45 protein-coding genes are annotated in these 45,399 nt (G+C 71.4%); 25 read left to right on the forward strand and 20 right to left on the reverse strand.

Features of this window, described 5'->3' with window-relative positions:
- Nucleotides 1-80 precede the first annotated feature (80 nt).
- Nucleotides 81-677, reverse strand: coding sequence for a hypothetical protein (locus tag ACFT9I_RS32635; RefSeq protein ID WP_382570268.1), 597 nt, complete (start codon nt 675-677; stop codon nt 81-83).
- Nucleotides 678-897: 220 nt separating this feature from the next.
- Nucleotides 898-1,662 carry a hypothetical protein gene (locus tag ACFT9I_RS32640; RefSeq protein WP_382570270.1) on the reverse strand — a complete coding sequence of 255 codons (765 nt, stop codon included), beginning with the start codon at nt 1,660-1,662 and terminating at the stop codon, nt 898-900.
- A gap of 74 nt (nt 1,663-1,736) precedes the next feature.
- On the opposite strand from ACFT9I_RS32640, the gene ACFT9I_RS32645 reads away from it, so the two are divergent.
- The 4 genes from ACFT9I_RS32645 (at nt 1,737) to ACFT9I_RS32660 (ending at nt 6,807) form a co-directional block, all read left to right on the forward strand.
- Nucleotides 1,737-2,312 carry a hypothetical protein gene (locus tag ACFT9I_RS32645; RefSeq protein ID WP_382570271.1) on the forward strand — a complete coding sequence of 192 codons (576 nt, stop codon included), beginning with the start codon at nt 1,737-1,739 and terminating at the stop codon, nt 2,310-2,312.
- Nucleotides 2,313-2,507: 195 nt separating this feature from the next.
- Nucleotides 2,508-3,452: an SCO0930 family lipoprotein gene (locus ACFT9I_RS32650; protein ID WP_382570273.1), complete on the forward strand. Its 945-nt coding sequence runs from the start codon at nt 2,508-2,510 to the stop codon at nt 3,450-3,452.
- A 206-nt stretch (nt 3,453-3,658) separates the two neighbouring features.
- Nucleotides 3,659-4,471, forward strand: coding sequence for an SAM-dependent methyltransferase (locus ACFT9I_RS32655; protein WP_382570276.1), 813 nt, complete (start codon nt 3,659-3,661; stop codon nt 4,469-4,471).
- Complete coding sequence (locus ACFT9I_RS32660) at nt 4,468-6,807, forward strand: putative bifunctional diguanylate cyclase/phosphodiesterase (RefSeq protein WP_382570279.1); 2,340 nt, start codon at nt 4,468-4,470, stop codon at nt 6,805-6,807. The genes ACFT9I_RS32655 and ACFT9I_RS32660 overlap by 4 nt, the downstream gene beginning before the upstream one ends.
- A 46-nt stretch (nt 6,808-6,853) precedes the next feature.
- Here ACFT9I_RS32660 and ACFT9I_RS32665 read toward each other — a convergent pair whose 3' ends face one another.
- Nucleotides 6,854-7,768, reverse strand: a complete 915-nt coding sequence (locus ACFT9I_RS32665; protein WP_382570281.1) for a LysR family transcriptional regulator — start codon at nt 7,766-7,768, stop codon at nt 6,854-6,856.
- Nucleotides 7,769-7,863: 95 nt separating this feature from the next.
- On the opposite strand from ACFT9I_RS32665, the gene ACFT9I_RS32670 reads away from it, so the two are divergent.
- The 3 genes from ACFT9I_RS32670 to ACFT9I_RS32680 are packed head-to-tail and all read left to right on the forward strand — an operon-like array spanning nt 7,864 to nt 11,361.
- Nucleotides 7,864-8,616 (forward strand): succinate dehydrogenase cytochrome b subunit, encoded by a 753-nt coding sequence (locus ACFT9I_RS32670; protein WP_382570284.1) that lies wholly within the window; start codon nt 7,864-7,866, stop codon nt 8,614-8,616.
- A gap of 1 nt (nt 8,617) precedes the next feature.
- On the forward strand, nt 8,618-10,618 hold the full coding sequence (locus ACFT9I_RS32675) for a fumarate reductase/succinate dehydrogenase flavoprotein subunit (protein ID WP_382570286.1): 2,001 nt from the start codon (nt 8,618-8,620) through the stop codon (nt 10,616-10,618).
- On the forward strand, nt 10,615-11,361 hold the full coding sequence (locus ACFT9I_RS32680) for a succinate dehydrogenase/fumarate reductase iron-sulfur subunit (protein WP_382570289.1): 747 nt from the start codon (nt 10,615-10,617) through the stop codon (nt 11,359-11,361). Before ACFT9I_RS32675 ends, ACFT9I_RS32680 begins: the two co-directional genes overlap by 4 nt.
- A 51-nt stretch (nt 11,362-11,412) precedes the next feature.
- Here ACFT9I_RS32680 and ACFT9I_RS32685 read toward each other — a convergent pair whose 3' ends face one another.
- A complete protein-coding gene (locus ACFT9I_RS32685; protein WP_382570292.1) occupies nt 11,413-12,459 on the reverse strand; it encodes an LLM class flavin-dependent oxidoreductase in 1,047 nt (348 codons plus the stop codon).
- 58 nt (nt 12,460-12,517) lie between these two features.
- Between ACFT9I_RS32685 and ACFT9I_RS32690 the strand changes: the two genes are divergently transcribed.
- On the forward strand, nt 12,518-13,024 hold the full coding sequence (locus tag ACFT9I_RS32690; RefSeq protein WP_382570294.1) for an HAD family acid phosphatase: 507 nt from the start codon (nt 12,518-12,520) through the stop codon (nt 13,022-13,024).
- Nucleotides 13,025-13,104: 80 nt separating this feature from the next.
- Here ACFT9I_RS32690 and ACFT9I_RS32695 read toward each other — a convergent pair whose 3' ends face one another.
- The gene (locus tag ACFT9I_RS32695; RefSeq protein WP_382570297.1) at nt 13,105-13,329 is read right to left on the reverse strand and encodes a dodecin; all 225 of its coding nucleotides are present in this window, start codon (nt 13,327-13,329) and stop codon (nt 13,105-13,107) included.
- A gap of 225 nt (nt 13,330-13,554) precedes the next feature.
- Here ACFT9I_RS32695 and ACFT9I_RS32700 point away from each other — a divergent pair, with 225 nt between their 5' ends.
- The 3 genes from ACFT9I_RS32700 (at nt 13,555) to ACFT9I_RS32710 (ending at nt 16,813) form a co-directional block, all read left to right on the forward strand.
- Nucleotides 13,555-14,796 (forward strand): extracellular solute-binding protein, encoded by a 1,242-nt coding sequence (locus ACFT9I_RS32700; protein WP_382570300.1) that lies wholly within the window; start codon nt 13,555-13,557, stop codon nt 14,794-14,796.
- Between the two features lie 212 nt (nt 14,797-15,008).
- The gene (locus ACFT9I_RS32705) at nt 15,009-15,857 is read left to right on the forward strand and encodes a GNAT family N-acetyltransferase (protein ID WP_382570303.1); all 849 of its coding nucleotides are present in this window, start codon (nt 15,009-15,011) and stop codon (nt 15,855-15,857) included.
- Entirely contained in the window at nt 15,854-16,813 is a 960-nt protein-coding gene (locus ACFT9I_RS32710) for a lysophospholipid acyltransferase family protein (protein WP_382570306.1), read from the forward strand. The genes ACFT9I_RS32705 and ACFT9I_RS32710 overlap by 4 nt, the downstream gene beginning before the upstream one ends.
- Here ACFT9I_RS32710 and egtD read toward each other — a convergent pair.
- From egtD to egtA, 4 genes are all read right to left on the reverse strand, one after another.
- The gene (gene egtD / locus ACFT9I_RS32715; RefSeq protein ID WP_382570309.1) at nt 16,708-17,670 is read right to left on the reverse strand and encodes an L-histidine N(alpha)-methyltransferase; all 963 of its coding nucleotides are present in this window, start codon (nt 17,668-17,670) and stop codon (nt 16,708-16,710) included. The genes ACFT9I_RS32710 and egtD overlap by 106 nt on opposite strands.
- The gene (gene egtC / locus ACFT9I_RS32720; protein WP_382570312.1) at nt 17,667-18,422 is read right to left on the reverse strand and encodes an ergothioneine biosynthesis protein EgtC; all 756 of its coding nucleotides are present in this window, start codon (nt 18,420-18,422) and stop codon (nt 17,667-17,669) included. The genes egtD and egtC overlap by 4 nt, the downstream gene beginning before the upstream one ends.
- Nucleotides 18,422-19,744: an ergothioneine biosynthesis protein EgtB gene (gene egtB / locus ACFT9I_RS32725; protein WP_382570378.1), complete on the reverse strand. Its 1,323-nt coding sequence runs from the start codon at nt 19,742-19,744 to the stop codon at nt 18,422-18,424. Before egtB ends, egtC begins: the two co-directional genes overlap by 1 nt.
- Nucleotides 19,745-19,839: 95 nt before the next feature.
- Nucleotides 19,840-21,114 carry an ergothioneine biosynthesis glutamate--cysteine ligase EgtA gene (egtA, locus tag ACFT9I_RS32730; protein ID WP_382570316.1) on the reverse strand — a complete coding sequence of 425 codons (1,275 nt, stop codon included), beginning with the start codon at nt 21,112-21,114 and terminating at the stop codon, nt 19,840-19,842.
- Nucleotides 21,115-21,277: 163 nt separating this feature from the next.
- Between egtA and ACFT9I_RS32735 the strand changes: the two genes are divergently transcribed.
- Nucleotides 21,278-22,186, forward strand: coding sequence for a TIGR02452 family protein (locus ACFT9I_RS32735; protein WP_382570319.1), 909 nt, complete (start codon nt 21,278-21,280; stop codon nt 22,184-22,186).
- Here ACFT9I_RS32735 and ACFT9I_RS32740 read toward each other — a convergent pair.
- Both ACFT9I_RS32740 and ACFT9I_RS32745 read right to left on the reverse strand, forming a co-directional pair.
- The gene (locus ACFT9I_RS32740; RefSeq protein ID WP_382570322.1) at nt 22,171-22,644 is read right to left on the reverse strand and encodes a type II toxin-antitoxin system PemK/MazF family toxin; all 474 of its coding nucleotides are present in this window, start codon (nt 22,642-22,644) and stop codon (nt 22,171-22,173) included. The genes ACFT9I_RS32735 and ACFT9I_RS32740 overlap by 16 nt on opposite strands.
- A 104-nt stretch (nt 22,645-22,748) precedes the next feature.
- Nucleotides 22,749-23,456: an alpha/beta fold hydrolase gene (locus ACFT9I_RS32745; RefSeq protein ID WP_382570325.1), complete on the reverse strand. Its 708-nt coding sequence runs from the start codon at nt 23,454-23,456 to the stop codon at nt 22,749-22,751.
- A gap of 105 nt (nt 23,457-23,561) precedes the next feature.
- Here ACFT9I_RS32745 and ACFT9I_RS32750 point away from each other — a divergent pair, with 105 nt between their 5' ends.
- From ACFT9I_RS32750 to ACFT9I_RS32760, 3 genes are all read left to right on the forward strand, one after another.
- The gene (locus ACFT9I_RS32750; RefSeq protein ID WP_382570328.1) at nt 23,562-24,647 is read left to right on the forward strand and encodes a LacI family DNA-binding transcriptional regulator; all 1,086 of its coding nucleotides are present in this window, start codon (nt 23,562-23,564) and stop codon (nt 24,645-24,647) included.
- A gap of 90 nt (nt 24,648-24,737) precedes the next feature.
- The gene (locus ACFT9I_RS32755) at nt 24,738-25,055 is read left to right on the forward strand and encodes a hypothetical protein (RefSeq protein ID WP_382570330.1); all 318 of its coding nucleotides are present in this window, start codon (nt 24,738-24,740) and stop codon (nt 25,053-25,055) included.
- Between the two features lie 147 nt (nt 25,056-25,202).
- Nucleotides 25,203-26,393, forward strand: coding sequence for a thiolase family protein (locus ACFT9I_RS32760; protein WP_382570380.1), 1,191 nt, complete (start codon nt 25,203-25,205; stop codon nt 26,391-26,393).
- Nucleotides 26,394-26,426: 33 nt separating this feature from the next.
- On the opposite strand, the gene trxA is transcribed toward ACFT9I_RS32760, so the two are convergent.
- Nucleotides 26,427-26,852, reverse strand: coding sequence for a thioredoxin (gene trxA / locus ACFT9I_RS32765; RefSeq protein WP_382570333.1), 426 nt, complete (start codon nt 26,850-26,852; stop codon nt 26,427-26,429).
- A 129-nt stretch (nt 26,853-26,981) separates the two neighbouring features.
- On the opposite strand from trxA, the gene ACFT9I_RS32770 reads away from it, so the two are divergent.
- A complete protein-coding gene (locus tag ACFT9I_RS32770) occupies nt 26,982-28,412 on the forward strand; it encodes a dihydrolipoyl dehydrogenase family protein (RefSeq protein WP_382570336.1) in 1,431 nt (476 codons plus the stop codon).
- A gap of 32 nt (nt 28,413-28,444) precedes the next feature.
- Here ACFT9I_RS32770 and ACFT9I_RS32775 read toward each other — a convergent pair whose 3' ends face one another.
- The gene (locus ACFT9I_RS32775) at nt 28,445-29,029 is read right to left on the reverse strand and encodes a TetR family transcriptional regulator C-terminal domain-containing protein (RefSeq protein WP_382570338.1); all 585 of its coding nucleotides are present in this window, start codon (nt 29,027-29,029) and stop codon (nt 28,445-28,447) included.
- Between the two features lie 173 nt (nt 29,030-29,202).
- Between ACFT9I_RS32775 and ACFT9I_RS32780 the strand changes: the two genes are divergently transcribed.
- Complete coding sequence (locus tag ACFT9I_RS32780) at nt 29,203-30,219, forward strand: alcohol dehydrogenase catalytic domain-containing protein (RefSeq protein WP_382570341.1); 1,017 nt, start codon at nt 29,203-29,205, stop codon at nt 30,217-30,219.
- Between the two features lie 31 nt (nt 30,220-30,250).
- Here the strand turns inward: ACFT9I_RS32780 and ACFT9I_RS32785 are convergent, their stop codons facing one another.
- From ACFT9I_RS32785 to ACFT9I_RS32800, 4 genes are all read right to left on the reverse strand, one after another.
- Nucleotides 30,251-33,640, reverse strand: a complete 3,390-nt coding sequence (locus tag ACFT9I_RS32785; RefSeq protein ID WP_382570344.1) for a hypothetical protein — start codon at nt 33,638-33,640, stop codon at nt 30,251-30,253.
- Nucleotides 33,641-33,748: 108 nt separating this feature from the next.
- The gene (locus tag ACFT9I_RS32790) at nt 33,749-36,019 is read right to left on the reverse strand and encodes an ATP-binding cassette domain-containing protein (protein ID WP_382570347.1); all 2,271 of its coding nucleotides are present in this window, start codon (nt 36,017-36,019) and stop codon (nt 33,749-33,751) included.
- 152 nt (nt 36,020-36,171) lie between these two features.
- Nucleotides 36,172-37,263 carry a magnesium and cobalt transport protein CorA gene (locus ACFT9I_RS32795; protein WP_382570349.1) on the reverse strand — a complete coding sequence of 364 codons (1,092 nt, stop codon included), beginning with the start codon at nt 37,261-37,263 and terminating at the stop codon, nt 36,172-36,174.
- A 120-nt stretch (nt 37,264-37,383) separates the two neighbouring features.
- Nucleotides 37,384-38,334: a cation diffusion facilitator family transporter gene (locus tag ACFT9I_RS32800; RefSeq protein ID WP_382570352.1), complete on the reverse strand. Its 951-nt coding sequence runs from the start codon at nt 38,332-38,334 to the stop codon at nt 37,384-37,386.
- Between the two features lie 293 nt (nt 38,335-38,627).
- On the opposite strand from ACFT9I_RS32800, the gene ACFT9I_RS32805 reads away from it, so the two are divergent.
- The 7 genes from ACFT9I_RS32805 to ligD all read left to right on the forward strand — a co-directional run bounded on the left by ACFT9I_RS32805 (nt 38,628) and on the right by ligD (nt 42,856).
- Nucleotides 38,628-39,419 (forward strand): VOC family protein, encoded by a 792-nt coding sequence (locus ACFT9I_RS32805; RefSeq protein WP_382570354.1) that lies wholly within the window; start codon nt 38,628-38,630, stop codon nt 39,417-39,419.
- A 124-nt stretch (nt 39,420-39,543) separates the two neighbouring features.
- The gene (locus ACFT9I_RS32810; RefSeq protein WP_382570356.1) at nt 39,544-39,813 is read left to right on the forward strand and encodes a hypothetical protein; all 270 of its coding nucleotides are present in this window, start codon (nt 39,544-39,546) and stop codon (nt 39,811-39,813) included.
- A 35-nt stretch (nt 39,814-39,848) separates the two neighbouring features.
- Nucleotides 39,849-40,256, forward strand: coding sequence for a hypothetical protein (locus tag ACFT9I_RS32815; RefSeq protein ID WP_382570359.1), 408 nt, complete (start codon nt 39,849-39,851; stop codon nt 40,254-40,256).
- A gap of 333 nt (nt 40,257-40,589) precedes the next feature.
- Nucleotides 40,590-41,087, forward strand: a complete 498-nt coding sequence (locus tag ACFT9I_RS32820; RefSeq protein ID WP_382570361.1) for an ATP-binding protein — start codon at nt 40,590-40,592, stop codon at nt 41,085-41,087.
- 200 nt (nt 41,088-41,287) lie between these two features.
- Entirely contained in the window at nt 41,288-41,470 is a 183-nt protein-coding gene (locus ACFT9I_RS32825) for a hypothetical protein (protein ID WP_382570363.1), read from the forward strand.
- A gap of 126 nt (nt 41,471-41,596) precedes the next feature.
- Entirely contained in the window at nt 41,597-41,887 is a 291-nt protein-coding gene (locus tag ACFT9I_RS32830) for a WhiB family transcriptional regulator (protein WP_382570383.1), read from the forward strand.
- A gap of 33 nt (nt 41,888-41,920) precedes the next feature.
- Nucleotides 41,921-42,856, forward strand: a complete 936-nt coding sequence (gene ligD, locus ACFT9I_RS32835) for a non-homologous end-joining DNA ligase (RefSeq protein ID WP_382570365.1) — start codon at nt 41,921-41,923, stop codon at nt 42,854-42,856.
- 52 nt (nt 42,857-42,908) lie between these two features.
- On the opposite strand, the gene ACFT9I_RS32840 is transcribed toward ligD, so the two are convergent.
- The gene (locus ACFT9I_RS32840; protein ID WP_382570367.1) at nt 42,909-43,259 is read right to left on the reverse strand and encodes a tetratricopeptide repeat protein; all 351 of its coding nucleotides are present in this window, start codon (nt 43,257-43,259) and stop codon (nt 42,909-42,911) included.
- A gap of 156 nt (nt 43,260-43,415) precedes the next feature.
- On the opposite strand from ACFT9I_RS32840, the gene ACFT9I_RS32845 reads away from it, so the two are divergent.
- Nucleotides 43,416-44,381 (forward strand): pirin family protein, encoded by a 966-nt coding sequence (locus ACFT9I_RS32845; protein WP_382570370.1) that lies wholly within the window; start codon nt 43,416-43,418, stop codon nt 44,379-44,381.
- A 373-nt stretch (nt 44,382-44,754) separates the two neighbouring features.
- Here ACFT9I_RS32845 and ACFT9I_RS32850 read toward each other — a convergent pair whose 3' ends face one another.
- Complete coding sequence (locus ACFT9I_RS32850) at nt 44,755-45,045, reverse strand: hypothetical protein (RefSeq protein WP_382570373.1); 291 nt, start codon at nt 45,043-45,045, stop codon at nt 44,755-44,757.
- A gap of 60 nt (nt 45,046-45,105) precedes the next feature.
- Nucleotides 45,106-45,282, reverse strand: a complete 177-nt coding sequence (locus ACFT9I_RS32855) for a DUF6192 family protein (RefSeq protein ID WP_382570376.1) — start codon at nt 45,280-45,282, stop codon at nt 45,106-45,108.
- Nucleotides 45,283-45,399 lie beyond the last annotated feature (117 nt).

Raw genomic sequence — 45,399 nt, forward strand, 5'->3', positions numbered from 1 at the left:
AAGTCCCGAACAGGACTTGGGGCGACGGGCGTTCGACGGGCTTTCGGTCGTTCGACGGAGGGGTCGGTGCTGTCCGCCGGTCAGTGCTGGCGGCTCGCCGAGCGGCGCCGTACGACCAGGACGGTGCCGAGGGCTGCCGCGGCCACCAGGCCGGTACCGATCGCCAGCTCCGTGCCGTTCATGCCGATGAAGCTGCCGCCGAGTCCGCCCTTGACGCCGCCGGGAGGCGCGATCGCCGTGGAGCTGGTGGTCGGCGTCAGGGTCGCGGCCGGGCTCGGGGTCCGGGTCGGGGTGGAGGTCGACGTCCGGGTCGGCGTGGGCGTCGGGGCCGGGGTGCCGCCAGCGATGGTGAGGTCGGTGGTGCCCTCCTCGCCGTTGCACGAGAAGGTCACCTCGTACATCGCGCCGGGCTTGGCGTCCCAGAAGACGGAGGCGCGCGCCGATCCCCCGGAGGGGATGGCGGTGTCGTCGAACACCCCGGACTCGGCGGTGGCGGTGCTGCTGCAACCGGTGACCGTGAGGGTCACCTGGCCGCCGGCGGCGATCACCGAGGGAGTGACGGCGAAACCGAACGGTGTCACGGGGGCCGCCGCCGTGGCCATGGCCACGGCAGGCGTAGTCAGTGCGAGTGCGGCCGCTCCCAGCAGAGCGGCGGACGCGGCACGTATCGCGCGCATGGACAATCCTCCGGGTCTCCGAGGGGCAGTGCGGAACTGATTTCCGCAGATGGCGGGAAATGCACCTCGATACCCGGCACGCTAGGAGTGCCTTACCACAGCCGCGATCCCAGTCGGGCGAACGGGTTGTCATGTCACCCGACTGGCCCGCCTTTGTGTCCGATCCCCGGACGGGCCGAGGGCGCGGCCCGTCCGGCGATCGAGGGCCGGTCCCCAGGCCCTAATTACGGATGTGTGGGAACAGGTCGACGAACGGCGCCGCCGTCGCCGCGATGCCCCGGCCGTACGGCGCGTCGAAGTCCCAGATCAGGAAGAGCAGGAAGGCGATCAGGGCACTGAACAGCCCCGCCAGGAGCAGTTCCCGCCAGGTGCGGCGGATCTGGAGCGTGAAGATCAGCCCCACGGTCACCACGGCGCCGATGATGAGGCCGAACCAGACGACCCCCGGCATGGTCGCCCCCGCGTTCTCGCCCCGGGCGCCCCGCGCGTCGTCGGCCGCCGCCACCTGGTCGACCAGCGGCTGATACGCCTGCGCCTCGTGGTCGTCGGCCGGCACGTAGTCGGTGACGCTCCGCCGGACCTGCTCCAGCAGCGCCGTGCCCTTGTCGCTGAGGCTGTTGTGCTCCGACATGTGGGGCCACTCGGTGTCGACCACGTAACTGACGTACGCGTCGACGTCGCCCCGGATCCGGTCGCGCACCTCGGCCGGGTAGACCTCGGACCGCGCCTGCACCTCATGCAGGGCCTGAGCCTCCTGGCGTACGGACTCCTGGGCCCCGCCGCGCGCCTCCCAGACGCCCGCGATGGCCAGGCCCAGCACGATCGCGTAGACCACGCCGATCATCATCGTCATGTACTCGAGGACGTCAGGGCTTTCGGAGGGATCGTCGTCGGCCGGCACGCGGCGGTTGTTGATGAGGACGATGGCCACGACGACCGCGCAGGCGGCGGCCATGGCCAGGGACAGGACAAGCCATTCCGACATGGGTCTCCGTCAGCTAGCGGGATCGGGGGCGAAGGATGGCGGCCGCCAGCACCGCCGGTGCCGTGAGCAGCAGCATGAGCATCACGATCGAGGTGCTGTTCGTCGGCTGCTTGCGGACCGGCGTCTTGTACGCGGGCAGGACCCGTACCTCCGGCGGGTCGGTCTTCGGCGGCGGAGGTACGGGCAGTGACGGCGACGGTGCCGGCGGGGGAGTGACGGGCGGCGGGGGAGGGGCCGGCTCGACCGCGCGCCGCACCGGTGGCGGCGCGGGCGGTGGCGGTACGGGCGCGGGCTCGGCGACCACCGGCGGCTCGGGCTCCGGTTCCGTCTTCGGCGGCGTCGGCGGTGGTGACGGTGGCGGTGAGGGCTCCGGCGGGGGCTCGGGAGGCGGCGGCGGAGGAGGTGGTGGCGGCGGAGGTGGTGGCGGCGGAGGCGGTGGCGGGGGTTCGGGCGGCGGAGGCGGCGTCGGCGGGGGCTCGGGCCAGCAGGGCCCGTCGCCGATGATGACGACCGCGCCCGTACCGCCCGGCCCCGTCCACGCCGATACGCAGACGTCGGCGGCGGCCGGCAGGGGCGCGCTGAATATGCAGACGAGACCGGTGACGGCCAGGGTCCGCACGGCAAGTGATCGGTACACGGCGGCAGCTTGAATCAACACGGCCCGCGCCGTGCCGAAATGGCGCCGGATTCCCCTGATCGGGGGGAATCGGGGCATTCCGCGTTTCTTTTTCTTTCTGAAGATTCTTTGAGACGCGTTGAACGCTCCTCACCCCGCCGCGCGTACTTAGGGCCATGAACGGCGCGGCCCTGGCGCCCCAACTGGCTTACGAACTACGGGAGTTGACATGAACACCTGGCGGAACGCCTCGCTCGCGGTGACCGCGGTGGCCGTACTGGCCCTGACGACGGCGTGCGGTCAGGACAAGGGCGAGAGCCCCAACGGTCAGGCGGTCGGCGCCGCCGCACCCGCCGACGGCGGCTACGGATCGGACACCGGCTACGGCGACGAGTCGGCGACCGAACCCAAGACGGCCGGCCAACTGGCCGTGTGGGACAGCAAGAAGCTCGGCAAGGTCGTCACGGACAGCGAGGGCTTCACCCTCTACCGGTTCGACAACGACACCGCCGAGCCCCCCAAGTCGACCTGTGTGGGCGAGTGCGAGAAGGCGTGGCCGGTCGTCGCGGCCGGTGACGTCAAGGCGGCCGCCGGCACCGACGCCTCGAAGATCGGAGAGGTCACCCGCGCCGACGGCACCAAGCAACTGACCCTCGGCGGCTGGCCGATGTACCGCTACGCCAAGGACACCAACCCCGGCGACGCCAACGGGCAGGGTGTGGGCGGCACCTGGTTCGCCTCGGCCCCCGACGGAAAGAAAGCCGCTCTCGGGGCGGCCGGAGCCGACGAGGCCGGCGGCACCGAGGCCGATCTCGCGGGACTGTCCGTGCGAAAGGACCCCAAGCTCGGTGAAATCGTGGTGGACGCAAAGGGTATGACGGTATATCGGTTCAAGAAGGACAGCGCTTGGCCGATGAAGACCGCCTGCACCGGTGCCTGCCTGGAAAAGTGGCCGGTAGTCGCTCCGGTCGACAAGAACGACACCGAAGGCATCATCAAGAAGGGCTTCGTGACGTTCGACCGGCCCGACGGAATCAAGCAGCAGACCATCGACTGCTGGCCGATCTACACCTTCGCGGGCGATGCCAAGCCCGGTGACACCAATGGTCAGGGCGTCGGCGGTACCTGGTACGCCGTCGCTCCCGACTCCAAGCTGGTCGGAGCGCCCAAGTAGTCCCCACGTCGCGCCTCCGGCCGACCGGTCCGCCGTCACGCCCCGTGCGTGACGGCGGACCGCTTGTGTGCCGGCTTCAGGTGTGACCGAGAACGGACCGCTAATTTCCGTTTCGGCTCGCTCTCTTGGCGGGCGATCAGTAGCCTCGGCTCGAACACCGGCCATGTAGAAGGCCGTTCCCCCGTGGCGACTTGTTGGAGATCTCGATGGAGCGTCCCGCCTGGGTACCGCAGGGCATTGACATATCGGTGCCGAGCGTTTCCCGTATTTATGACTACTATTTGGGCGGTTCGCACAATTTCGAAGTGGACAGGGAAGCGGCTCGTAAGGCAATGGAGTTCATGCCTGGGCTTCCCAAGATCATGCAGGCGAACCGGGCGTTCATGCGCCGCGCGGTGCGTTTCGCCATCGGCGAGGGCGTGACCCAGTTCCTCGACATCGGCTCCGGCATTCCGACGTTCGGCAACGTCCACGAGGTCGCCCTGTCCGCCGATCCGGACGCCAAGGTCGTGTACGTCGACCACGACCCGGTCGCCGTGGCGCACAGCAAGGCGGTGCTGGACGGCAACGACAACGCCACCATCGTGGCCGCCGACCTCCGCGCGCCCCGGCAGATCCTCGACAGCCCCGAGGCCCGGCGGCTGCTCGACCTGGACCGGCCGGTCGGTCTGCTGCTGGTCTCCGTCCTGCACTTCCTGGAGGACGAGGACAAACCCTTCGCGGCGGTGGCCGAGTTGACCGATGCCCTTGCCCCCGGCAGTGTCATCGTCGTGTGCCACGCCGCGTACGCGGGCATCCCGCTGCCCCAGGAACAGGTCGCCGGCACGGTCGGCGTCTACAAGGACATCCGCAACCCGCTGGTCATGCGGACGCGCGAGGAGATCGCCGGGTTCTTCGACGGCTACGAGCTGGTCGACCCCGGTCTGGTGCCCATGGGCCACTGGCGTCCCGAGAACCCCGGCGGCCAGGAGGACCCGTACGCCTTGTCGGGCATCGCCGGTGTGGGGCGCAAGGCGTGATGGTGCCGGCGGAGGTTCCCGACGCCCCGGCGGAACCGGACGGACTGGAGGACCGGCTCAGGCGCTTCGCGACGATCTGGAGCCGCGCGATCTTCCCGGCGACGGCCACGTCACTGACCCGGTCCGAGTTCGAACAGCATCTGCTGCCCCTGGCCCGCCGGTTGACGGACGCTCTGCACGACAAGATCTTCGACGCCGCGCCCGCGCACGGCGTCGGGGCGGCGCTGGTGGCCGCGCACTGCACGGACCCGGACGCACTCGCCCGCTCCCTCGGAGTCGTCGACGCGTATCTGGTGCTGTACTGCGGCGCGGCGGCCGATCCGGCGGGTGACCTCGCCGCCGAGGAGCTGCGGGCGCGCTCCGCCCGGCTCCAGCACGCGTTCGCCGCCGGATTCGCCCAGGCGCTGCGCGAACGCACCCTCGCCGAGCAGGAGGCCATCGCGCGCTCCGCGCTCGCGGCGCGCGGCGCCGCCGAGGACGCGCTGCACGCCACGGAGGCCCGGTTCCGCGCGGTGTTCGAGGGCGCGGCGATCGGCATCGGCATCGCCGATCTCGACGGCCATGTGCTGGAGGTCAACGACACCCTCACCCAGATGTTCGGCGGCCTGGAGCACCACGTCCGCAGCAGGAACGTCAGCGAGTGGGTGCACCCCGACGACGCCCCGCACGTGTGGGGGATGTACAGCGAGTTGATACGGGGCGAGCGGGAGAACTTCCGTACGGAGAAGGCGTTCTTCCGCAACGACGGCACGGCCCTGTGGACCAATCTGACGGTCTCGCTGCTGCGGGACGCCGACGGAGTGCCGCAGTACCAACTGGCGCTGCTGGAGGACACCACCGAGCGGCGGCTGCTCAATCTGAGGCTGCGCTACGAGGCGACCCACGACGCCCTCACCGGACTGCCCAACCGGACGCTGTTCTTCGAACGTCTGGAGAAGGCGCTCGCCCCCGCCAGGGAGACGTCGCAGGACAGTACGAAGGACGGTGCCAAGGGCAGCGGGAAGGGCAGCGGGAAGGACAGCGCGAAGGGAGCCGCCAAGGACGGCTCCAAGGGCGGTGCGAAGGGCAGCGGGAAAGACAGCGCGAAGGGAGCCGCGCCCGCGGCCCGGCCGGCCCGCTTCGGTCTCTGCTACCTCGATCTCGACGGCTTCAAGGCCATCAACGACAGCCTCGGCCACTCCGCGGGTGACCGGATGCTGGTCGAGGTCGCGGACCGGCTGCAGAGCTGCGCCACGGCGCCCGGCGAGATGGTCGCCAGGCTCGGCGGCGACGAGTTCGTGGCGCTGACCACCGGACCCGACACCCAGCGCGAGGTCGCCGACCTGGCGTCGCGGATACTCGGCGTGCTGGCCACCCCGATCAGCCTGGACGGCCGCGAGTTCACCGTCCGGGGCAGCATCGGCATCGTGGAGGGCAAGGCGGGCGAGTCCACCGCCGCCGAGGTCCTGCGCAGCGCCGACATCACCATGTACCGGGCCAAGTCGGCGGGCGGCAACCGGTTCGAGCACGCCGACGCCGAGGCCGACGCCCGCGCCATCACCCGGCACGGGCTCACCACGTCGCTGCCGACCGCCCTGGAGCGCGGCGAGTTCTTCATCGAGTACCAGCCGCTGGTGCATCTCGCCGACGGCACGGTGCACGGCGCCGAGGCGCTGGTGCGCTGGAGCCATCCGACGCACGGGGTGCTCGGCCCGGACCGGTTCATCCCGCTCGCCGAGCACACCGGGCTGATCGTGCCGCTCGGGCGCTGGGTGCTGGAACAGTCCGTACGGCAGGCCCGCGCGTGGCAGGAGGAGCTGGCGGCCGGCACGTTCGCGGGTCCGCTGCGGATCAACGTGAACCTCTCGCCCGCCCAGCTGCACCACCCCGGCCTCGTCGCCGACACGGTGGAGGTGCTGGAGCGGGTCGGCCTCGCGCCGGGCTCGCTCTGCCTGGAGGTCACCGAGTCCGCGCTGATCGGCGCGGACGAGGATCTGCTCAAGCCGCTGCGGCAGCTCGCCGAGATGGGCGTCGACATCGCGCTCGACGACTTCGGCACCGGCTACTCGAACCTCGCGAATCTGCGCAGGCTGCCGGTGAGCGTGCTCAAGCTGGACCGTTCCTTCACCCAGGGCATGCAGCAGCACCCGGCCGACCCGGTCGATCTCAAGATCGTCGAGGGGATCGTCTCCCTCGCGCACGGCCTGGAGCTGGCCGTCACGGTGGAGGGCGTGGAGACCGGGGCGCAGGCGGAGCACCTGCGAAGACTGGGCTGCGACACGGCGCAGGGCTGGTACTACGCGCGTCCGGGCCCGCCGGAGATGCTGCACACCCTGTCCCTGGCCGACGCGGTCTGAGGCAGTCCGGAACAGGCGGCCGGCACCTGCCCGGCCGCCTGTCGCGCTACGCGCGTTGCGCCGCCCCGGCCGTACGGCTCCGGGCCCGGGTGCTGAACAGCACCCTCTGCAGTTCGCGCGCGGCCCGCGGCGGCGCGACGTCGCTGCGGTGGGCGAGCGCGATCGTACGGCGCAGCCCCGGTGGCGCCAGCGGTGTCACCCGCAGATCGCGCCCCGCCTGCTCCGCGACCATGCTCGGCACCACCGCCACCCCGAGACCGGCCCGTACGAAGCCGAGTACGGCGTCCATCTCGCCGCCCTCGACGGTGAACGTCGGCTCGAACCCCTCGGCCCGGCAGGCGGCGACGGTCAGCTCCCGCAGGTCGTAGCCGTGCCGGAACATGACCAGCTGCTCGTGTCGCAGGTCGGAGATCCGGACCGGGCGGCGCGGTCCCGGCGTCGCCGCCGACGACACCACCACCAGGTCCTCGTGCAGCAGCTCGACCGTCGTCAGGGCCGGTGAGGGCGTCGGCAGCGGCAGCACCACCAGGGCGAAGTCCAGTGCGCCGCGCGCCAGTTCGCGTACGAGATCGTGCGAGCCGCTCTCCTCGATCAGCAGCTCGATGCCCGGGTGCTGATCGTGGAAGGCGCGCAGGACCTCCGGGAGCAGACCCGTGCAGAGGCTGGGCGGCGCGCCCAGCCGTACCCGGCCGCGCCGCAGCTGGACCAGCTCCTGCACCTCGTGGCGCGCGGTCTCCGCGTCGGCGAGGATCCGCCGGGCCGTCGGCAGCAGGGCCTCGCCCGCGTCGGTGAGCGCGACATTGCCCCGGGCCCGGCCGAACAGCTCGGCGCCCAGCTCGTTCTCCAGGGCCCGGATCTGCTGCGAGAGCGAGGGCTGCGAGACATGCACCCGCTCGGCGGCCCGGGTGAAGTGCAGGGTCTCCGCGACGGCGACGAAATAGACGAGCTGCTGGAACTGCATGGGCCCATGATAGGCGCCACGATAGGCAGAGCCTATGGACATGAGCCGAACCATGTCTTGGACCTCTCGGTGTGTCCCGACTTAGCGTGCGTGTCATGGCTCTGGCAACGCGTACGGACAAACGGGCGGACCGGAAGGCCGGCGAACCGGGCGGCGGGCGCCCCGGCAAGCGGCCCTCGGTGCTCGGCACCCTCTGGGGCTCCACGGTCGGCAAGAAGGCCGTCATGGCCGTCAGCGGCCTGATCCTGCTCGGCTATCTCGCCGCGCATCTGCTGGGCAACCTCAAGATCTTCTTCGGTCCCGGCGAGTTCAACGAGTACGGACACTGGCTGCGCACCATGGGCGCCCCGGTGCTGCACTCCGAGTGGGCCCTGTGGATCGTGCGCGTCGTACTGCTCGCCGCCGTCGTCCTGCACGGCGTCTGCGCGTACCAGCTCAGCCGCCGCGACATCGCCGCCCGCCCCACCGCCTACGTACACAAGCGCCGCCGCGCGAGCTACGCGACCCGCACCATGCGCTGGGGCGGGATCATCCTGGTGCTGTTCATCATCTGGCACCTGCTGGACCTCACGACGCTCACCGTCAACGAGAACGCCCAGCCGGGTCACCCGTACGAGAATGTCGTCGCCACCTTCTCCACCTGGTACGGCAACGTCATCTACATCACCGCGATGCTCGCCCTCGGACTGCACGTCCGGCACGGCTTCTGGAGCGCCGCACAGACCCTCGGCATGGGCAGCGCCACCCGTGACCGGGTTCTGAAGATCATGGCCAACGGCCTCGCCCTGGTGCTGACCGCCGGCTTCATCTCCCTGCCCGTAGGCGTCATGACCGGAGTGGTGAGCTGACATGGACGACCTCCTCCCGCCCACGTACACCGACTACACGACCGGCGAACCCCTCGCCGACACCAAGGCCCCGGCCGGGCCCGTCGCCGAACGCTGGGACACCCGCCGCTTCGAGGCCAAGCTGGTCAACCCGGCCAACCGCCGCAAGCACACCGTCATCGTCGTCGGCACCGGCCTCGCGGGCGGCGCCGCCGGCGCCACTCTCGCCGAACAGGGCTACCACGTCGTCCAGTTCTGCTACCAGGACTCACCGCGCCGCGCCCACTCCATCGCCGCCCAGGGCGGCATCAACGCCGCGAAGAACTACCGCAACGACGGCGACTCCATCCACCGCCTCTTCTACGACACCGTCAAGGGCGGCGACTTCAGGGCCCGCGAGTCCAACGTCCACCGGCTCGCCCAGATCTCCGTCGAGATCATCGACCAGTGCGTCGCCCAGGGCGTGCCCTTCGCCCGCGAGTACGGCGGCCTCCTCGACACCCGCTCCTTCGGCGGCGTCCAGGTCTCCCGCACCTTCTACGCGCGCGGCCAGACCGGCCAGCAACTGCTGCTCGGCGCCTACCAGGCGCTGTCCCGGCAGATCGCGGCCGGCACCGTCGAGATGCACCCGCGCACCGAGATGCTCGACCTGATCGTCGTCGACGGCCGGGCCCGCGGCATCGTCGCCCGCGACCTGATCTCCGGCAAGGTCTCCACGTACTTCGCCGACGCCGTCGTCCTCGCGTCCGGCGGCTACGGCAACGTCTTCTACCTCTCCACCAACGCCAAGAACAGCAACGCCACCGCCGTCTGGCGCGCCCACCGGCGCGGCGCGCACTTCGCCAACCCCTGCTTCACCCAGATCCACCCCACCTGCATCCCACGCTCCGGCGACCACCAGTCCAAGCTCACGCTGATGAGCGAGTCGCTGCGCAACGACGGCCGCATCTGGGTCCCGAAGGCGCACGGCGACACCCGCCCGCCCGCCGAGATCCCCGAGGACGAGCGCGACTACTACCTGGAGCGGATCTACCCCTCCTTCGGCAACCTCGTGCCGCGCGACATCGCCTCCCGCGCCGCGAAGAACGTCTGCGACGAGGGCCGCGGCGTCGGCCCCGGCGGCCAGGGTGTCTACCTCGACTTCGCCGACGCGATCCGCCGGCTCGGCCGGGGGGCGGTCGAGGAGAAGTACGGCAACCTCTTCGAGATGTACGAGCGCATCACCGCCGAGGACCCCTACCAGGTGCCGATGCGCATCTACCCGGCGATCCACTACACGATGGGCGGACTCTGGGTCGACTACGACCTCCAGACCACCGTGCCGGGGCTGTTCGCGATCGGCGAGGCCAACTTCTCCGACCACGGCGCCAACCGGCTCGGCGCGTCCGCCCTCATGCAGGGCCTCGCCGACGGCTACTTCGTCCTGCCCTCCACCATCAACGACTACCTCGCCCGCAACCCGCACCAGGACACGGTCGACGACAGCCACCCGGCGGTCGCCGAGGCCATCGCCGACACCGAGGACCGGCTGCGGCTGCTGCTCGCCGTCGACGGCGACCGCACCCCCGACTCCTTCCACCGGGAGATCGGCGAACTCCTCTGGGAGCACTGCGGCATGGCCCGCAGCGAGATCGGACTGCGCAAGGCGCTCGACCGAATCCCGCAGATCCGCGAGGAGTTCTGGCGCCGGATCAAGGTGCCGGGCACCGGCGAGGAGTTCAACCAGTCGCTGGAGAAGGCCAATCGCATCGTCGACTACCTGGAACTGGCCGAGCTGATGTGCCTCGACGCGCTGCACCGCGCCGAGTCCTGCGGCGGCCACTTCCGCGAGGAGTCCCAGACCGACGGCGGCGAGGCGGAACGGCGCGACGACGCCTTCTCGTACGTGGCCGCCTGGGAATTCCGGGGGTCCGGGGGTCGCCCCCCGGGAGAGCACAGCAGCGGCACCGGCACGGCGCCCGTCCTGCACAAGGAAGACCTCGTCTTCGAGTACGTCCACCCCACCCAGCGGAGCTACGCATGAGGCTCACCCTGCGCGTCTGGCGGCAGAGCGCCGCCGACGCCACCGGCGCCATGGTCACGTACGACATCGACGGCATCTCCGAGGACATGTCGTTCCTGGAGATGCTCGACTCGCTCAACGAGCAGCTGATCCTCGAAGGCGACGACCCGGTCGCCTTCGACCACGACTGCCGCGAAGGCATCTGCGGCGCCTGCGGCGTCGTCATCAACGGCGACGCCCACGGCCCGGAACGCACCACCACCTGCCAGCTCCACATGCGGCACTTCACCGACGGCGACACGATCGACGTCGAGCCGTGGCGGGCGGGCGCGTTCCCCGTCGTCAAGGACCTGGTCGTGGACCGGTCGGCCTTCGACCGGATCATCGGCTCCGGCGGCTACATCAGCGCCCCCACCGGCTCCGCCCCCGAGGCCCACGCCACGCCCGTACCCAAGGCGGACGCCGACTTCGCGTTCGAGCACGCCGAGTGCATCGGCTGCGGCGCGTGCGTGGCCGCGTGCCCCAACGGCTCGGCGATGCTCTTCACCTCGGCCAAGGTCAACCACCTCAACGTCCTCCCGCAGGGCGCGCCCGAACGGGAGACCCGGGTCCTGGACATGGTCGCCACGATGGACGACGAGGGCTTCGGCGGCTGCACCCTGGCCGGCGAGTGCGCGACGGCCTGCCCGAAGGGCATCCCGTTGCCGTCGATCACGGCGATGAACAAGGAGTGGCTGCGGGCGACCCGCAAGGTGGCGCGCTAGGCCCGGCCCGGCGGCCGGCTGTCGGTCGTCCGGCTCTCGACGGAAGGTCCTTCAACGCGCGGAATCGGCGGGCGGATCGGGAACGGGGACCCGGCCCAGCCCCGCGACCCTCGCCAGGCGGGTGAACGAGTCCAGGAGGGCGTCGCGGTCGTACGTGCTCGTCGTCACCAGCACCTCGTCCGCGTCGGTCTCCTTGATCACCGACTCCAGGGCGTCTGCGACCTGATCCTCGGTGCCCTGGACATGGCCGCGCAGTCCCGACTCGTAGAACTCCCGCTCCTTCGCGGTCATCGCCAGCGTCTCGATCCGGCCGGTGGGCGCGAGCGGCGGGAAGACGCCGCGGGTACGGGAGTGGGCCATCGACCAGGCCTCGGGCATCAGCAGCCGGCGGGCCTCCTCCTCGGTCGCGGCGACCGCGACCGTCCCCGCGATGATCACCCGCGGGCGGTCCGACCAGGCGGACGGGCGGAAGCTGTCGCGGTAGCGCTCCACGGCCCGCAGCATGCGGTCCCGGCCGCGCAGGTCGCCGACGACCATGGGCAGACCGGCCGCCGCGGCGATGTCCGCGCCCTCGCCCATGGCCAGGACGTACGGCTCCGGCCGCAGGCCCTCGGCGGGCAGGGCGTGGACCTGCGGGTAGAGGCTCTGGTCGCCGGTGAACCAGCCCAGTAGTTCCCCGATGCGCTCGGCGAAGTCCTCGGTGTCCTGTTTCTCCTTGCCGAGTGCCCGCCGTATCCCGTCGGTGAAGCCCACGGAGCGCCCGAGACCCATGTCGATCCGGCCGGGGAACAGCGATTCCAGCACCCCGAACTGCTCGGCCACGACGAGCGGCCGGTGGTTGGGGAGCATCACCCCGCCCGTACCGACGCGGATCGTGGACGTCGCGGCGGCGACGGCAGCCGCCAGGACCGTGGGCGCCGAGCCCGCGACACCGGGCACGCTGTGGTGCTCCGAGACCCAGAACCGGTGGTACCCGAGCGCCTCCAGTCGCCGCGCGAGGCGCACGGTGTCGCGCAGCGCCTCGGGAGCGTCCTGGCCCTCGCGGGTGCGGGAACGGTCGAGTACGGAGAATCGGGTGTTCGCGATCGTGGACGTCACCTCTCGTTCAACAGCGACGCGGCGCGAGGATTCCCCGGACCTTCTCTAGGCTGGGCGTGTGACGGACAACAGGCGTGCGACGGGCGACCGCAGACCACTGGCCGTATTCGATCTGGACGGGACGCTCGCCGAGACCGCGCACCGCCAGCACTTCCTGGAGAGCAGGCCGAAGGACTGGAAGGGCTTCTTCGACGCGGCGGGGGCCGACACGCCGCTGGCCGAGGGAGTGGCGCTGGTTCTCAAGAGCGCCGAGGAGTGCGAGATCGTCTATCTGACCGGCCGTCCCGAGCGCTGCCGCAAGGACACGCTGGCGTGGCTGGAGGCGAACGGCCTCCCCGACGGCCGGGTGTTCATGCGCCGCAACGACGACAGGCGGCCCGCCCGCACGACCAAGGTGGAGCGGTTGCGCAAGCTGGCCGCGGGCCGGGAGATCCGGATGCTCGTGGACGACGACGAGTTGGTGTGCGACGCGGTCGAGCGCGCGGGCTTCCGTGTCGTACGCGCCCGTTGGGCGAGCACCTCGCAGGCGCTGAAGGACGGGCAGGAGCGCGAGGGACGTACCTGAGCGGGCCGGCGGACGAGGACCGAGGACCGAGGACCGAGGACCCGCGACCGGGGATCGCGGATCGCGGATCGGCGGCCGCGTCAGCCCGCCGTGTCGCCGTCCTCCAGGCGGAAGCCGACCTTGAGCCCGACCTGGTAGTGCTCGACCTGACCGTCGACGATATGGCCGCGGACCTGCGTCACCTCGAACCAGTCCAGCCCGCGGAGGGTCTGGGACGCCCGGCCGATGCCGTTCCGGATGGCCTCGTCGACGCCGGCCTCTGAGGTGCCGTAGATCTCGGTGACCCGGTAGGTGTGGTTGCTCATGGGGGTCGTTCTCCTCTTCGCGCGGTCGCGGTGTCACTCCACCGTGCCCCACCGCGCGGCGTCGCGCGCGACAGGAGAAGGGCACGACGGAGGCCGCGGGAGGGGCCCCGGGGCTTGACCCGTTCGTTGGTCCATACCAAAATCGCGCGAATACCCGTGCGAGCGCTCCGTGCTTCCCCCACGTCGGGTTCACTCTTTCGTGCCGCACGCCAGAAGGTGACCTACGTGAGAAACCGCTTCCTTGTCTGCTCCGCCGTGTTCGCGTCCTCCCTCGCACTCGTGGGATGCGGAATGCTCCCAGGCGGGGACGACAAGGTCATCACCATCTGGCTCATGAAGGACAGCGTCTCCAACGGATACCTGGAGCGGTTCACCGAGGCGTACGAGAAGGAGAACCCCTCGGTCCGGCTGGAGGTCGAGATCCAGGAGTGGACCGGCATCGGCAAGAAGGTGATGGCGGCACTGGAGGCGGACGACTCGCCGGACATCATCGAGGTCGGCAACACCCAGGTCGCGCAGTACGCGGAGAGCGACGGCCTGCGGGACCTCACCCTGGAATCCGTACGGGACCTGGGAAGCGAGGACTGGCTGCCGGGTCTCGCCGAGCCCGGCAGCATCAACGGCTCGCAGTTCGGCATCCCTTGGTACGCCGCCAACCGCGTCGTCATCTACAACAAGGACCTCTTCGCCGAGGCGGGCATCGACGAACTGCCCAAGACCCGAGCCCAATGGCTGGACATCACGGCCCAACTCGACCAGGGATCCCAGCAGGGCATCTATCTGGCCGGTCAGGACTGGTACACCCTCTCCGGCTTCATCTGGGACGAGGGCGGCGAGCTGGCGGTCGAGGCGGGCGGCGAGTGGGAGGGCCGGCTCGACACCCCCGAGGCCATCAGGGGCATGAAGTTCTACAAGGAGTTGCAGGCGCTCGGCGACGGCCCCAAGGACTCCGACGAGGTCAAGCCGGAGCAGGAGGGCGAGTTCGCCAAGGGCGACATCGCGCAGATCATCGACACCCCCAACTCCGCCGTCCAGATCGAGGAGAAGAACCCCGACCTCAAGGGCAAGCTCGGCTTCTTCCCGCTCCCCGGCAAGACCGCCGGGGCGCCCGGCGCCGTCTTCACCGGCGGCTCCGACCTCATCGTCCCCAAGAACTCCTCGCACCGGTCGGCGGCGGTCGAGGTGGTCAAGGCGCTGGCCGGCGAGAAGTGGCAGACGGAGCTGGCCAAGACCATGAGTTACGTGCCGAACAAGACGACGCTCGCGGACGTCATCGAGGGCCAGGAAGCCACGGCCGCGATGGCGGCGGGCGCCGCGCAGGGGCGGGCGACGCCCAACTCGCCGAAGTGGGCCAACGTCGAGCTGGACAACCCGATCAAGCCGTACATGACGGCGGTCCTCCAGGGCGAGGACCCGAAGACGGCTGCCGAGGCGGCCGTCGCGAAGATCACGGCGGCCCTGCGGTAGATTTCCGGCCGGGGCGGGCTCCGACCCCGTTCGTGAACGGGCTGTTCACCAACGCGTTATCGGTCGGTTCCGGCCATTCAGCCGTCTCACATCCCCGCTCCGCCGGGCTGTCATGTCGAATCCAGCCGGTCACGGAAGAAACAAGGTGCCGGGTCGCCGCGCCAGCGGCGTCCCACCACCGCTCGTTCTTCCGTCCGGCACAGGAGACCGCTATGTCCGCCTCGCCCGCCGTGATCCCCGCCATCCTCCCCGCCCCCGCCGTCGTCCCCGCGCAGCTCCCCCTCCCCACCGCCGCGCCCGTCCCCGCCGTCACACCCGTCCCCGTCCCCGACCAGCGCTATCTCGTCTCCCTCGCCCGCGACCAGGACGACGTACGCGCCGCCCAGCGCCTGCGCTACATGGTCTTCGCCGGCGAGATGGGCGCCCTGGTCGACGGGCCCGAGCCCGGCCTCGACGGCGATGCCTTCGACGCCTACTGCGACCACCTGCTGGTACGCGAGGCCGAGACCGGCGAGGTCGTGGGGACGTACCGACTGCTGCCGCCCGACCGCGCCCGCGCTGCCGGACGGCTCTACTCCGAGAGCGAGTTCGACCTCCGGCGGCTCGACCACATACGCGACGACCTCGTGGAGGTCGGCCGCTCATGCGTGCACCCCCTGCACCGCAACGGCGCCGTCATCGCCCTGATCTGGGCCGGACTCGCCCGCTACATGACCCGCACCGGGCACAACTGGATGGCGGGCTGCTGCTCCCTCCCGCTGAGCGACGGCGGCGCCCTCGCATCGGCGACGTGGCACACCGTCAAGGACCGGGACCTCGCGCCGGAGGAGTACTGGGTCACCCCGCACCGCCTCTGGACCCCGGACAGCGCCACCGTGCCCGCCGCACGCGCCGAACTCCCCGCACTGCTCCGCGGCTATCTGCGGCTCGGCGCCTGGGTCTGCGGCGCGCCCGCGCACGACCCGGAGTTCGGGGTCGCCGACCTGTACGTCCTGCTGTCGCTGCGCCGCACCAACCCGCGCTACCTGCGGCACTTCCTCTCGCTCGCCCCGGCGCGATGAGCGCCTGGCTGCCCACGGCGCCCTGCACCCCGCAGCTCTGCGCCCCCCGGTCCCAGGACACGCGCCGGGGCACGGTCGCCGCGGGCGCGCGGCTGCTGGCCGGTCTCTGCGCCGTCGTCCTCGGGATCCTGCTCCTCCCGCTGGCCGCCCTGTTCGAGGCCGGTCTACGGGACCGGCTCACCAGAGGCTGGACGCGTACGGTGATCCGGTTCTTCGGCGTGCGCGTCCGGGTCGAGGGCGCCACACCGGCCCCGACGCCCGACGCGATACCCGCCCCGGCGCCTGAAGCGCACGGCGGGGTGCTCGTCGTCGCCAACCACATCTCCTGGCTGGACATCCCGCTCGTCGCGACCTTGTTCCCCGGCCGGCTGCTGGCCAAGAGCGACATCCGTCGCTGGCCCGTCATCGGCACGGTCGCGGAACTCGGCGGCACGCTCTTCGTGGAGCGCGACAGGCTCCGCGCGCTGCCGGGCACGGTACGGGACATCCGGGACGCCCTGCGCGCCGGATCCCGTGTGATCGTCTTCCCCGAGGGCAGTACCTGGTGCGGCCGGGACCAGGGGCGGTTCACCGCCGCCGTGTTCCAGGCCGCGCTGGACGCGGGGGTGGCCGTCCGTCCTGTACGGATCGGCTACCGCCCGCTGGGTCCGGCCGCCTTCGTCGGGGACGACCCGCTCGCCGTCTCCCTGTGGCGGACCGTGCTGGCCCGCGGGCTCACGGCGGAGATCAAGGTCCTGCCCCTGATCCCCGCCGGGCGCCACCCGGACCGCCGCTCACTGGCCCGCGCGGCGCAGCGGGCCGTCGCTCAGACCGCTCCCGCTCGGACAGCCCTCCCTCAGACGGCCCTCGCTCACACCGCCGTCGCCAGCGACAGCGCGAACCGCCCGGCCTCGTCCGTCCACCAGTGCGCCAACTCCATTCCCGCCCGCGCCAGTTCGGAGCGCACACTGTCCTGAGTGAACTTCGCGGACACTTCGGTACGCATCTCCTCACCCGCCTCGAAATTGACCACCAGATCCAGCTCGGGGATCTTCACGGTGAGCGCCCGGCGCGCCCTGAGCCGCATCTCGATCCACCGCTGTTCGCTGTTCCAGCGCGCCACATGGTCGAAGTCCGCCGGGTCGAAGTCGGCGCCCAGCTCGCGGTCGACGACGGCCAGCACGTTCTTGTTGAAGGCGGCCGTCACACCTGACGCGTCGTCATAGGCCTTGACCAGTACGGACTCGTCCTTCACCAGGTCCGTCCCGAGGAGCAGCGCGTCGCCGGGCACGAGCATCGCGCGTACCGACGCCAGGAAGTCGGCGCGCTCGTCGGGGAGCAGATTGCCGATCGTGCCGCCGAGGAACGCGACCAGCCGCGGCCCCGGAGTGTCCGGCAGCGCCAGCTCCTTGGTGAAGTCGGCGATGAGCGCGTGCACCTGGAGGTCGGGACGCTCGGCGAGCAGCGCGTCGGCGGCGCCGGTGAGCGCGCTCTCGCTCACGTCGACCGGTACGTAACTGCGCAGCAGCGGCAGCTCGTCGAGCAGATGCCGGGTCTTGTCCGAGGACCCCGAGCCCAGTTCGACCAACGTGCGGGCCCCCGTCGCCGCCGCGATCTCGGGCGCGCGAGTGAGCAGGATCTCCCGCTCGGCGCGCGTCGGGTAGTACTCGTCGAGCGCGGTGATCTCCTCGAACAGTTCACTGCCCCTGGCGTCGTAGAACCACTTGGGCGGCAGGGACTTGGGGTTGCGGGTCAGCCCGTGCAGCACATCGGCGCGCAGCGCGGCGTCGGTGGCGTCCTCGGGCAGGGTGCGGGTCAGTTCGTACGGGCTCACGCGGGGGGCTCCTTGAGGGGAGTGAGCAGGACGTCGGTGCGGGTCGCCGCCAGCAGGGTGTGGTCGGGAACCTCGCGCCAGCGCGGATCGTCGTCGTACGGCTCCGAGGCGACGACGGTGCTGCGGCCGGGCTCGGTGAGATACCAGAGCGTGTCGCCCCAGGCGGTCGCCGTGACCGTCTCGCCGTCCGTGAGCAGCAGGTTCAGCCGGGACTCGGGCGCCGCCTCGGCCACCTCCACGACCGTGTCGGCCAGGGCCTGGCCCATCCCGTCGCCGTCCCTCAGCCGGTGCAGCACCAGCGCCCACACGAGCGCCGAGTCGGTCCGGGCGTCCAGCGACAGCAGTTCGGCGGCGGACAGGGCGGTGGCCAACGGCGCCAGGCTCGACGGCCAGCCGCGCACGGCGCCGTTGTGGCTGAACAGCCAGGGCCCCGAGGCGAACGGTGCCGCCGCCGCCTCGCCGTCCGAGCCCGACTCGGTGGCGTCCCGCACGGCCGCGAGCACCGCGCCGCTCCTGACCGCCCTGGCGAGGTCGACGACGCTCTGATCACCCCAGATGGGCCCCGTGCGGCGGTAGCGCGCGGGCAGCGGATCGCCGTCCGCGTACCAACCGACCCCGAAACCATCGGCGTTGACCGTCCCGTGCCGCTGCCTGCGCGGCTCCCAGGACTGCCGGTACAGCGCGTACTCGGGGCTGATCAGCACCTCGCGCAGCGCCACCGGCGCTCCCACGTAAGCGATATGACGGCACATCAGAGGCTCCCGGCCGAACGGGCGGTACGGAATCCGGCGAAGATCTGCCGGCGTACCGGCAGATCCCAGTTGCGGAAGGTGCCTCGGCACGCCACCTGGTCCACGGCGAACGAGCCGCCGCGCAGCACCTTGTGCGCGTCACCGAAGAACACCTCGGAGTACTCCCGGTAGGGGAAGGCGACGAACCCGGGATAGGGCAGGAAGTCGCTCGACGTCCACTCCCACACGTCGCCGATCAACTGCCGTACGCCCAGGGGCGAGGCGCCCAGCGGATAGCTGCCCGCGGGCGCCGGCCGCAGATGTCGCTGGCCGAGGTTGGCGTGTTCGGGGGTCGGGTCCTCGTCACCCCAGGGGTGGCGCCGCGAGCGGCCGGTGGCCGGGTCGTGCCGGGCGGCCTTCTCCCACTCCTCCTCGGTGGGCAGCCTTCGCCCGGCCCAGCGGGCGTACGCGTCCGCCTCGTACCAGCTGACGTGCAGCACCGGCTCGTCGGCGGGCACGGGCTCGACCGCCCCGAAGCGGCGGCGCATCCACTGCCCGGCCTCCCGCCGCCAGAACAGCGGTGCGGCGATGGAGTGTTCACGGATCTGGTCCCAGCCGGCCGGGGCCCACCAGCGCTCGTCCGTGTAGCCGCCGTCCTCGATGAAGCCCAGATAGTCGCCGTTGGTCACCGGCACCGTGTCCAGGTAGAACGCGGGCACGAGCCGATGGTGCGCGGGCTTCTCGTTGTCCAGCGCCCACGGCTCGGCCGAGGTGCCCATGGTGAACTGTCCCGCCGGGACGAGGACTTCACTCGGCAGGTCCGCCGCGTCCACGGGATCGGGACCCGGCGGCTCCGGCGCGGTGAGCGCGGCGGGGCCGCGTCGCAGCTGATGGGTGATCAGCATCGTCTCGTCGTGCTGCTGTTCGTGCTGCGCGATCATCCCGAAGGCGAACCCGGCGTCCAGCAGCGGACCGCCCCGCAGGGGGCTGCTGTCGAGGATGTCCAGGACCCGGCCCCGGATGTCGGAGGCGTACGCGCGTGCCTCGCCGGGGGCGAGCAGCGGGAGCGTGGGACGCAGCGCCCGGGGGTGCTCGAAGGCGTCGTACACGGAGTCGATCTCCGGCCTGACGGCCTCCCGGCCGCCGACCGTACGGAGCAGCCACTGCTCCTCCTGATTGCCGATGTGGGCCAGGTCCCAGACCAGCGGCGACATCAACGGCGAGTGCTGCGCGGTCAGTTCGGGCTCGTCCACGCAGGAGGTGAGCAGCGCGGTGCGTTCGCGCGCGGTGGTCAGCGCGTCGACGGCCCGGCGCCGCAGCGCCTCCACGGATATCCCGTCCATGGTCTCGCCCGTGGCCTGGTTCGTGGTCCTGCCCGAGGTCTCCTTCGAGGCCCCGTCCGCCCTCTCGGACTCGGCCGGTGTCCCGGCGTTCTCGGTCATGTGCGGAGTTCCTTCCCGGTCGCGGGGACGTCCATATCGTCGGCGGGGCAGCGGCCCGGCACGACGTACCGCTCGTTGAAGGCCGCGACGGCCTCCCGCACGGCCTCGGTGGCACCCGTACGGGGCAGCGCCTCCTGCGCGACGGCGAAGCACTCCACCGCCGCCGCGTGCAGCTCGGGGTCGGCGAGCCCGTCGCGCGCCGCCGTGATCCAGAGCGGATTGCCCGGCGCCGGCAGGGCGCCCGCCGTCTCGGCGAGCGTCTTGACCGTCCGGTACACCGTCTCGGCGGCCTCAGGGTCGTCGAACAGCGCGGTGGTCACCGCCAGCGGCACCATCCAGCCGTCAGTCCCCGGCTGCGCGTCGATCATCCGCAGCTCCAGATGACCGCGCGGGCGTACCGGCGGGAACAGGGTGGTGATGTGGTAGTCGAGATCGGCGCGCACCGGCGGGCGCGGCAGCCCCGACCGGATCCACTCGCGGAAGGAGAGCGCGTCGGGCACGTCCCAGGGACCGTCCGCCGTCCGGACGCACATCACCGGCGCGTCCAGCACGTACGCCGCCCACGCGGCACGCGGCTCCCGCCGCATGTCGGGCGCCTTGGTGCGCGCCGGATCCAGGTCCGTCCACAGCGCCTGCCGGGTGGAACGCCAGCCGGTGGTACGGCGCGCCTGGACGGGCGAGTTGGCGAACGCGGCCACCAGCACCGCGCCCAGCAGATGGGCCAGCTGCCACCGTCTGCCGTACCCGAGCGGGCCCGGCTCCTCATGACCCGCGTCGAGGCACACCTGGACGGAGGCGGACGCACGCATCATGGCGCGGCCCGAGGGGCCGATCCGGTCGAGGTAGGTCTCCATCGCGTCGTACCGCGGCTCCTGGAGGAGCCTGGCCGGTGAGTGCCACGGATCCTGTCCGAGGCCGGTGAGCGTGAGACCGGCCGTACGCAGTTCGCGTCGTACGGCTGCGAGGTCCGCGGCTGTGGAGTCGACGCACTCCATCAGGGAGGCGGCGGGTGCCGAGCTGAGCTCCAGCTGGCCACCCGGTTCGAACGTCAGCGCCGATCGCAGGGGCAGGTCCCGGAGGCCGCCGAAGGCCTTGTCGAGACGCTCGGTCCGAACGGGCAGTTCGGGGTCGTACAGATCGTGCACGAGCCATTCCAGTTCAACACCGACGATGCGGGGCGGCCCTGTCTTGAAACATATGCCGCGCAGCAGCGCCTCGGCGTCGTCCTCGTTGAGAGACGGGCCCTCAGCTGCGAATTCGTCCGACGGCATGGCCGGATCCTCCTGTCGAAGACCGTGACCGGACCCCGTCCCGGGGTTCGGGGCGGGGCGCTTTGTCCAACCTAAGGCCACTCCCGCCGCTTCGCACAAGAGTGCCCCCATGGGCGGGAAACATGGTTGCCCCGAGCGTGTTTCCTCACCGAGGATGCCTGTCATGAGCGCACGGCTGCGGGGGATCGCGAAGCACACCGAGGAGATCGTGGAGGCGGGCGGGTACCGCGCGGAGGACGGCCGTCAGGTGCCGCTCACCGCGCTGCTGGCCGCCGCGACGGAGGGCACCCGGCTGTACGGCCCCGAGCCCGTGCCGGTCACCCCGGACACCTCCCGTACGACATCCTTCGAGGTCACGGGCGAGAGCAGCCTCCAGGCGGCCCGGCGGATGACCTCGGCCGCACCCGGCCCCGTGGCGGTCCTGAACTTCGCCTCGGCACGTAACCCGGGCGGCGGCTACCTGAACGGCGCACAGGCCCAGGAGGAGGCGCTGTGCCGGGCCTCCGCGCTCTACGTCACCCTGCTGCGCGCGCCGGACTACTACGCGCACCACCGGGCCGACCGCAGCCCGTTCTACAGCGACCGCGTGATCCACTCGCCCGGCGTACCGGTCTTCCGCGACGACCGGGGCCGGCTGCTCGACGCCCCGTTCACCGTCGGCTTCCTCACCTCGCCCGCGCCGAACGCCGGGATCGTCGCCCGCGACCGGCCCGAGGAGACCCCTCGTATTCCGGCCACTCTCGCCGCACGTGCCGAACGGGTCCTGGAGGTGGCGGTGGCGGGCGGCTACCGGCGACTGGTGCTCGGGGCATGGGGCTGCGGGGTCTTCCGCAACGACCCGGCGCGGGTGGCCGGCTCGTTCCGGGCGCTGCTGGTCGGAGGCGTCGGAGGCGAAGGCGAAAGTGGCGGGGGCGGGGGCGGTGGCGGCGGGCGGTTCGCCGGCCACTTCGACCAGGTCGTCTTCGCGGTACTCGACCGGACAGCTGATTCGGCCACGCTGGCCGCTTTCCACCGCACGTTCGCGGACGACCTCCCGGCCGGCTCCCGGGTGCCGGCTCAGCGCCAGCCGTAACGCTCCCGCAGCCGCCGTACGACCCGGTCGAACCGCCCCCGGTCGAGCGCGCACGCCTCGCGCCGCATCCCCGCGTCGTGGATCCGCAGCACCCGGTCCAGATCCACCCACGACTCACGGCCCTGCCGGTCCCACGGCCCGACCCCGATCGGCACCCACTCGTGGTCCCGGTCGTGCCGCTTGCTGGAGAGCTGGACGGCGAGCAGGGTACCGGCCGGCTCACGGGCCACCACGAGCACCGGCCGGTCCTTGCCGCGCCCGTCGTTCTCCTCATAAGGCACCCAGGTCCAGACGATCTCGCCGGGATCCGGGTCGCCGTCCCTGTCGGGCGCGTACGAGGTGCGTACGGGCCCGACGTCACGGGGCTCCGCCTCGGTGGTGGCCGAGGGACCGCTCCGGCCGGGCAGTTCGGGCTCGGGGGAGTGGTCGGGGGCGCCGGAGTCGGTGAAGGGCTTCATCCGACCGAAGGTAGAGCCTGGGCGCCCCCGGCCGCCCACCGGGTCCGTCCGGATTCCCCGAACGGATCCCTGTGCAGTTCCCCGCTCGGATCCGGCCCTTCAGTTCAGATCCAGCCTTTCAGCGAGGCCATGAACGCGTCGAAGTCGTCGCGGTGCGCCGTGTGTCCCGCGCCCTCGACCGTCCGGACCTCGAAACCGCGCGACCGCAACTCCGCCGAGTCGGCGGGCGAGACCATGGAGCTCGGATCGGCGACGGTCACCAGCGAGGGCACCACCGGCCGGGCAGGCCGCAGATCCGTGCCGAACGCCGGCGCGATGCCGTATGCCGTCCCCTCGTCCCATACGGCGAGACTCGCCAGCTCAAGGTCCACATCCACCTCGTCCCAGCGGGGGTTGAGCGCGGATATCTCCTCGCGCGAGAGGGTCTTGGCCGCCGCGAGCCGCGCGGGTCCCGCGCTCTCGGTGGCCCCCTCCTCCGGACCCGGCAGATGCCACGCCGGATCGCAGTAGACCGCGCGGCGCGGCGCCAGCCGCTCCACCGCGAGCGCGAGCGCCATCCCGCCCAAGGAGTGACCGATCGCCACCTCGGCCCCGGTGGGCAGTGTTTCCACGAGGTCGTCGGCGAAGTCCTCGGGCGCGTACGGCCCTTGGCCGCTCGACCCGTGACCGCGCAGATCGACGGCGATCACGCGCAGTCCGCGCGCGGCCAGTTCGGGCCCCACCCGCCGCCAGGTCCGATGGTCGGCCATGATGCCGTGGATCAGGAGCGCGACGCGGTCGCCCTCGCCCCAGGTGTGGGTGTGCAGTCGCAAGACAGTCCCTTTCGTACGAAGGTGTGTTTCCCGTGCGGTGAACCGGACAGGACGACGGGCCCAGGACGGGCCGCCGAAGACCTCTCTGGAAGGATGCGGGGGGCGATGAGCCAGTTACCCGAAGAGCCCGCCCCGCCCGCCCGGCGGCCGTCCCCACAGCCGTCCCCGCAGACGTTCCCGGCCCGTGTCGAACGTCCCGTCCCCACCAGCGCCGACGTCGCCCGGCTGGCCGGAGTCTCGCGCGCCACCGTCTCGTACGTCCTCAACAACACCTCCGCCGTACGGATCAGCGAGCCCACCCGCCGCAAGGTCCGCGAGGCCGCCGAGGAGCTGGCGTACGTCCCCCACGCCGCCGCGCGCAGCCTGCGCGCGGGACACACCAGGATTGTCCTGCTCCCCACCGCGCACGTCCCCGTCGGCCCCCTCTACAGCGGCTTCCTCAACGAACTCCAATGGGCGCTGCGGCGGTTGGACTACACCGTCGTCCAGTACGGCAGCCTCGGCCTCGACGGCGACGAGGCGGCGCGCGCCTGGGCCGAACTGCGCCCGGTCGCGGTCGTCTCCCTCGGCGAGATCGCCCTCACCCCCCAAGGGGTGGAGATACTCAAGCGCTCCGGCGCGAAGGCCGTCGTCACGCTCGGCCCGCAGGAGGTCGAGGGCGCGCACGCCCTCGTCCTGGACCAGCGCGAGATCGGCGGCCGCGCCGTGGACCACCTGCTGGAGCGAGGCCGCCGCCGGATCGGCGTCGTGCTGCCGCAGGAGCCGGGCCTGGAGATCTTCTCGGCACCCCGGCTCGCGGGCGCGCGGGCCGCCGCCGCGGCGTCCGCCACCGGCGCCCACATCGAACCACTGCCACTCGCGTACACCGAGGAGTCGGCCGCCGGGCTCGCCGCCCGCTGGGACGGCCTCGGCCTGGACGCCGTCTTCGCCTTCAACGACGAGCACGCCATGCTCCTTATGAGGGCGCTCCAGGACGAGGGTGTCGACATCCCCGGCGGCACGGCGGTCATCGGCGCCGACGACCTGCTGCTCGGCAGGCTCCTGCGGCCCCGGCTCTCCACCGTACGGATCGACCTCGTCACCGGTCAGCGGCTGGCCGCCCTGGTCGACCGGGTCGTACGCGATCCCGGCGGGGAACCGGAGCGGCACGACCTGATGGGGGCGCGGGCCGTACGACGCGAGTCGACCTGACCTCCTGACCTCCTGACCTCCCGGCCCCTTGGCCTCCGGGGCCGCACGGACGACATGCGCGCCGACGGCCCGTTGTCTAGCGTCACCAGCATGAGCACTCATTGGCACCCTTACCCGCGGCGCTTCGAGATCCTGCTGGTACCGGAGCACACCGACGGCCGCGAAGGCCCGCCGGACGCGGCGACCGCGCTGCGCTCGGCCGTGGTCGAGGTGACCGGGGAGATCGGCGAGTCCGGTTACCCGCGCTACGCGGGCGGCGGCATGATCGCGGACATCGACCCGGAGACCCGTACCGTCGAGGGCCTGCTGATCGACGACTACGAGGTGGACTACGGGCTGTCGGCCCGCGTCGTCGACGCTCCCGACAGCCCGGACGCACCCGATGTCGCGGAGCCCCGGACGCGCTGAGCGGTCCGACCGGGACGTTCGCCGCCTCGGTCCCACGCGCGCGCCCCATGAACGGGACGTTCGCCCCCTCGGCTCCGCCCGCGCCTCCCATGAAAGAGTGCGCGAGCGAACAGCCGACCGAAGGGGAGAGAGCCGATGAGCGATCCGATGACCATCCGCGACGTCTACGTCGTCGACGCCGTCCGCACACCGATCGGCAAGTTCGGCGGCGCGCTCTCCTCCGTACGACCGGACGATCTCGCCGCCCATGTCGTGCGGGCCCTCGTGGACCGTACGCCGGAACTCGACCCGGCCAGGATCGACGACGTGGTGCTCGGCGCGGCGAACGGCGCCGGTGAGGACAACCGCGACGTCGCGCGCATGGCGGCGCTGCTCGCCGGACTGCCCGTCTCCGTCCCCGGGGTCACCGTCAACCGGCTCTGCGGCTCGGGCCTCGAAGCGGTCATCCAGGCGGCGCGCGCCGTCGCCCTCGGCGACGCGTCCATCGTCGTCGCGGGCGGCGTCGAGTCCATGTCCCGCGCCCCGTGGGTGCTCCAGAAGCCCGAGCGTGCCTTCCCCGCCGGGAATCAGCAGCTGCACTCCACCACGCTCGGCTGGCGCATGACCAACCCCCGGATGCCCGCCGAGTGGACGGTTCCGCTCGGCGAGGGAGCCGAGCTGATCGCCGACAAGCACGCGATCACCCGGGAGGCGCAGGACGCGTTCGCGCTGGAGAGTCACCGCAAGGCGGCGCGGGCCTGGGGCGAGGGGCTGTACGACGCGGAGGTCGTGCCGTACGCGGGAGTGGAACTCGTACGCGACGAATGCGTCCGCGACAACACGTCCCTCGAAGCGCTCGGCAGGCTCCGGCCCAGCTTCCGTAAGGAGGGCGAGGGGACCGTCACGGCGGGCAACGCCTCACCGCTGAACGACGGCGCCGCCGCCCTTCTCCTCGTGGACGAGGCGGGCCTGCGGGCGATGGGGCGCGAACCCCTCGCCCGGATCAGGACCTCCGCCGTCACCGGCATCGAACCGCAGCTTTTCGGCCTCGGCCCGGTCGAGGCCGTACGCCGGGCGCTCACCAAGGCGGGCCGGGACTTCGCCGACCTCACCACCTTCGAACTCAACGAGGCTTTCGCCGCCCAGTCGTTGGGCTGCCTCGCCGAATGGCCCGAGCTGGACCCGGCAGTCGTCAACCCGCGCGGCGGCGCGATCGCCATCGGCCACCCGCTGGGTGCCTCCGGCGCGCGCCTCGCGGGCTCCGTGGCCCATCAACTGGCCGCGGCGGGCTCGGGAACCGGTCTCGCCGCGCTGTGCATCGGCGTGGGCCAGGGACTCGCCCTCGTACTGGAACGCTGACGCGCGCGGGCCGCACGCGCCGCCTCAGGGGCTTTACGCGCCTTCGCCGGTGCCGGCGGCACCGGCGGTACCGGCACCCGGCGACTCCGCCTTCGCGGCGGCCTCCGCCTCGGCGACCGACTTGCGGACCTCTTCCATGTCGAGCGCGCGCGCCTGCCCGATCACGTCCTCCAGGGCCGTCTCGGGCAGCGCACCTGGCTGGGCGAAGACCGCGACGTTGTCCCTGACGATCATCAGCGTCGGGATGGAGCGGATCTCGAACGCCGCCGCCAGCTCCTGCTGCGCCTCCGTGTCGACCTTGGCGAAGACAAGGTCGTCGTGGCGCTCGGACGCCTGCTCGTACACCGGGGCGAACTGACGGCACGGACCGCACCAGGAAGCCCAGAAGTCGATCAGGATGAAGTCGTTCTCCGACACCGTCCGGTCGAAGTTCTCCTTGGTGAGTTCCACAGTGGCCATGACCTGATACCTCTTCCTGTTCTCTCCGGATGAAGCCGCCTCGCACAACGGTGGGTGCCACCGCCGTATTCCTCGCCCATTCCCGAAGATCGTGTGGCCATGCGGCGGGCACCGCACCAGACTGGGCCCATGACGGAAGCCATTGAGTACGACGTTGTGGTGCTGGGCGCGGGACCGGTCGGGGAGAACGTCGCCGACCGTGTCAGGGCCGCCGGGCTGAGCGCGGCGATCGTCGAGAGCGAACTGGTCGGCGGCGAGTGCTCCTACTGGGCGTGCATGCCCAGCAAGGCCCTGCTGCGCCCGGTGATCGCCCGTGCGGAGGCACGCCGCGTCCCGGGGCTGAGCCCGGCCGCACAGGGCCCGCTCGACATGCCGGCCGTCCTCGCGCACCGCGACGACTACACCTCGCACTGGAAGGACGACGGCCAGGTCGGCTGGCTCGACTCGATCGGCGTCATCCTCCACCGAGGCCAGGGCCGGCTCGACGGCAAGAAGAAGGTGACCGTCACCGACGCCGAGGGCGGCGTACAGGTCCTCACCGCCCGCCACGCGGTCGCCGTCTGCACCGGCACCAGCGCCGTCGTGCCCGATCTGCCGGGCCTGGCGGGAGCCAAGCCCTGGACGAGCCGCGAGGCGACCAGCTCCCCGAGCGTGCCGGACCGGCTCGTGGTCGTGGGCGGGGGAGTGGTCGGCGTCGAGATGGCCACGGCCTACCGGGGGTTCGGCTCGGACGTCACGCTTCTTGTACGGGGCGACGGTCTGCTGCCCCGTATGGAGCCCTTCGTGGGGGAACTGGTCACCGAGTCGTTGACGGAAGCGGGCGCCTCCGTACGGATGGGCGTCTCCGTCGCCTCGGTCGAGCGCGACGGAGGCACCGGACCGGTCACGGTGGTCCTCGACAACGGCGAGCGGATCGAGGCGGACGAGATCCTCTTCGCGACCGGCCGGGCGCCGCGCACCGAGGACATCGGTCTGGACACCGTCGGACTGAAGGCGGGCTCCTGGCTGACGGTCGACGACAGCTGCCGGGTGGAAGGCAGTAACTGGCTCTACGCGGTCGGCGACGTCAACCACCGCGCGCTGCTGACCCACCAGGGCAAGTACCAGGCCCGTATCGCCGGCGCGGCGATCGGCGCCAGGGCGCAGCACGTACCCCTGCTGGAGACCGACCGCTGGGGCGCCCACACGGCGACCGCCGACCACGCCGCCGTCCCGCAGGTCGTCTTCACCGACCCGGAGGTCGCCTCGGTCGGTCTCACCCTCAAGGAGGCCGAGGACGCGGGCCACCGGGTCCGCGCGGTCGACTACGACATCGCGAACGTCGCGGGCGCCGGTCTGTACGCCGACGGCTACCGGGGCCGCGCACGGATGATCGTGGACCTCGACAGCGAGACCCTGCGCGGCGTGACGTTCGTGGGCCCGGGGGTCGGCGAACTGCTCCACTCCGCCACGGTGGCCGTCGCGGGCGAGGTCCCGATCGATCGCCTGTGGCACGCGGTGCCGTCCTATCCGACGATCAGCGAGGTGTGGCTGCGGCTGCTGGAGACGTACCGCGGCTGAGGCGACGGTCGCGCTTACGGTCCGCGCGAGGACTACGGTCGCGGCCGTGCCAGCAGGGTGCCGAAGACGATGTCGAAGAAGGCGTCGAAGGACTCCGAGGTGCGGTCGGACCGTGCCCCGACGATGGCGCCCTCCCACGCGTTGAGGACGAACCGGGCGGTCTTCGCCGTGTCCAGGTCCGCCGCCACCGCGCCGTCGCGCGCCGCTTCGGCCAGCACGTCCGTGATCTTCGCGTGCCACTGGTCCAGGCCCTCGCGTACGGCCGCGCGGATGGTCTCGCTGTGGTCGGCGATCTCCAGGCCGAAGTTTCCGAGCAGGCAGCCATGGGTGTACCCGTAGGCGGCGATCTCGTCGCGGAGGAATTCGAAGTGGGCACGCAGGCGCGGTAGCGGCGCCACGGATTCGTCCGTCAGGTCCTGGAGCCGGCGCCCCGCGCCGTAGCGCTCCAGGGCCACCACGCCGAGCGCCTCCTTGCTGGCGAAGTGGTTGTAGAAGGACCCCTTCGGTGTGCCGGCGGCGTCGGTGATGTCCTTGACGCCCGCCGCGTTGTACCCGCGGGCGTGGAACTGCGCCAGCGCGGCCTCGACCAGTTCCTCGCGCATGCTCTGCCTAGCCATCAGATGCTCCCTCCACTGCTCCCTCCACGTGAAATATGGTCGGTCGTCTTGCGGTTGTCAACCGGCCGCTCCGGCGGGGCGGCGCACTGTTTGACAGCTTCAAGACGACCGGTCATATTGGAAATGGTACAGCGAGAGGGAACGCAGCCGGATTCCTGAGGAGAGGCATCATCATGTCGACTTATCGAGCATTCGAAGTGACAGGCAACCGGAACTTCCGCCTCGTCGAGCGCGAGACCGTCGCTCCGCTCTCCGGCCAGGTGCGGATCCGGGTCGAGACGTGCGGCATCTGCCACACCGACGTCGTGGCCGTGGAGGGAATGCGCGGCGACGCCGACCAGCCCCTCGTCCCCGGCCACGAGATCGTCGGCACCATCGAGGCCGTCGGAGACGGCGTACGCACCTGGCACGTGGGCGACCGCGTCGGCGTCGGCTTCCTCGGCGGACAGTGCGGTGAGTGCGAGCACTGCCGCCGCGGCGACTTCGTCAACTGCGAGGACCAGCCCCGGACCGGAACCACCGTGGACGGCGGATACGCGGAGATCGTGTACGCGCGGGGTACGGGGCTCGTACGGATGCCGCCCGACCTGAACTCACTCGACGGCGCACCGCTGCTGTGCGCGGGCCTCACCACGTACAGCGCGCTCGCGCAGATCGACGCCCGGCCCGGGGCCCTCGTCGCCGTGCAGGGGATCGGCGGCCTCGGGCATCTCGGCGTGCAGTACGCCGCCAAGCTCGGCTACCGCGTCGCAGCGATCGCCCGTGGCGCCGAGAAGGGGCCGCTGGCCGAGCGGCTCGGCGCGGACCACTACATCGACAGCGCGAGCGAGGATCCCGGCGAGGCGCTGCTCAAGCTCGGCGGGGCGAGCGCGATCATCGCGACCGCCGCCAGCGGGGCCGCGATGTCGCCGCTGGTCCCCGGTCTCGCACCGCGAGGACAGCTGCTGGTGCTCGGCGCCGCGCCCGATCCCCTCACGGTCTCCACCTCGGACCTCATCTTCGGCACCCGCTCGATCACCGGCAGTCTCACCGGCTCCGCCGTCGAGAACGAGGACAACCTCGCCTTCACGGCGCACCGTGACATCCGGCCGATGGTCGAGACCCTTCCCTTCGCCGACGCGCCGAAGGCCTACGAGCGGATGCTGTCCGGCCAGGCGCGCTTCCGTGTCGTGCTGGACATGGGCGAGTGACGGCACGGGCACCCGCGGCGCGGCCCCGGGCTCACTCCGTACGGATGACCGCCGCCAGCGCGGCGTCCCGTACGTCCCCCGACGGGTGACGGCGCAGGGCGCGCAGAGCCGTGCGCCAGTCGTCCGGCCAGCCGAGGCGCTTGCCGATGCCGGACACCAGGGCGACGGCCAGGAGGCCGGTGGCCGGGTTGCCGGTCGTGGCCAACCGGTCGGCGACGGCCAGGACCGTGGCCGGGTCGGACGGCAGGTGGCCGGAGCCGAGCCGGCTGCGCAGGCGGTCCGCCGTTGCCGCCGCCAGGGCCGGGCGGCCGTCCGCGTTGGCCGCCAAGTCCCTCAGTCGCGCCGTGAGTTCGGGGAGATCGGCGTCCATGTCGAGGAGTGCGCGGAGCACGTCCGCGCGTGCCCAGGCGAGTGACGGCTCGTCGGCCAGCTGGGTGGCCACGGCCGCCAGCACCGGACGGGCCTCGGGCGTCGGCCGGTTGGCCAGGGGGCCCAGAAGCGCGAGTGCCCGCTGCCGGGACGGCAGGTCCCTGTCCGGTGCGGCGTCGGGGTCACCGGCGGCGATCGCCGGGAGCAGCGTCGCCAGTGTGCCGTGCAGCAGGCTCCCCGGCGCGGCCCCGCCGACAGGGTGCGGCAGCCCGGAGACGGCCAGGTTGACGATCGTCGTGGTGGCGTGCCGCCAGACCGCGCGTGACCCGTCCCCCTCGCCGAGGTCGGTGACCCGCTCGGACAGCCCCTCCACGGCCTCCGGCGCGTACCGCGCCCACTGGAGGAGCGCCCACACCCCGGCCGCCGCCGCCTTCGGGTCCGCCGACCGGCTCACGTCGCCCACCAGGCGGGCATAGCGGGGCCGGTGGACCTCCGGCAAGGACGGGGCCGCGGTCCGTACGACAGCCTGAAGTACCTGCGGCGCGCCTTCCGTGGCCGACGTGAGGACGGACCAGGTCTGCTCCTCGGAGAGCAGTTCGGTCGAGAAGGCCACGACGGTCGCCCGTACGTCGGGGTGCTGGGCCGGCGCGTGGAAGGCCGCCGAGAGCAGCGCCGCGGCCCGGGGGAGCGGCAGGTGGGTGGCCGCCAGCCGTACCGCCTCCTTCCGGCTCGTCACCTTCACGCCCTCGTCGGCGGTGAGCACCGCGCCCAGCCGCTCGGCGAGTTGGGACGGCGCGACGAAACGCGCGGCGCGGGACGCGGCGTGCACGGCGACCCGGGCGCGGTCGTCCCCGACGTGGGCCAGCAGCACGGGAAGCGCCTCCTGCGGCTCCGCCGCCCACACCAGCGCGGCCAGCGCCGCCTCGGCCAGCACCACCTCCTGGGATTCGGCGTACCGCAGCGCCAGCGCGCGCCCGTGCTCCGGGACCGTCGCGGCCGCCCGGATCGCGGCGGCGCGCCGGTGGAGCGGCTGCGACTCGTCGCCGGCCGCCGCCGCGGCCATGGCGCCCGCCGCAGCCTGCTGGCGCGGCAACCAGCGGTCGGCACAACGGAGATCGGGCAGCGGCTGACGCGTACCACTTCTGAGGAAGCGGCCGTACGGCGGCGGCCCGCCGAGCAGCACATCCAGCAGATCGGTCCGACGGGCCGTCAGAACCCTTTCCACCGGGGCGAGTACGGCCGCGGACGGTTCGAGCTCCAGAATCCTGGCCACCCGCTCGCCCCGGGTCGACGGCGGCTTGAGCCAATGGGCCGCCGCTGTGGTGAACGCGGTGTCGTCGCCGTGCTTCAGGGCGTCTTCGAGCAGCCCCTGGAGAACGGGCATCCGGTGGGCCCGCCTGCCGAGCGAGGCCGTGAGCGTGAACAGCGGCAGATGGTCGCCCTTGTCCGCCGCCGCGTCCAGCCACGGGCGCAGCGCGTCGAGCACTTGGTGCTCCTGGCCGCGCCGCAGCGTCCGGTCGAGCGCGCCGAGCCTGCCCACCCCGACATGGGCGGCGATCCGTTCCAGGGCGCTCAACGCCCAGACCACCAGGGCCTGTTCGCCGTCCACCGCGTTCTCGCGGAGCAGGGCTGTCGCCAGCTTCCGGACGGCCTCCGTGGTGGCGTCGGAGATGTCCCGCGACTCCAAGGCGTCCCGCAGGACTTGGTCCAGCGTCCGCGCGCCCTCGGCCGTGAACAGGTCGGGGCGCACATCGGCGAGCGCGCGGAGCGCGGCGCCGCGTACCGGATCCTGCTCGTTGCGCAGCCGGAGCAGCTCGGTCAGCGTCTCGTGCACGGCCGCCCGGTCCCGGGAGCGCGCGGCGTTGGCGACCAGCAGCGGCCAGGCGAGTATGCGGTCGGCCGCGTCCGGTCGCCGGGTCCCCGCGAGCAGCTCGGTCCGTGCCTCGGCGACCGGGCCGTACGCGACCAGCTCCAGGACCTCGTACCAGGATCCGCCCGTCTCACGGCGCCGGGCCGCCCACCGGCGGGCCTCCGCCCAGCGCTGTTCGCGCGGCAGCAGGGCGAGCACCGGCAGCACGTCGCGGGCGTCCACCTCGACGCCCTCCGTCACCAGGTCGAAGAAGTCGCTCCGGCGGTGCGGCGGCAGCGCCTTGAGCAGATCGAAAACAAGGTAGGGGCGGTAGTCCGCCCAGTAGCGTCCGAGCGCGGGCAGCGAGGGAGGGTCGGCGTGGACGATCCGCCGCAGGACGGACGCCGACGGCTGCGGCGGATTCGGCGGCCCGCTCCGGTCCCGCGGCAGCAGCAGCCGTACGGTGCGCTCCGCGTCGACGGCCACCAGCTCGTTCAGCCGCTGGACCAGCGCTGCCGGAAGCGGGTCGGGACCGTTCCGCTCCAGCATCGACAGCACCCGCTCGGCGCGGGCAGAGGCGGCCGCGGCCATCCCCTCCGCCCAGCGGCGCCAGGCGGCGTCGCGCTCGGAGCGCGGGCGGTCCGCGAGATCCCGCTCCGCGTGGTCGAGGACCTGATCGGGGAAGTTGAGGCCGAGCTTGGTCCAGGACTCGACGGCGTACGAGAGTTCGGGCAGCGCCGCCGCCACGAACTCCGCCGAACAGACCGGCAGCAACTTGGCCGCCGTGTAGTCACCCCACCGCGCGCGCAGCCTCGGCACCAGGCGCTCCGCCAGTGCCGTACGCCCGCTCGCGAGCACCACCTCGCCCAGCCGCTGCCGGGTGTCCGCCGAAGCGTCCTCGTACGCCGCCTCGATCGCGTCGTCCGGCAGCGGAAGCGTGCGGGCGGCCCGCAGCGCGTAGGCCCGTACCACCGGGTCCCGGTCGGTCAGCCACTCGGCCAGGAAGTCCGTGTGCCGGCCGACCAGCGCGGCGAACGCCGCGAGCCGTCGCTCGTACGTGCCGCGGACCGCCAACTCGGCGACCAGGGAGGGTAGTTCGTCACCCACTGGCAGTGAACGGACGCTGCGGGCAAGATGCTTGAGGCGGTCCGGGTACGACAGCGGTTCCAGTGCGGCCAGCAGACGGTCGACGGTGAGTGACATGACCGTGATTGTGCCGGGAGGAGTGCGGGGAGCCCAGCGGATATACGCGGGCGGTGCCGCTCCCACGTACCGTTCCGCCGGGCTCCCCGAGCACGCCCCCCTCGCGTGCTACGCGCCTGTACCGACGTACTCCCGCAGATGCCGCGCCGTGACCGTGTCCGAGTGCGCCACCAGATCGGCCGGCGTACCCGTGAAGACGATCTGCCCGCCGTCGTGCCCGCCGCCCGGACCCAGGTCGACCAGCCAGTCCGCGTGGGCCATCACCGCCTGGTGGTGCTCGATCACGATCACCGTGTTGCCCGCGTCCACCAGCCGGTCGAGCAGCGCCAGCAACTTGTCCACGTCCGCCATGTGCAGCCCGGTCGTCGGCTCGTCGAGGATGTAGACGGAGGACTTCTCGGCCATCTGGATCGCCAGCTTCAGCCGCTGCCGCTCGCCGCCCGACAGGGTGTTGAGCGGCTGGCCGAGCCGCAGATAGCTCAGCCCGACGTCGTTGAGCCGGCCGAGGATCGCGCGCGCCTGCCCCGAGGTGAAGGCGTCGTACGCCTCAGCGACCGACATCGAGAGCACCTCGCTGATGTTCTTGCCGTTCAGCCGGTAGGTGAGCACCTCGGGAGTGAACCGCTTGCCCTCGCACTCCTCACAGACGGAGGCGACGCCCGCCATCATCGCGAGGTCGGTGTAAACGAGCCCGAGACCGTTGCAGTTGGGGCAGGCGCCCTCCGAATTCGCGCTGAACAACGCCGCCTTGACACCGTTGGCCTTGGCGAAGGCCGTCCGGATGGGGCTCAACAGCCCTGTGTACGTCGCCGGGTTGCTCCGCCGCGAACCCCGGATCGGTGACTGGTCGGCCACCACCACGCCGTCCCTGTTGGAGAGATAGCCGTGGATCAGCGAGGACTTGCCCGACCCCGCCACCCCGGTGATCACGCTCAGCACACCGGTCGGGATGTCGACGGCCACGTTCTTCAGGTTGTGCAGATCGGCGCCCTCGATGGACAGCTGCCCGTTCGGCTCGCGCACCGACTCCCGCAGCCGCGCCCGGTGTTCGAGATGCCGCCCGGTCAGCGTGCCCGACGCGCGCAGCCCCGCCACGTCGCCGGTGTAGCAGATCTGCCCGCCCGCCGTACCGGCGCCGGGACCCAGATCCACCACATGGTCGGCGATCGCGATGACCTCGGGCTTGTGCTCGACGACCAGCACCGTGTTGCCCTTGTCCCGCAGCCGTAGCAGCAGATCGTTCATCCGCCGGATGTCGTGCGGGTGCAGCCCGATGGTGGGTTCGTCGAAGATGTACGTGGCGTCGGTGAGGCTGGAGCCGAGATGCCGCACCATCTTCACGCGCTGCGCCTCACCGCCGGAGAGGGAGGACGAGACGCGGTCCAGGCTCAGATAGCCGAGTCCGATCTCGACCAGCGACTCCAGCAGGTCCCGCAGATTGCCGAGCAGCGGCGCCACGGCCGGGTCGTCGATCTTCCGCACGTACTCGGCCAGATCGCTGATCTGCATCGCCGAACACTCGGCGATGTTCACACCGTTGACCTTCGAGGACAGCGCGGCGGCGCTCAGCCGGCTGCCGCCGCAGGACGGACACTCGGCGAAGACCACGGCCCGGTCCACGAACGCCTTGACGGGGGCCTGCATCGAGTCGCGGTCCTTGACCAGGACCGTGCGGTTGACCTTGGTGATGAGGCCTTCGTACGTCATGTTGTTGGAGCCGACCTTGACCTTGGTCGCGGTCTTGTGGAGGAAGACCTCCCACTCCTCTGGCGTGAAGTCCTTGAGCTTCTTGTCCGGGTCGTAGAAGCCCGAAGCGACCATGATCTGCCAGTACCAGGCGTCCACCTGGAAACCGGGCACGGTGATCGCGCCCTCGTTCAGGGAGAGTTCGCGGTTCACGAGCTGGTCGATGTCTATCTTGGACACCTGACCGATCCCCTCGCACTCGGCGCACATGCCCTCGGCGGCGTTGAAGCTGAAGGCGGTCGAGGTCCCGATGTGCGGGGTGCCGAGCCGGCTGAAGATGATCCGCAGCATGGTGTACGCGTCGGTCGCCGTGCCCACCGTGGAACGGGAGTTGGCGCCCATCCGCTCCTGGTCGACGACGATCGCGGCGCTCAGATTGTGCAGCGAGTCGACGTCCGGCCGGCCCATGCTCGGCATGAAGCCCTGGACGAAGGCGCTGTACGTCTCGTTGATCAGGCGCTGCGACTCGGCGGCGATGGTGCCGAAGACGAGCGAGGACTTGCCGGATCCCGAGACGCCGGTGAAGACCGTGAGCCGGCGCTTGGGGATGTCCAGCGAGACCTCCCTCAGGTTGTTCTCGCGGGCCCCGCGGACCTGGATCACATTGTGGCTGTCGGCGGCTGGGATGTTCACGGACTGCTCCTCGTGATTCTCGGCGAGGAGCTAGCGTACACCGTACTCAGAGGTAGTCGCACATACATTCGAAATGATACCGCTGCTCGTCCTCGTCGCGTGTCAAGTGTCGAGTGCGGGGATGTCCTGCGCGGTGGGCGGCCGTTGCAGCCTTACAGCCAGCCGTTGCGGCGGAAGCTCCGGTGGAGGACGTAGCACGCCGTGGCCATGAGAGCGACGACGGTCGGATAGCCGTACGTCCACCCCAGGCCGGGCATGTGCTCGAAGTTCATCCCGTAGATGCCGCAGACCATGGTCGGCACGGCGACGATCGCGGCCCACGCGGTGATCTTGCGCATGTCCTCGTTCTGCGCGACGGTCACCTGCGCGAGATGGGCTTGGAGGATCGAGTCCAGCAGGTTGTCGAAGGCGGCTATCTGCTCGGTGAGCCGGGCCAGATGATCGGCGACGTCGCGGAAGTACGGCCGTACGTCGGCGGTGACACCCGGCAACGTCCGGTTGGCCAGCATGTCGAGCGGCCGGTCCAGCGGCGCCACGGCCCGCTTCAGCTCCAGCAGTTCCCGCTTGAGCTGGTAGATGCGCCCGGCGTCACCCCTGCCCGCGCGGCCCGCCGATTCGTTGAAGACTTCGGTCTCGACATGGTCGATGTCGTCCTGGACGGCGTCGGCGACGGCGAGGCAGTCGTCGACCACCTGGTCCGCGATCGCGTGCAGCACGGACGACGTCCCCATCGCCAGCCGCTCGGGCGCGGCCTCCAGCCGCTCCCTGAGGGGGCCGAGCGAACCATGCCTGCCGTGCCTGATCGTGATCACGAAGTCCGCGCCCGTGAAGACCATCAACTCGCCCGTGTCCACGACTTCGCTGGTGGCGGTCAGCGTCTCGTGATCGACGTAGCGGCAGGTCTTGAAGACCGCGAACAGCGCCCCGTCGTAACTCTCGACCTTCGGCCGCTGATGCGCGTGGACGGCGTCCTCGACGGCCAGCGGATGAAGCCCGAACAACTCGGCGAGCCCCTTGAACTCGGCTTCGTCCGGCTCGTGCAGACCGATCCAGACGAAGCCCCTGCCGGACTTCCGGACCCGCCGTACGGCTTCGTCGGCCGGCCAGTCGCCCGGCTGACGTATGCCGTCCTCGTAGACCACGCAATTCACCACCGCGCTGCCGAGCGGCGACCGGGCCGGGTGGCTGAGGTCGACAGTGCTGCGGTAGACGCGCCGCACCGCCCGGCGGAGGCGACGGATCATGGGCACGAGGGGCTCCGTTCGATGGATCGGCGGCCAGTCTGCCACCACCGACCGGGCGGCGTCCCCGGTCCCCGGTCGCTCGGGAACGCGGCCGACGCCGGCGTTCCCGTCGGCTGCCGCTCAGGTGCCGCCCTCCGGCGGGGCCTCCGTGATGTCGAGGAAGACATGGTCGGCCTCCGGCCATGTCTCGACCACCGAGCGCTTGATGCGTACGCAGATCAGCTCGATGTCCTCGCTGTCGAGACCCGGCACCAGATCGATCCGGGCCGCGATGAGCGCCGAGTCCATGCCGAGCCGCATCGTCAGGAGTTGGGCGACGTTGTCGATCTCGGGCTGGGCGTCCAGGAGCGAGGCGATCCTGCCACGCAGCTCGGGATCGACTGACTCGCCGACGAGTTGGACGCGCGCCTCGGCGCCGAGCCGGTACGCGACGTACACCAGCAGCAGACCGATACCGAAGGACGCGCCCGCCTCCCAGGCCACCTCGCCCGTGATCAGATGCAGCACCATGCCCGTCATGGCGAGCAGCACACCGAGCACGGCGGTCGAGTCCTCGGCGACGACGGTCCGCACGGCGGGGTCCTTGGCGCTGTCCTTCTGCTTGCGCAGCTGATGGAGGGCGCGGAGCAGGGAGCTGCCCTCGGCGACCAGTGCGACAGCGAGGACGGCCAGGCCGACCGCGTAGCCGCTCGGCTTCTCCCCGTCGTCCGCTACCAGGGCGTGATAGCCCTGGTAGAAGGAGAAACAGCCGCCCATGACGAAGATCCCGACCGCCGCGAGCAGGGACCAGAAGTAGCGCTCCTTGCCGTAGCCGAAGGGATGACGGCGGTCGGCGGGGCGCCGGCTGCGGCGCAGCGCGGTGAGCAGGAAGACCTCGTTGGTGCTGTCGGCCACGGAGTGTGCCGCCTCCGAGAGGAGCGCGGGTGATCCCGAGAGGAGACCGCCGATGGCCTTCGCGACGGCGATGACGATGTTCGCGGCGAGGGCCACGAGGATGGTGATCCGGGTCTTGGCGTCGGCGGCGTCGGCGGCGTCGGCCGTGTCGGTTGCGTCGGAGTCCTGCTGGTTCAAGTCGGCCCCCGTCGATGAGAGTGAATCGGAACCGGCGGTCACCTGTGGAGACGGTGACCGCCGGCGCTGCGGTATGTGGAATGCGGAAATGTGCTGTTCGGGCGAGCCGGACGGTGCGTACCGGCCGCTGCGCCGCGTGTACCCCGCCCGTCCCGGCCGAATCGGTGCCGCGGCCGGACGCCCCTTCCGCAGCCGGGCGACATGCGGGCCGCGTGCTCTGCTGGCACAGTCGTCAGGGAGCGGAGGGGAGCGCGGGGGCATCCACTGGCACGACCGGAGTGAGGCGAGCGGCCATGGCGGTGAGGCATCCTGTGTTCGGGGCCCCGTGCTGGGCGAGCCTGCTGGCCCGCGACCTCGCCGACACGCAGAACTTCTACGGCGCCGTACTCGGCTGGACCTTCCGCCCGGCCAGGCTCGGCGACCAGTTCGTCGTGGCCGAGACCGACGGCGTACCGGTCGCGAGTATCGGCGCGCTGGCCCCCACCCTCCAGGTGGCCGTGGCCTGGACGCCGTACTTCGTGGTGGGCGACGTGGACGCGACAGCCTCCCGCATCAGGGAGCGCAGTGCGACGGTCGCCGTGGGCCCTCTCGCCTTCGAGATGGGGCGGGCGGCACTCGCCGCCGACCGGGACGGTGCCGTCTTCGGGTTCTGGGAGGGCGAGCCGCTGCCCGACGCCACCGTCAAACTCGGCTCACCGCCCTTCCGGCTGGAACTGCGCACCTACGACGCCATCGCCGCGGCGATCTTCTACGGCGAGGTGCTGCACTGGGCCGACGACGGCCCCGGCGGCATCGACGTCAGCTACGAGGAGGACCACGTCGTGCTCCGTACGGGGCACGGTTCCGGGCACGTCGTGGCGCGGATAAGCAGCGGCGGCATCGAGGCGGCGGTGGACCCGCATCTGCGCCCACGCTGGCACGTGTCGTTCCCCGTGGACGGCGTGAAGGCGGTCAGAGCCGCCGTCGAGACCGCCGAGGAGCTGGGGGGCGTCGTGGTCGCGGCGGAGGAGACGGCGTACGAGGACGGGGAACAGGTCACGCTGCGGGACCCCGACGGCGGGCTTTTCACTCTGACGGACCGCTGACGGGCGGACCGCTGACGGGCGGGCCGCGGATAGACCGGTCGCGGACCAGGGCGCCGGGTCCGCCCGGTAGCCGGGCCGCGAGCGGGTATGCGGCGAGGACTCGGCGACGAAGGGAATCGATCACGTGAACCAGCGACATCCGGACGGCTCCGAGGGCAACGGCTCGGCCGTCCCGAGGGATCTGCCCGACCAGCACGCCCGGCCCGGAGACGATCCGCTGGACGTGGACATCGAGGGAATGGACTCGTCCGCCGATGACGACGCCGACGAGTCCGGCGACTCGGATGATGACCTCCCCGACTCCCCGGACGAGGCCGGCGCCGGCAGGCGCGGCAACCCCAACACGGGCGGGGTGCACCCCGAGCAGCCCGTCCCCGACGAACCGTCGGGCTGACCGGCCCGGCGCCCACTTCCCCAGTGGAGGACCTCATGGCGAAAAGCACCCAGAAGCCCACGCAGAACCCCACGGCGGCACACGGCGCCGACACGGAAGTGACGGTGGAACTCAGCGGCTGTGAGGCCCAGGACGCCCACGCCGTGTTCGGCGCGCTGCGCACCGCCTTCGCCTCCGACCGCGCGTCCGACGACAGACCGCAGGAAGTGGCGGGCGCCCGCCCGACGGTGTGGAGCTCCACCTTCGACGTGTCGGAGGTACGGGAGCAGGCCGGCCCGACCCGGCTGACCAGGCCGGTGACGGCGGACATCCAGGGCGGCTACTGGGCGGTCGCCAGGCTGCAGGAGGCGCTGACCGGGGCATTCGCCGTGGAGGTGCTGGGTACGGCCGCGGGTGACCAGGAGCAGGAGGCCCAGCTGCGGCTGGACACGCGTCGTCCCTGAGGCCCCCGGCGCCCTCGGCACCCCGGGCACCACCGCCGTAAACGTGGCTTCCGGGTGTACGGGGATCCGGCCGGTTTCCTTGCTGCCTCCGCCGGACCGGCCGATCCGTCGCGGACCCACTCCGACCTGCGTGTCCATTCCCGGAACGCCGTATCGCGAGGTGTCCGGGAACAGCCGTGAGTACGGGTGGGAAGCCGAGAAGTTGCGCATTCGGCTCCGTCGGGTCAGTCTTTTCAGTGACCCAGAAGTGGCAAATGCTCACGCTTCGTATTCGGGGGTCGTTGCAACAACGAGGTGAAGCACGTGGGCCTCTGTGTGTGAGGAGCCTCGACCATGACGATTCCACTCGGCCGTTACTACGTGGTGGAATTGAACGCCTCTCCGGAGCGCGTATCGCAGATACGGCGCATTGTCGCCGCACACCTTCGACACTGGAATCTCGACCCGCACGTCGACCCGGTCTGCTCGGGCATCGACGAACTGCTGACCAACGTCCACCGTCATGTCGGTGGGGACAGCAAGTGCATGGTCGAACTCCGCTGGACCGGCCGGTATCTCACGGCCGCCGTCTCGGACAACGGTCCCGAGCTGCCCCGACTGCCGTCGGCCGGCGGCGGGGGCCTCGCCCGCCTCGCCTCACTCAGCGACAGCTGGGGCACGTGTGGCACGGAGGAGGGCAAAGTCGTCTGGTTCACCAGGAGCGTCGAGGCGCCGCAGAACGTCCTGCGTCTGCCCGTTGTCCCGGTGGGCGGGACCGACGCCGCGGCGAAGGAGCCGGCTTCGGCCCTGACCCTGGTGCCGACGTTCGTGCCGTCGCTCGCATCGGCCTGACGGCGTTCAGGACGTAAGCCGCAGCGCGTAAGCCGTAGATCGTAAGTCGTAACGCGTGACTCGTGGCGGGCCGGTTCGCCCGGAGCCGTATCACCGGCCCGTCCCAGCCCGCCCCGGCTCGCGCTTTTCGGCCCGGAAGCGACGGGTACGCGCTCCGGTGAGATCCCGCGCCCCTGTGGCGCGGAGACAAGGAGTCAGAGATGGAATCCGACCGGGGCCCGACAGGCGCCCGCAGCCGATCGGCCGAACGCGACGGCCAGTTGCGTACATGCCTGCCGGCGCGCGTCACGACACGCGAACGCGAACGTGAGGCGAGAGACGGCGGCGCGGAACGCCAGGAGACGGTGGATCAGGACTGGAATGTGGTGCGGGGAGAGGACTGAATGACTGCGCGGCTGCACATCGAAGAGACAGGCCAGACAGGACAGACAGGCGGGACAGGCGGGACAGGCCGGCCAGGAACGACGGACGAGAGCCGGACGGGCTCCGGCGCGGACGCGTGGGAATGGCTGCGGCACGCGGCCTGCGTGGGTGCCGATCCCGAGCTCTTCTTCCCGGTGGGGGATTCCGATCCCGCCGCCGAGCAGGTGGAGCGCGCCAAGGCGGTGTGCCACAGCTGCCCGGTGGAGAGCCAGTGCCTCGAATGGGCGCTCAACACCGGCCGTACGTCCGGTGTTTGGGGCGGTACCGACGAGGAGGAGCGCCGCAAGCTCCGCCGCAACGGCCGACGCAGGGTGCCCGCGCCGCGCGGCAGGCAGGCATCGGGGCCGGGCGGCACGCGCCGTCCCCGTACCCACTAGGGCGAGTTGGCGGCCCGAGGAGGCGTGAGCGCGATGAGCGGAAACTCAGGTGCCGCGGAGGAGGGGAGCGTACGGGCGGGTCGCCGGACCGTACGGATCCATCGGCCGCGGAAGGTCCTCTTCCCGGGCTCCGGCCGGTGGCCGGAGCTGACGAAGGCGGATCTCGTCGAGCACTACCGCTCCGTCGCCCGCTACATGCTGCCCGAACTCAAGGGCAGACCACTGATGTTGGAGCGGCACCCGGACGGTCTCGACGGCCCGCGCTTCATGCAGAAGAACATTCCGGGGAACTACCCCGACTGGGCGCGGCGGGCCGAGATGGCGAAGAAGGGCGGGACCGTCACGCACCCCGTGTGCGACGACACCGCGACGCTCGTCCACCTCGCCGACCAGGCGAGCATCACCTTCCACCGCTGGCTGTCACAGGTGGACCGCCCGGACTTCCCGGACCGGCTGGTGTTCGACCTGGACCCGACGGAGGACGACTTCGAGCCCGTACGCGCTGCCGCGCTGCTGCTCCACGAACTGCTCGACGAGTTGAGCCTGCCCGCCGTGCCGATGACGACCGGCTCCAAGGGGCTGCACGTGATCGTCCGGCTGGACAGACGTACGGCATTCGACGAGGTACGGGCCTTCGCCATGGATGTGGCGCGCGTACTGGCGGCGCGTGACCCGGACAGGCTGACGACGGAACAGCGCACGGACGCCCGTGGCGGCCGGCTCTATCTGGACGTCCAGCGCAACGCGTACGCGCAGACGGCCGTCGCCCCCTTCTCCGTACGCCCGAGGGAAGGTGCTCCGGTCGCGACGCCGGTCAGCTGGGACCAGGTGAAGGACCCGGCGGTCACGGCGCGGCGCTGGACGGTGGGGGACGTGCTGGAGCAGGCGCGCACCCGCCCCTGGTCCGATGTTCCGACCAGGGGCAGGTCGCTCACCCCGGCACGGCGCCACCTGGACGCCCTGCTCTAGACGCCCTACTGCACACGTCTCGCCTCGGACGCCCAGCTTCGGACGCCCTGCCTCAGGCGTTCGCCGGGAACTCGCCCGCCAGCGCGGCCGCCATCCGCAGATGCGGCCCGGCGTCGGCGTCCCGTCCCTGCCGCTCCAGCGTGCGGCCCAGCATGAGGCGCGCGTACTGCTCGACGGGGTCACGCTCCAGTACGGCGAGCAGTTCCGTCTCGGCCTTCCGGAGCCGCGCGGAGTGGTAGTAGGCACGGGCGAGCAGCAGCCGCGGCCCGACCTGCTCCGGGACCTCGGCCACGAGCCCTTCGAGGATGCCGGCGGCCGTGATGTACTCCTGGGCGTCGAAGAACTGCTGAGCACGTGCCCAGCGCTCGGCGGCGGTTCCGAAGTCGTAGTAGGTGCTGTTCACTTGCCCCTCCCTTGGTCCCCGGAGATGTCCGGTGATGTCCGGTGATTGCTTGCACCACCCCACAACACACCGAGGTTGTTGAACATTCCACTACCACCCCGACCGTTATCGCGTGGATGCTGCTTCCGGGCGCCGGACGGGATTAGGTTGGGCGCCATGAGCAATCTTGATCGTCAGGCGACGCTCTCCGTCTGCGGCGGCCGTGGCTTCGTCGTCGCCGAGCCGGTGCGTGAACTCCTCAGCCCCCGTCACGTCAAGCTCGGCGAATCCACGGAAGTACGCCGGCTGCTGCCCAACCTCGGGCGCCGCATGGTCGGCGCGTGGGCCTTCGTGGATCACTACGGCCCCGACGACATCGCCGACGAGCCCGGCATGCAGGTGCCGCCCCATCCGCACATGGGCCTGCAGACGGTCAGCTGGCTCCACGACGGCGAGGTCCTGCACCGCGACAGCCTGGGCAGCCTCCAGACCGTACGTCCCCGAGAGCTGGGCCTGATGACCTCGGGCCGCGCGATCAGCCACTCCGAGGAGAGCCCCCGCCCACACGCCCGGCTGCTGCACGGCGCCCAGCTGTGGGTGGCGCTCCCCAACGCCCACCGCGACGTGGACCCGCACTTCCAGCACCACGCGGACCTCCCCGTGGTCACGGCCCCGGGCCTGACGGCCACCGTCATCCTGGGCACCCTGGACGGCACCACCTCGCCGGGCACGACGTACACCCCTCTGGTCGGCGCCGACCTCACCCTCACCCCGGGCACCGACGCGCGACTGCCCCTCGACCCGGACTTCGAGTACGCGGTGCTGGCGATGTCGGGCGAAGCGAGGGTCGACGGCGTCCCGGTCCCGGCGGGCTCGATGCTCTACCTCGGCTGCGGCCGCACGGAACTCCCGATCCGCACGGACTCCGCGGCGAGCCTGATGCTGTTGGGCGGCGAGCCGTTCGAGGAGGAGATCGTGATGTGGTGGAACTTCATCGGGCGTTCACACGAGGAAATCGAGGCGGCGCGCAAGGACTGGATGGAGGGTCCCCGCTTCGGCGAGGTGACGGGTTACGACGGCACGCGACTGCCGGCTCCGGAACTCCCACCGGTGGCCCTGAAGCCGCGAGGCCGGGTGCGCTGACCTGGCCTGATCGATCCTGCGACGGCCCGCCGCGTGGCCTTCGCTGCGCCGCCTCACCGGACCGGCGAGGCGGCGCGGCTGTGCCTGCTGGTGGGCGCTCTCTCGGAGTGGGCGGCCGTCGCAGGTGTTGGCACCTGTGACCAGGTCTGGTCAAACACTTGCTGACCCTTTGCTGACCTCGTCCCGACGGCCGCGGCATCCACCAGCCGAGACTGCGGCCCGCTCGGAAGCGGAGATCGCGTTCGTGGGCATCGGGCCCGGGGCCGGGCGACGGCTCAAGGAAGCCGGACCCGCCGGCGCCACCCGGATCCGCGCCAAGACGGCCCGCGCGGTCGAGCCGGCCACTGTCCTGGGCAAGGCCAGTCGATCGGGGTCAGTCGCCGATGAACCACAGATACAGGTGCAGCCCGCGCTCGACGACCTGGCACAACTCGCGGGCCTGAGCGACCCATTCGCCATCACACGCGGCCGGAAGCCGGTCGAGTTCCGCCAGCAGCAGCGGCATCTGCCGCTGGTTGAACACCGCGTCCCCGTAAGGCGTCAGGGCGAAGAGCATCGGGAAATCCGCCGGGTCCAGGTCCGCAAAGGCGGAGGTCCACTCCACACCGGCCTGAGCGTGAGCCTCGATGCCTCCGCTGTCACCGCGCACCGCCAGATGAATCACCCGCCGAGCCTATCGGCGGCCACCTCGATCAGCGAAGGAATATACGACCGTGACGTCTCCTCAGGCCCCGGCCCTGCCCCGGACACTGTCGAGTGATCCCTTCGCCGCAGGATCGGTCCTGTTGATCGCTGTGCGCCAGTTCTCGTCCAGCGTGCGGTCACGCGGGTCCGGGTCCGGGACCGCCCGGCCGGCGGCGATGAACGAGTGGCAGGCGGTGACCAGGTCGAGAAACTCCACCGTCCGGGGGCCCCCGCCGTGCGCCCGTGCGTCCCGGCAGGTGTGTTAGAATTTGTCGCCGGCCTTGCCACCCCGTTAAGCCCCCCCAGCAGGTTAGTGTAAGCCCATTTTTGCACC

This window comes from Streptomyces sp. NPDC057137, from assembly GCF_042670825.1.
Taxonomy (GTDB): Bacteria; Actinomycetota; Actinomycetes; order Streptomycetales; family Streptomycetaceae; genus Streptomyces.

What these genes read in the sequence shown, in the direction of transcription:
- ACFT9I_RS32710 (WP_382570306.1), top strand. Translation starts at nt 15,854, where the DNA reads ATGAGCGCCTGGCTGCCCACGGCGCCCTGCACCCCGCAGCTCTGCGCC.
- ACFT9I_RS32780 (WP_382570341.1), top strand. Translation starts at nt 29,203, where the DNA reads ATGTCGACTTATCGAGCATTCGAAGTGACAGGCAACCGGAACTTCCGC.
- ACFT9I_RS32650 (WP_382570273.1), top strand. Translation starts at nt 2,508, where the DNA reads ATGAACACCTGGCGGAACGCCTCGCTCGCGGTGACCGCGGTGGCCGTA.
- ACFT9I_RS32820 (WP_382570361.1), top strand. Translation starts at nt 40,590, where the DNA reads ATGACGATTCCACTCGGCCGTTACTACGTGGTGGAATTGAACGCCTCT.
- ACFT9I_RS32635 (WP_382570268.1), bottom strand. Translation starts at nt 677, where the DNA reads ATGCGCGCGATACGTGCCGCGTCCGCCGCTCTGCTGGGAGCGGCCGCA.
- ligD (WP_382570365.1), top strand. Translation starts at nt 41,921, where the DNA reads ATGAGCGGAAACTCAGGTGCCGCGGAGGAGGGGAGCGTACGGGCGGGT.
- ACFT9I_RS32705 (WP_382570303.1), top strand. Translation starts at nt 15,009, where the DNA reads ATGTCCGCCTCGCCCGCCGTGATCCCCGCCATCCTCCCCGCCCCCGCC.
- ACFT9I_RS32665 (WP_382570281.1), bottom strand. Translation starts at nt 7,768, where the DNA reads ATGCAGTTCCAGCAGCTCGTCTATTTCGTCGCCGTCGCGGAGACCCTG.
- ACFT9I_RS32755 (WP_382570330.1), top strand. Translation starts at nt 24,738, where the DNA reads ATGAGCACTCATTGGCACCCTTACCCGCGGCGCTTCGAGATCCTGCTG.
- ACFT9I_RS32655 (WP_382570276.1), top strand. Translation starts at nt 3,659, where the DNA reads ATGGAGCGTCCCGCCTGGGTACCGCAGGGCATTGACATATCGGTGCCG.
- ACFT9I_RS32680 (WP_382570289.1), top strand. Translation starts at nt 10,615, where the DNA reads ATGAGGCTCACCCTGCGCGTCTGGCGGCAGAGCGCCGCCGACGCCACC.
- ACFT9I_RS32750 (WP_382570328.1), top strand. Translation starts at nt 23,562, where the DNA reads ATGAGCCAGTTACCCGAAGAGCCCGCCCCGCCCGCCCGGCGGCCGTCC.
- egtB (WP_382570378.1), bottom strand. Translation starts at nt 19,744, where the DNA reads ATGGACGGGATATCCGTGGAGGCGCTGCGGCGCCGGGCCGTCGACGCG.
- egtA (WP_382570316.1), bottom strand. Translation starts at nt 21,114, where the DNA reads ATGCCGTCGGACGAATTCGCAGCTGAGGGCCCGTCTCTCAACGAGGAC.
- ACFT9I_RS32805 (WP_382570354.1), top strand. Translation starts at nt 38,628, where the DNA reads ATGGCGGTGAGGCATCCTGTGTTCGGGGCCCCGTGCTGGGCGAGCCTG.
- ACFT9I_RS32795 (WP_382570349.1), bottom strand. Translation starts at nt 37,263, where the DNA reads ATGATCCGTCGCCTCCGCCGGGCGGTGCGGCGCGTCTACCGCAGCACT.
- ACFT9I_RS32770 (WP_382570336.1), top strand. Translation starts at nt 26,982, where the DNA reads ATGACGGAAGCCATTGAGTACGACGTTGTGGTGCTGGGCGCGGGACCG.
- ACFT9I_RS32825 (WP_382570363.1), top strand. Translation starts at nt 41,288, where the DNA reads ATGGAATCCGACCGGGGCCCGACAGGCGCCCGCAGCCGATCGGCCGAA.
- egtC (WP_382570312.1), bottom strand. Translation starts at nt 18,422, where the DNA reads ATGTGCCGTCATATCGCTTACGTGGGAGCGCCGGTGGCGCTGCGCGAG.
- ACFT9I_RS32815 (WP_382570359.1), top strand. Translation starts at nt 39,849, where the DNA reads ATGGCGAAAAGCACCCAGAAGCCCACGCAGAACCCCACGGCGGCACAC.
- ACFT9I_RS32675 (WP_382570286.1), top strand. Translation starts at nt 8,618, where the DNA reads ATGGACGACCTCCTCCCGCCCACGTACACCGACTACACGACCGGCGAA.
- trxA (WP_382570333.1), bottom strand. Translation starts at nt 26,852, where the DNA reads ATGGCCACTGTGGAACTCACCAAGGAGAACTTCGACCGGACGGTGTCG.
- ACFT9I_RS32735 (WP_382570319.1), top strand. Translation starts at nt 21,278, where the DNA reads ATGAGCGCACGGCTGCGGGGGATCGCGAAGCACACCGAGGAGATCGTG.
- ACFT9I_RS32845 (WP_382570370.1), top strand. Translation starts at nt 43,416, where the DNA reads ATGAGCAATCTTGATCGTCAGGCGACGCTCTCCGTCTGCGGCGGCCGT.
- ACFT9I_RS32640 (WP_382570270.1), bottom strand. Translation starts at nt 1,662, where the DNA reads ATGTCGGAATGGCTTGTCCTGTCCCTGGCCATGGCCGCCGCCTGCGCG.
- ACFT9I_RS32645 (WP_382570271.1), top strand. Translation starts at nt 1,737, where the DNA reads ATGAGCATCACGATCGAGGTGCTGTTCGTCGGCTGCTTGCGGACCGGC.
- ACFT9I_RS32785 (WP_382570344.1), bottom strand. Translation starts at nt 33,640, where the DNA reads ATGTCACTCACCGTCGACCGTCTGCTGGCCGCACTGGAACCGCTGTCG.
- ACFT9I_RS32760 (WP_382570380.1), top strand. Translation starts at nt 25,203, where the DNA reads ATGACCATCCGCGACGTCTACGTCGTCGACGCCGTCCGCACACCGATC.
- ACFT9I_RS32670 (WP_382570284.1), top strand. Translation starts at nt 7,864, where the DNA reads ATGGCTCTGGCAACGCGTACGGACAAACGGGCGGACCGGAAGGCCGGC.
- ACFT9I_RS32775 (WP_382570338.1), bottom strand. Translation starts at nt 29,029, where the DNA reads ATGGCTAGGCAGAGCATGCGCGAGGAACTGGTCGAGGCCGCGCTGGCG.
- ACFT9I_RS32695 (WP_382570297.1), bottom strand. Translation starts at nt 13,329, where the DNA reads ATGAGCAACCACACCTACCGGGTCACCGAGATCTACGGCACCTCAGAG.
- ACFT9I_RS32740 (WP_382570322.1), bottom strand. Translation starts at nt 22,644, where the DNA reads ATGAAGCCCTTCACCGACTCCGGCGCCCCCGACCACTCCCCCGAGCCC.